General features: G+C 70.6%; 60 protein-coding genes (1 of these 60 running past the window's edge). 37 read left to right on the top strand and 23 right to left on the bottom strand.

The window, feature by feature from the left end:
• Positions 1–28: 28 nt before the first annotated feature.
• Both purU and AB7F93_RS04220 read left to right on the top strand, forming a co-directional pair.
• Positions 29–886: a formyltetrahydrofolate deformylase gene (gene purU, locus AB7F93_RS04225; RefSeq protein ID WP_428301638.1), complete on the top strand. Its 858-nt coding sequence runs from the start codon at positions 29–31 to the stop codon at positions 884–886.
• A 150-nt stretch (positions 887–1,036) separates the two neighbouring features.
• A complete protein-coding gene (locus tag AB7F93_RS04220) occupies positions 1,037–1,420 on the top strand; it encodes a PIN domain-containing protein (protein WP_428301637.1) in 384 nt (127 codons plus the stop codon).
• A 33-nt stretch (positions 1,421–1,453) separates the two neighbouring features.
• Here AB7F93_RS04220 and AB7F93_RS04215 read toward each other — a convergent pair whose 3' ends face one another.
• The 3 genes from AB7F93_RS04215 to AB7F93_RS04205 are packed head-to-tail and all read right to left on the bottom strand — an operon-like array spanning position 1,454 to position 3,722.
• Positions 1,454–1,678, bottom strand: coding sequence for a BrnA antitoxin family protein (locus tag AB7F93_RS04215; RefSeq protein WP_428301636.1), 225 nt, complete (start codon positions 1,676–1,678; stop codon positions 1,454–1,456).
• 51 nt (positions 1,679–1,729) lie between these two features.
• Positions 1,730–2,326 (bottom strand): FMN-dependent NADH-azoreductase, encoded by a 597-nt coding sequence (locus AB7F93_RS04210; RefSeq protein WP_428301635.1) that lies wholly within the window; start codon positions 2,324–2,326, stop codon positions 1,730–1,732.
• Positions 2,327–2,330: 4 nt separating this feature from the next.
• Positions 2,331–3,722, bottom strand: a complete 1,392-nt coding sequence (locus AB7F93_RS04205; RefSeq protein ID WP_428301634.1) for a DegQ family serine endoprotease — start codon at positions 3,720–3,722, stop codon at positions 2,331–2,333.
• A gap of 184 nt (positions 3,723–3,906) precedes the next feature.
• On the opposite strand from AB7F93_RS04205, the gene AB7F93_RS04200 reads away from it, so the two are divergent.
• The 12 genes from AB7F93_RS04200 (at position 3,907) to AB7F93_RS04145 (ending at position 14,021) form a co-directional block, all read left to right on the top strand.
• Entirely contained in the window at positions 3,907–5,613 is a 1,707-nt protein-coding gene (locus tag AB7F93_RS04200; RefSeq protein ID WP_428301633.1) for a GspE/PulE family protein, read from the top strand.
• Between the two features lie 2 nt (positions 5,614–5,615).
• Positions 5,616–6,845 (top strand): type II secretion system F family protein, encoded by a 1,230-nt coding sequence (locus tag AB7F93_RS04195; RefSeq protein WP_428301632.1) that lies wholly within the window; start codon positions 5,616–5,618, stop codon positions 6,843–6,845.
• 73 nt (positions 6,846–6,918) lie between these two features.
• Positions 6,919–7,566 (top strand): type II secretion system protein, encoded by a 648-nt coding sequence (locus tag AB7F93_RS04190; protein WP_428301631.1) that lies wholly within the window; start codon positions 6,919–6,921, stop codon positions 7,564–7,566.
• Positions 7,567–7,604: 38 nt separating this feature from the next.
• Complete coding sequence (locus AB7F93_RS04185) at positions 7,605–8,048, top strand: pilus assembly FimT family protein (protein WP_428301630.1); 444 nt, start codon at positions 7,605–7,607, stop codon at positions 8,046–8,048.
• On the top strand, positions 8,038–8,583 hold the full coding sequence (locus AB7F93_RS04180; protein WP_428301629.1) for a type IV pilus modification PilV family protein: 546 nt from the start codon (positions 8,038–8,040) through the stop codon (positions 8,581–8,583). Before AB7F93_RS04185 ends, AB7F93_RS04180 begins: the two co-directional genes overlap by 11 nt.
• A complete protein-coding gene (locus tag AB7F93_RS04175) occupies positions 8,580–9,377 on the top strand; it encodes a PulJ/GspJ family protein (RefSeq protein ID WP_428301628.1) in 798 nt (265 codons plus the stop codon). The genes AB7F93_RS04180 and AB7F93_RS04175 overlap by 4 nt, the downstream gene beginning before the upstream one ends.
• Positions 9,374–9,799 carry a hypothetical protein gene (locus AB7F93_RS04170; protein ID WP_428301627.1) on the top strand — a complete coding sequence of 142 codons (426 nt, stop codon included), beginning with the start codon at positions 9,374–9,376 and terminating at the stop codon, positions 9,797–9,799. The genes AB7F93_RS04175 and AB7F93_RS04170 overlap by 4 nt, the downstream gene beginning before the upstream one ends.
• Before the next feature lie 70 nt (positions 9,800–9,869).
• The gene (pilM, locus tag AB7F93_RS04165; protein ID WP_428301626.1) at positions 9,870–10,778 is read left to right on the top strand and encodes a type IV pilus biogenesis protein PilM; all 909 of its coding nucleotides are present in this window, start codon (positions 9,870–9,872) and stop codon (positions 10,776–10,778) included.
• 2 nt (positions 10,779–10,780) lie between these two features.
• Positions 10,781–11,392 (top strand): PilN domain-containing protein, encoded by a 612-nt coding sequence (locus tag AB7F93_RS04160; protein ID WP_428301625.1) that lies wholly within the window; start codon positions 10,781–10,783, stop codon positions 11,390–11,392.
• Positions 11,389–12,069 carry a type II secretion system protein GspM gene (gspM, locus tag AB7F93_RS04155; protein WP_428301624.1) on the top strand — a complete coding sequence of 227 codons (681 nt, stop codon included), beginning with the start codon at positions 11,389–11,391 and terminating at the stop codon, positions 12,067–12,069. The genes AB7F93_RS04160 and gspM overlap by 4 nt, the downstream gene beginning before the upstream one ends.
• The gene (locus tag AB7F93_RS04150) at positions 12,054–12,389 is read left to right on the top strand and encodes a hypothetical protein (RefSeq protein ID WP_428301623.1); all 336 of its coding nucleotides are present in this window, start codon (positions 12,054–12,056) and stop codon (positions 12,387–12,389) included. Before gspM ends, AB7F93_RS04150 begins: the two co-directional genes overlap by 16 nt.
• 27 nt (positions 12,390–12,416) lie before the next feature.
• Positions 12,417–14,021: a secretin N-terminal domain-containing protein gene (locus AB7F93_RS04145; RefSeq protein ID WP_428301622.1), complete on the top strand. Its 1,605-nt coding sequence runs from the start codon at positions 12,417–12,419 to the stop codon at positions 14,019–14,021.
• A gap of 81 nt (positions 14,022–14,102) precedes the next feature.
• Here AB7F93_RS04145 and ligA read toward each other — a convergent pair whose 3' ends face one another.
• Both ligA and AB7F93_RS04135 read right to left on the bottom strand, forming a co-directional pair.
• On the bottom strand, positions 14,103–16,136 hold the full coding sequence (gene ligA, locus AB7F93_RS04140) for an NAD-dependent DNA ligase LigA (protein WP_428301621.1): 2,034 nt from the start codon (positions 16,134–16,136) through the stop codon (positions 14,103–14,105).
• A 15-nt stretch (positions 16,137–16,151) separates the two neighbouring features.
• Entirely contained in the window at positions 16,152–16,781 is a 630-nt protein-coding gene (locus AB7F93_RS04135; protein WP_428301620.1) for a sulfotransferase family protein, read from the bottom strand.
• Positions 16,782–16,935: 154 nt separating this feature from the next.
• On the opposite strand from AB7F93_RS04135, the gene AB7F93_RS04130 reads away from it, so the two are divergent.
• Entirely contained in the window at positions 16,936–17,577 is a 642-nt protein-coding gene (locus AB7F93_RS04130) for a DJ-1/PfpI family protein (RefSeq protein ID WP_428301619.1), read from the top strand.
• 18 nt (positions 17,578–17,595) lie between these two features.
• Here AB7F93_RS04130 and AB7F93_RS04125 read toward each other — a convergent pair whose 3' ends face one another.
• Positions 17,596–18,762 (bottom strand): pyridoxal phosphate-dependent aminotransferase, encoded by a 1,167-nt coding sequence (locus tag AB7F93_RS04125; protein WP_428301618.1) that lies wholly within the window; start codon positions 18,760–18,762, stop codon positions 17,596–17,598.
• 279 nt (positions 18,763–19,041) lie between these two features.
• On the opposite strand from AB7F93_RS04125, the gene AB7F93_RS04120 reads away from it, so the two are divergent.
• Genes AB7F93_RS04120 through AB7F93_RS04110 form a run of 3 tightly spaced genes read left to right on the top strand, consistent with a single transcriptional unit; the run spans position 19,042 to position 20,728 of the window.
• Positions 19,042–19,650 (top strand): RnfABCDGE type electron transport complex subunit B, encoded by a 609-nt coding sequence (locus AB7F93_RS04120; protein ID WP_428301617.1) that lies wholly within the window; start codon positions 19,042–19,044, stop codon positions 19,648–19,650.
• Positions 19,647–20,309, top strand: a complete 663-nt coding sequence (nth, locus tag AB7F93_RS04115) for an endonuclease III (protein WP_428301616.1) — start codon at positions 19,647–19,649, stop codon at positions 20,307–20,309. The genes AB7F93_RS04120 and nth overlap by 4 nt, the downstream gene beginning before the upstream one ends.
• Complete coding sequence (locus AB7F93_RS04110; RefSeq protein WP_428301615.1) at positions 20,309–20,728, top strand: DUF1841 family protein; 420 nt, start codon at positions 20,309–20,311, stop codon at positions 20,726–20,728. Before nth ends, AB7F93_RS04110 begins: the two co-directional genes overlap by 1 nt.
• A gap of 44 nt (positions 20,729–20,772) precedes the next feature.
• On the opposite strand, the gene AB7F93_RS04105 is transcribed toward AB7F93_RS04110, so the two are convergent.
• Together AB7F93_RS04105 and AB7F93_RS04100 are read right to left on the bottom strand one after the other, a co-directional pair.
• Positions 20,773–21,741 carry a quinone oxidoreductase family protein gene (locus AB7F93_RS04105; RefSeq protein ID WP_428301662.1) on the bottom strand — a complete coding sequence of 323 codons (969 nt, stop codon included), beginning with the start codon at positions 21,739–21,741 and terminating at the stop codon, positions 20,773–20,775.
• A gap of 5 nt (positions 21,742–21,746) precedes the next feature.
• The gene (locus AB7F93_RS04100) at positions 21,747–22,319 is read right to left on the bottom strand and encodes a peroxidase-related enzyme (protein WP_428301614.1); all 573 of its coding nucleotides are present in this window, start codon (positions 22,317–22,319) and stop codon (positions 21,747–21,749) included.
• Positions 22,320–22,408: 89 nt separating this feature from the next.
• On the opposite strand from AB7F93_RS04100, the gene AB7F93_RS04095 reads away from it, so the two are divergent.
• Complete coding sequence (locus AB7F93_RS04095; RefSeq protein WP_428301613.1) at positions 22,409–23,107, top strand: HAD family hydrolase; 699 nt, start codon at positions 22,409–22,411, stop codon at positions 23,105–23,107.
• 68 nt (positions 23,108–23,175) lie between these two features.
• Positions 23,176–23,520 (top strand): DUF1820 family protein, encoded by a 345-nt coding sequence (locus AB7F93_RS04090; RefSeq protein WP_428301612.1) that lies wholly within the window; start codon positions 23,176–23,178, stop codon positions 23,518–23,520.
• A 98-nt stretch (positions 23,521–23,618) separates the two neighbouring features.
• On the opposite strand, the gene AB7F93_RS04085 is transcribed toward AB7F93_RS04090, so the two are convergent.
• From AB7F93_RS04085 to mnmG, 6 genes are all read right to left on the bottom strand, one after another.
• Positions 23,619–24,026 (bottom strand): RNA-binding S4 domain-containing protein, encoded by a 408-nt coding sequence (locus AB7F93_RS04085; protein WP_428301611.1) that lies wholly within the window; start codon positions 24,024–24,026, stop codon positions 23,619–23,621.
• Between the two features lie 114 nt (positions 24,027–24,140).
• Positions 24,141–24,458 (bottom strand): H-NS family nucleoid-associated regulatory protein, encoded by a 318-nt coding sequence (locus AB7F93_RS04080; RefSeq protein WP_428301610.1) that lies wholly within the window; start codon positions 24,456–24,458, stop codon positions 24,141–24,143.
• A gap of 341 nt (positions 24,459–24,799) precedes the next feature.
• Positions 24,800–25,642, bottom strand: a complete 843-nt coding sequence (locus tag AB7F93_RS04075) for a ParB/RepB/Spo0J family partition protein (protein ID WP_428301609.1) — start codon at positions 25,640–25,642, stop codon at positions 24,800–24,802.
• Positions 25,642–26,415 carry a ParA family protein gene (locus AB7F93_RS04070; protein ID WP_428301608.1) on the bottom strand — a complete coding sequence of 258 codons (774 nt, stop codon included), beginning with the start codon at positions 26,413–26,415 and terminating at the stop codon, positions 25,642–25,644. Before AB7F93_RS04070 ends, AB7F93_RS04075 begins: the two co-directional genes overlap by 1 nt.
• A 34-nt stretch (positions 26,416–26,449) precedes the next feature.
• Positions 26,450–27,115, bottom strand: a complete 666-nt coding sequence (rsmG, locus tag AB7F93_RS04065; RefSeq protein ID WP_428301607.1) for a 16S rRNA (guanine(527)-N(7))-methyltransferase RsmG — start codon at positions 27,113–27,115, stop codon at positions 26,450–26,452.
• On the bottom strand, positions 27,105–28,991 hold the full coding sequence (gene mnmG / locus AB7F93_RS04060; RefSeq protein WP_428301606.1) for a tRNA uridine-5-carboxymethylaminomethyl(34) synthesis enzyme MnmG: 1,887 nt from the start codon (positions 28,989–28,991) through the stop codon (positions 27,105–27,107). The genes rsmG and mnmG overlap by 11 nt, the downstream gene beginning before the upstream one ends.
• An 84-nt stretch (positions 28,992–29,075) precedes the next feature.
• Here mnmG and miaB point away from each other — a divergent pair, with 84 nt between their 5' ends.
• From miaB to lnt, 5 genes are read left to right on the top strand one after another with little or no spacing between them, the layout of a single operon-like run.
• On the top strand, positions 29,076–30,422 hold the full coding sequence (gene miaB / locus AB7F93_RS04055) for a tRNA (N6-isopentenyl adenosine(37)-C2)-methylthiotransferase MiaB (RefSeq protein ID WP_428301605.1): 1,347 nt from the start codon (positions 29,076–29,078) through the stop codon (positions 30,420–30,422).
• Positions 30,419–31,396, top strand: coding sequence for a PhoH family protein (locus tag AB7F93_RS04050; RefSeq protein ID WP_428301604.1), 978 nt, complete (start codon positions 30,419–30,421; stop codon positions 31,394–31,396). Before miaB ends, AB7F93_RS04050 begins: the two co-directional genes overlap by 4 nt.
• Positions 31,362–31,841: an rRNA maturation RNase YbeY gene (gene ybeY, locus AB7F93_RS04045; RefSeq protein WP_428301603.1), complete on the top strand. Its 480-nt coding sequence runs from the start codon at positions 31,362–31,364 to the stop codon at positions 31,839–31,841. Before AB7F93_RS04050 ends, ybeY begins: the two co-directional genes overlap by 35 nt.
• Complete coding sequence (locus tag AB7F93_RS04040) at positions 31,834–32,685, top strand: HlyC/CorC family transporter (RefSeq protein ID WP_428301602.1); 852 nt, start codon at positions 31,834–31,836, stop codon at positions 32,683–32,685. The genes ybeY and AB7F93_RS04040 overlap by 8 nt, the downstream gene beginning before the upstream one ends.
• A gap of 4 nt (positions 32,686–32,689) precedes the next feature.
• Positions 32,690–34,168 (top strand): apolipoprotein N-acyltransferase, encoded by a 1,479-nt coding sequence (gene lnt / locus AB7F93_RS04035; RefSeq protein WP_428301601.1) that lies wholly within the window; start codon positions 32,690–32,692, stop codon positions 34,166–34,168.
• Positions 34,169–34,202: 34 nt separating this feature from the next.
• Here the strand turns inward: lnt and ispF are convergent, their stop codons facing one another.
• From ispF to AB7F93_RS03990, 9 genes are read right to left on the bottom strand one after another with little or no spacing between them, the layout of a single operon-like run.
• The gene (gene ispF, locus AB7F93_RS04030) at positions 34,203–34,676 is read right to left on the bottom strand and encodes a 2-C-methyl-D-erythritol 2,4-cyclodiphosphate synthase (RefSeq protein WP_428301600.1); all 474 of its coding nucleotides are present in this window, start codon (positions 34,674–34,676) and stop codon (positions 34,203–34,205) included.
• Positions 34,676–35,389 carry a 2-C-methyl-D-erythritol 4-phosphate cytidylyltransferase gene (ispD, locus tag AB7F93_RS04025; RefSeq protein WP_428301599.1) on the bottom strand — a complete coding sequence of 238 codons (714 nt, stop codon included), beginning with the start codon at positions 35,387–35,389 and terminating at the stop codon, positions 34,676–34,678. Before ispD ends, ispF begins: the two co-directional genes overlap by 1 nt.
• Before the next feature lies 1 nt (position 35,390).
• Complete coding sequence (locus tag AB7F93_RS04020; RefSeq protein ID WP_428301598.1) at positions 35,391–35,666, bottom strand: septum formation initiator family protein; 276 nt, start codon at positions 35,664–35,666, stop codon at positions 35,391–35,393.
• Entirely contained in the window at positions 35,666–36,961 is a 1,296-nt protein-coding gene (eno, locus tag AB7F93_RS04015; protein ID WP_428301597.1) for a phosphopyruvate hydratase, read from the bottom strand. The genes AB7F93_RS04020 and eno overlap by 1 nt, the downstream gene beginning before the upstream one ends.
• Positions 36,962–36,968: 7 nt before the next feature.
• Positions 36,969–37,823 carry a 3-deoxy-8-phosphooctulonate synthase gene (gene kdsA, locus AB7F93_RS04010; protein ID WP_428301596.1) on the bottom strand — a complete coding sequence of 285 codons (855 nt, stop codon included), beginning with the start codon at positions 37,821–37,823 and terminating at the stop codon, positions 36,969–36,971.
• Positions 37,820–39,469, bottom strand: coding sequence for a CTP synthase (locus AB7F93_RS04005; protein ID WP_428301595.1), 1,650 nt, complete (start codon positions 39,467–39,469; stop codon positions 37,820–37,822). Before AB7F93_RS04005 ends, kdsA begins: the two co-directional genes overlap by 4 nt.
• Positions 39,470–39,522: 53 nt before the next feature.
• Complete coding sequence (locus AB7F93_RS04000; protein WP_428301594.1) at positions 39,523–41,418, bottom strand: transglutaminase domain-containing protein; 1,896 nt, start codon at positions 41,416–41,418, stop codon at positions 39,523–39,525.
• Complete coding sequence (locus AB7F93_RS03995; RefSeq protein WP_428301593.1) at positions 41,418–42,701, bottom strand: DUF58 domain-containing protein; 1,284 nt, start codon at positions 42,699–42,701, stop codon at positions 41,418–41,420. The genes AB7F93_RS04000 and AB7F93_RS03995 overlap by 1 nt, the downstream gene beginning before the upstream one ends.
• Before the next feature lie 45 nt (positions 42,702–42,746).
• Entirely contained in the window at positions 42,747–43,691 is a 945-nt protein-coding gene (locus tag AB7F93_RS03990; RefSeq protein WP_428301592.1) for an AAA family ATPase, read from the bottom strand.
• 373 nt (positions 43,692–44,064) lie between these two features.
• Here AB7F93_RS03990 and AB7F93_RS03985 point away from each other — a divergent pair, with 373 nt between their 5' ends.
• From AB7F93_RS03985 to AB7F93_RS03930, 12 genes are all read left to right on the top strand, one after another.
• The gene (locus AB7F93_RS03985; protein WP_428301591.1) at positions 44,065–44,991 is read left to right on the top strand and encodes a VOC family protein; all 927 of its coding nucleotides are present in this window, start codon (positions 44,065–44,067) and stop codon (positions 44,989–44,991) included.
• Positions 44,992–45,000: 9 nt separating this feature from the next.
• Complete coding sequence (locus AB7F93_RS03980; protein ID WP_428301590.1) at positions 45,001–45,966, top strand: VOC family protein; 966 nt, start codon at positions 45,001–45,003, stop codon at positions 45,964–45,966.
• 127 nt (positions 45,967–46,093) lie between these two features.
• Positions 46,094–47,512, top strand: coding sequence for a cytochrome-c oxidase, cbb3-type subunit I (ccoN, locus tag AB7F93_RS03975; protein WP_428301589.1), 1,419 nt, complete (start codon positions 46,094–46,096; stop codon positions 47,510–47,512).
• A 10-nt stretch (positions 47,513–47,522) separates the two neighbouring features.
• Entirely contained in the window at positions 47,523–48,137 is a 615-nt protein-coding gene (gene ccoO, locus AB7F93_RS03970; RefSeq protein ID WP_428301588.1) for a cytochrome-c oxidase, cbb3-type subunit II, read from the top strand.
• Positions 48,134–48,298: a cbb3-type cytochrome oxidase subunit 3 gene (locus AB7F93_RS03965; protein ID WP_428301587.1), complete on the top strand. Its 165-nt coding sequence runs from the start codon at positions 48,134–48,136 to the stop codon at positions 48,296–48,298. The genes ccoO and AB7F93_RS03965 overlap by 4 nt, the downstream gene beginning before the upstream one ends.
• Positions 48,295–49,188, top strand: coding sequence for a cytochrome-c oxidase, cbb3-type subunit III (gene ccoP / locus AB7F93_RS03960; RefSeq protein WP_428301586.1), 894 nt, complete (start codon positions 48,295–48,297; stop codon positions 49,186–49,188). Before AB7F93_RS03965 ends, ccoP begins: the two co-directional genes overlap by 4 nt.
• Complete coding sequence (locus AB7F93_RS03955; RefSeq protein ID WP_428301585.1) at positions 49,175–49,480, top strand: hypothetical protein; 306 nt, start codon at positions 49,175–49,177, stop codon at positions 49,478–49,480. The genes ccoP and AB7F93_RS03955 overlap by 14 nt, the downstream gene beginning before the upstream one ends.
• Positions 49,473–50,852, top strand: coding sequence for a cytochrome c oxidase accessory protein CcoG (ccoG, locus tag AB7F93_RS03950; protein ID WP_428301584.1), 1,380 nt, complete (start codon positions 49,473–49,475; stop codon positions 50,850–50,852). Before AB7F93_RS03955 ends, ccoG begins: the two co-directional genes overlap by 8 nt.
• The gene (locus AB7F93_RS03945) at positions 50,845–51,333 is read left to right on the top strand and encodes a FixH family protein (RefSeq protein ID WP_428301583.1); all 489 of its coding nucleotides are present in this window, start codon (positions 50,845–50,847) and stop codon (positions 51,331–51,333) included. Before ccoG ends, AB7F93_RS03945 begins: the two co-directional genes overlap by 8 nt.
• A complete protein-coding gene (locus tag AB7F93_RS03940) occupies positions 51,330–53,750 on the top strand; it encodes a heavy metal translocating P-type ATPase (protein ID WP_428301582.1) in 2,421 nt (806 codons plus the stop codon). The genes AB7F93_RS03945 and AB7F93_RS03940 overlap by 4 nt, the downstream gene beginning before the upstream one ends.
• Before the next feature lie 6 nt (positions 53,751–53,756).
• On the top strand, positions 53,757–53,912 hold the full coding sequence (gene ccoS / locus AB7F93_RS03935; protein ID WP_428301581.1) for a cbb3-type cytochrome oxidase assembly protein CcoS: 156 nt from the start codon (positions 53,757–53,759) through the stop codon (positions 53,910–53,912).
• Positions 53,893–54,000, top strand: the beginning of a protein-coding gene (locus AB7F93_RS03930) for a sulfite exporter TauE/SafE family protein (RefSeq protein WP_428301580.1). It continues 627 nt past the right edge of the window; only the first 108 of its 735 coding nucleotides appear in the window; the start codon lies at positions 53,893–53,895; its stop codon lies off the right edge, out of view. Before ccoS ends, AB7F93_RS03930 begins: the two co-directional genes overlap by 20 nt.

Below are 54,000 nucleotides of genomic sequence, written 5' to 3'. Positions count from 1 at the left end.
GCCCGCGCAGCAGCCCGCCGACGCCACCATGTCCCGCAACACCGCCATCCTGCTCGTCACCTGCCCGGACCAGCGCGGCCTCGTCGCCGCCGTGGCCGAGTTCCTGTACCGCCACGGCGCCAACATCCTGCACGCCGACCAGCACGTCGACATCGCCGCCGGGCTGTTCTTCATGCGCGTGGAATGGGCGCTGGCCGGCTTCGACATGCCGCTCGCCGACTTCAAGACGGCGTTTACGCCGCTGGCCGAAAAGCACGCCCTGCAGTGGCGGCTGGAAGAATCCGACCGCCGCCAGCGCGTCGCCATCTTCGCCTCACGCTACGACCACTGCCTCGCCGACCTGCTGTACCGCCACCGCGCCGGCGAGCTGTACTGCGACATCCCGCTCGTGATCAGCAACCACGAGGACACGCGCGCGCTGGTCGAGTTCTACGACGTGCCGTTTCACCTGATCGAGGTGACGCCGGAGGGCAAGAGCACCGCCGAGGCGGCGCAGCTCGCGCTGCTGGAACAGCACGACGTGGACCTGCTGGTGCTGGCGCGCTACATGCAGATCCTGGGTCCGAAATTCGTGGCCCGCTACCCGGCGCGCATCATCAACATCCACCACTCCTTCCTGCCGGCTTTTCTGGGCGCCCGCCCCTACCACCGCGCGTTCGACCGCGGCGTGAAGATCATCGGCGCCACCAGCCACTACGTGACCGACACCCTGGACGAAGGCCCGATCATCGAGCAGGACGTGATCCGTGTGTCCCACCGCGACCAGGTCGAAAACCTGATCCAGAAAGGCCGCGACGTCGAAAAAATGGTGCTCTCGCGCGCCGTGCGCTGGCACCTCGAACACCGCATCCTCGCCTACGGCAACAAGACGGTGGTGTTTGACTGAGGCGGTGGGCGGGCTGTCCCGCCCCAGCTAGTTTTTTGGCTTCGGGAGTGCCCGCGCCGCATCCTCCAACGCGCGTACATTGGCCTGCGCCCCTTCGGCCTCCAGCAGCGCTCGCCGCCAGGCGGCGAACTGCTCGTATTGATCTTCCGCGTGGGCATCGGCCTGCGCTACATCGTGCGGGACGATGCGGCGCACAGCGCGCTGGCCGACGATTGCATCGAGCACCGGGGCAGCCGCGGGCAACCGGGGTACGTGTCGCACCTGGTCCTGGCGAAGCTGTTGTGGGTGCTGGAGCGCGGCTACGGCTACCCGCGGCAGATGCTGGGCGAGGTACTCCGCACGCCGCTCACGAGCGAGGAGATCAGGATTCAGGATGCGCCGCGGGTGCGGGCGGCGCTGAACGCCTTTTCGGCCGGCGCGGCCGACTTTGCCGATTGCCTGATCGGCATCCTGCACCAGCAGGCTGAGTGCGAAACGACGCTAACGTTCCACAAAAAGGCCGCCCGACTGACGACGCATCGCTTGCTGGAGTGAGCCATGGCCGACCAGGCGGGCCGCGTCGCCCGGTCAGCGCCTGGTCTGCCAGGAAATCTCGATCTTCCGGTGCTGCGCGATGCAGTCGCGCAGGTACAGGTTGATCAGGCTCTGGTACGGAACCCCGGCCTCTTCGGCCATCGCCTTGAAGTACTGGATCACGTCCTCGCCCAACCGCATCGTCACCGGCTTTTTCAGCTTGGCGGCGTAGGGATTCTTGCGGGACTTCATCTTTGCGAGGTCATATTCGGCTTTCATGGGCGGCTACCCTAATTTGACGGCGCCTCGCCGTACGGTTTCGCGGCGACGCTACAGGCGCGCGATCCGCTCCGCGAGCGCCTGCTCCCCGGCCTCCGGGCCGCGCACGTCGAGCCCCTCGGCCACCACTTCGGCGTAGCGGCAGTCGATGAACTCGCACAGCCAGCGCAGGTAGTTGGTCTGGAAGTTCACCTGCGGCAGGTCGGCATAGGCGTTGCCGCGGGTGGTGACGAGCGTCAGCGGCTTGCCGGCGCACAGGCCCTGCGGCCCCTGCGCGGTGTAGCGGAACAGCAGGCCCGGCTGCACGATGACGTCGAGGTAATGCTTGACGGGGTACGGCAGGCCGAAGTTCCACATCGGCGCGGCGATGGCCACCTCGTCCGCGGCCAGAAACTCGCGCGCCCACGGCGTGATGGCATCCCAGGCGCGCTGCTGCGTGGCGGCGAGTTGCGAGCCGGCGGCGACGCTGCCCTTGGCGAGCGCCACCGGCCCGTCGACCGGCGGCAGCTCGGTATTGACCAGGTCCACCTCGTTCACGTCCAGGGCGGGGTCGGTGGCACGCCGCCGGGCGAGCCAGGCGTCGAGCAGCCGCCGCGTGCGCGACAGCGGCCCCTTGGGCGTGAACGAGATCACCAGCAGCCGCGCCACGGGGTCAGTCCTTCGGCACGGTGAGCGCCAGGAACAGCGGGTTGCCGCGCCGCTGCACCAGCAGAGGCACCGCGCGCCCGGCCGGCAGCTTGTCCACCAGCGCCTTGAAGTCGGCAACGTCCTTCACGGCGCTGTCGCCAAGACGCAGGATCACGTCGCCGCGCGCGAGGCCCGCCCGTGCCGCCGGACCATCGCCCACGGCCATCACCAGCACGCCGCCCTTGGGTACGTCGAGCTGCTGGCGCTGCGCCGGGTCGAGATCCACTACCGCCAGCTTGAGCCGGCCGCCCTTGGCCTGCGCTGCCGGCTTGCCGGCCGGTGCGCTTGCGCCGTCGTCCGACAGGGCCGCGATCTTCACGTTGACGGTGCGCTCCTTGCCGTCGCGCAGCACGCGCAGCGCCGCCGAATCCCCGACGTTGGTGCTGCCGACCAGCGGCGGCAGGTCGCCGGCGTTGCCAAGTGTCTGGCCGTTGAAGCTCAGGATCACGTCACCGGCCTCGATGCCCGCCTTCGCCGCCGGGCTGTCCGCGGCCACGTTCGCCACCAGCGCGCCGCGCGCCTTGTCGAGCCCGAACGACTGGGCCAGCGCCGGTGTCACCGGCTGCACGGTGACGCCAAGGTAGCCGTGCGCGGCGTGGCCGGTGCTCTGAATCTGCTGCGCCACGCGCATGGCGACGTTGATCGGGATGGCGAACGACAGGCCCATGTAGCCGCCGGAGCGGCTGTAGATCTGCGAGTTGATGCCGATCACCTCGCCCTGGGTATTGAACAACGGCCCGCCAGAATTGCCCGGGTTGACCGCCGCGTCGGTCTGGATGAAGGGCACGTAGGCGTCGCTCGGCAGCGTGCGGCCGACGGCGCTCACGATGCCGGACGTGGCGGTGTGTTCGAGGCCGAACGGCGAGCCGATGGCGAGCACCCACTCGCCGACTTCCAGGCGATCCGAATTGCCGATCTTCACCGCCGGCAGGCCCTTGGCCTTGATGCGCAGCACCGCCACGTCGGTGCGCTCGTCTAGTCCCACCAGCTCCGCCGGCTCCTCGCGCTGGTCGGAGAGCTTGACCAGGATTTCGTCGGCGTCCTTCACCACGTGCGCGTTGGTCAGCACCGTGCCGTCAGACGAAATGATGAAGCCGGACCCGAGCGAGCGGGCCTGCGGCTGCTGACCGCCCGGCGGGGCGCCGAAAAAGCGCCGGAAGAATTCGCTGCGCGGGTCGTCCGGGTCCATCGGAAAGCCCGGGAACATCTCCTGCTGGCGTGCCTTCTGCGTGGTCGAGATGTTGACCACCGCCGGGCCCACGTCCTTGACCAGTTGCGTGAACTCCGGCAGCGCGGCGCGCACCGGGGCGACTACGGCCAGCAACAACACCGCACACAGGCAACGCGCAGCGAACATACAACCTCCATGACCAGGGCACGTGGCCCAAAAAACCGGAATCCGCCGTGGCACGGCGATCGGATTGTCGCGTGAGACCTGCCGCGAACGAAGTTAGTTCCGGCGCCGCCGGTCCGGGGGGACTGAACTTGCCGGCCGGCCGGCCGATATAGGGTCCATCTGTGGCTTTCGTGCGGGATCGACAATGGGTCGGCCGGAAAAAATTCGCCTGGGTGACTTGCTGGTCAAGGAAGGGCTGATCTCGGTCGGCGTGCTCGAATCGGCGCTCGCCGAGCAGAAGCGCACCGGCCGCCGGCTGGGTCATGTTCTGATCGATTCGCAGCTGGTCACCGAAGAGGCCATCGCGCGGGCGCTGTCGAATCAGCTCAGCCTGCCGTATGTCGACCTGAAGGTCGCGCCCATCGAGGCCAGCGCGCTGCGCCTGCTGGGGGAAAGTCAGGCGCGCCGCCTGCGGGTGATACCGCTCCGCCTCAGCGACGATCGCCTGACGGTCGGCATGACCGATCCGGGAGACCTGTTCGCCTACGACGAGCTCGTCCGCCTGACCGGCCGGCAGATCCAGATTGCCGTGGTGACCGAGGGCGACCTGCTCGGCGCTTACGACCGCCACTACCGCAACACGGAAGAAATCACCGGCTACACGCGCGAGCTGGAACAGTCACTCAAGGACGACGACGACGCGTTACTGGATGCGATAAGCGGCGAGGCCGGCGGCCTCGATGCGCCCGTGGCCCGTCTGGTGCAATCCGTGTTCGAGGACGCACTGCAGGTGAGGGCGTCCGACATTCATATCGAGCCGCATGAGCGCAAGCTGCGGATCCGGTTTCGTATCGATGGCGTGTTGCACAGCCAGACCGAGGCTGATCTGACCGTTGCCAGCGCGCTGGCGATGCGCCTGAAGATCATGTCCGGCCTCGACATCTCGGAAAAGCGTCTGCCGCAGGACGGCCGCTTTCAGATGACGGTAAAGGGCCGGGTACTGGACGTGCGCCTGTCGACGCTGCCGACGCAGTACGGCGAGTCGATGGCGATGCGCCTGCTCGCTGCCGACGGCGGCCTGGTCGATCTCGACAACATCGGTATGCCGCCGGCCATGCTGGCGCGCTACCGCGACATCATCGCCCGCCCCAATGGCCTGGTGCTGGTCACCGGCCCCACCGGCAGCGGCAAGACCACCACGCTGTACGCCTCCATGGCCGCGGTGAACAGCCCGGACCGCAAGCTGATCACGGTCGAGGATCCGGTCGAGTACCGCCTGCCGGGCCTGATGCAGGTGCAGGTCAACGACAAGATCGACATGAGCTTCGCCAGGGCGCTGCGCTCCATCCTGCGCCAGGATCCGGACGTCGTGCTGGTGGGCGAAATGCGCGATTCGGAAACAGCGCAGATCGGTCTTCGCGCCGCTGTGACGGGCCACCTTGTGTTCTCGAGCCTGCATACCAACGACGCCGTATCGACACCGGTGCGCCTGCTCGACATGGGCGCGCCGCGCTACATGGTGGCCACAGCGTTGCAGGCCGTCATTGCGCAGCGCCTGGTACGGCAGATCTGCTGGCACTGCCCGCAGCCGCATGCCGTCACCGCGACCGAGGCCGCGTGGCTTGGCCGGGTCGGCATTGAGGGCTCCGGGGCGCTGGCGTTTCACGCCGGCGCCGGCTGCCCGCAGTGCAATCACACCGGCTACCGCGGACGCCTTGGCGTGTACGAGATGCTGGAGATGACGCCCGCGCTCGCGGCCGCCGCCAACCAGGCCGATCCCGGCGAATTCCTGGCCGCGGCGCGCGCGGCCATGGCAGGGCAAACCCTCGCCCACAGCGCGCTCGCACTGGCGGCAGCCGGCAAGACGACGCTGGCCGAAGCCATCAGGATCAGCAACCAGACCGACGAGTGACGATGGCGCTGTTCATCTACCAGGCCCGCACCGCGCAAGGGGAGCTGCAGAAAGGCCGTTCCGAGGGTGCCACCTCGGCCGAGGTGGCCGACCACCTGCTCGCGGCCGGCCTGATTCCGCTCGACATTCGCGCCCTGCCGCAGCAGGCCGACCTCAGCCTCGGCGCCGTGCTCGGCGTGAACCGGGCGCGATCGGTCGGCCTCGTGGAACTGCAACTGTTCTCGCGCCAGTTGCACACGCTGCTGCGCGCGGGTGTGCCGGCGCTGCGCGCGCTGCGCAGCCTCGGCGAGTCGAGCGTCAACCCGACATTCGCGGACGTGCTGCGCGACGTCACGGACAGCCTCGGCCAGGGCCGCGAGCTGTCGGTCAGCCTGGCCCGACACCCGAAGATCTTCGACGGCTTTTACCTCGCGATGATCCGCGTCGGCGAGGCAACCGGCCGCCTCGATGAGGTGCTGGACCGCCTGGCCGTGCACCTGGAATTCGAACGGCGCTCGCGCGAGAAGGTCAAGGCAGCGGTGCGCTACCCGATCTTCGTCATCGTGGCGCTGCTGGTGGCGGTCGGCGTGATCAACCTGTTCGTGATTCCGGCCTTCGCCAAGGTCTACGCCGGCATGCAGGCCGACCTGCCGCTGATGACGCGCATCCTGATCGGCATGTCCGACTTCACGCGCAACAACTTCACTCTGCTGCTGGTCGGCGGCGCGGCGGCGGCGCTCGGCGTGCGGGCCTGGATGCGCAGTCCGTCCGGTAGCTACGCCTGGGACCGCCAGAAGCTGCGCCTGCCGATCGTCGGCAAGATTCTGCGCAAGGCTTCACTGGCGCGCTTTGCGCGCAGTTTCTCGCTCGCCATGCGTTCCGGGCTGCCCATCCTGCAGGTGCTGTCGGTGGTGTCGGCGGTGGCCGGCAACCGCTACTACGCCGACAAGATCGCCAGCATGCGAGACGGCACCGAGCGCGGCGAGCCACTGCTGCGCACGGCTACCCTGACCGGCATCTTCACGCCGGTGGTGCTGCAAATGCTTGCCGTCGGCGAGGAAACGGCGGAACTCGACGACCTGATGCAGGAAGTCGCCGTCATGTACGAACAGGAGGTCGAGTACGAGATCTCCACCCTGTCGCAGCAGATCGAGCCGATTCTGATCGTCGCCCTCGGCGCCATGGTGCTGGTGCTGGCGCTCGGCGTATTCCTGCCGATCTGGGATCTTGGCTCCAAGACTTTCGGCCACTGAGAAGCCCGGCCCCTCGCCACGCGGACCCCGGCGTGCAGCCCAGGTGGCAATCCTGACACACCCCCTCAAGGCCTTGCGCTACGCGCCGATACATTGCTTGCGCCAGCGCCTCCCCAAGCGCAGTGCGCAAGTAACGCCGTTGGAGTCACCGATGAACAAACGCCAAATTGCCGGCCTCTCGCACCAGAGCGGTTTCACGATGATCGAACTGATCGTGGTCATCGTCATCCTGGGCATTCTTTCCGCCGTGGCGCTGCCGCGCTTCACCAATCTTCAGCGCGACGCGCGGATTGCCAAATTGAACGCGGCGCGTGGCGCCGTGCAGGCGGCAGCCGCGATGATCCACGGCGCGGCCCTCACCCGAGGCGGCGTGGCGGATCCGGCCGCCTGCCCGGCGAATTTTGGCGTGGGCCCCGCCACCGCCAACAACACCACCAACGTGTGCACGGAATCCGGGCGCGTGCAGATCGTGAACGGCTACCCAACGGCCAACCTGAACGGCATCGCCAGCGCGGCGGGCTTGACGTCGGTCTTCCCGGCCACCGCTGCGGCACTCACGGCGGAGCAGATGTCCACCACCGGTGGTGGTGCGGCCGCCGGTTCGGTGCTGACCGTCCGCGTCAACGGCGGCACTGCACCCGCCACCTGCTCGTTCACGTACACCGCCCCGGCCGCCAACGCCGCCGCACTGGTCAGCGCCGTCACTACCACCGGTTGCTGACCCGGCAGGCTGCGGCGCGAGCCTGATTCGGCAACGCCATGGACCGCGGCTACACCCTGGCCGAACTGGTCGCGGTCCTCACGCTCGCCGGCATCCTCGCCGCCGTGGCCATGCCGCGCATGATCAATCGGGACGCGTTCAACACCCGGGGCGGCGCGGCAGAGGTCCGCGCGGCCCTGCGCTACGCACAGCGGGTGGCGATGGCGAAGAACCATGAGGTCTGCGTGGCTATCGCGCCGACGAGTGTGGCCTTGAACGTAAACCCAACCCCAACCCCGGGCGCCGCCTGCACAACGCCGGTCAGCCGCCCTGGGGCGGGCAACGCCTACGTCGTTACCCTGCCGGGCGGCGTGGGACTCGTGCCCGCGCTCGGCTTCCGGTTCGACGCCCTGGGCCGACCGGTACCCAACACGACCCTGAACCTCACCGTGGGCGGCACCGTGCCGATCGTCATCAGCCGCGAAACCGGCCGTGTGCAGTGAGCGTTCACAGCGCGGCGTGACGCTGATCGAACTGCTGGTGTTCATCGTGATCGTCGGCATCGCGGCCAGCACCATCGTGTCCGTGATGGGCAACCTCGGCCGCCAGTCGGCGGCCATCCTGCCCAACAAGCAGGCGCAGGCGATCGCGGCCGGCCTGATGGACGAGATCATGGCGCAGCCGTTCACCTTCTGCGATCCGAACGACCCCGCCGCCGCCACGGCGACCAGCGCCGCCGCCTGCGCGGCTCTGCCCGAAACCCTGGGCCCGGAGCCGGGCGAGACGCGCGGTGGCGCGTTGCCGTTCGACAACGTCAACGACTATGCCGGCTTTGGGCCGGCGCCCATCGCCTTTCCGGATGCCAGCGCGGTGGCCAACCTGCCAGGCTACGCCGCCCAGGTGACGGTGCAGGCAGCCGGTGCCATTGCCGGCGTGCCGGCCGCCGACACGCTGCTGGTGATGATCACCGTGACGCCCGCGAACACAGCGCCGGTGCGCCTGCGGGCGGTGCGGATCCGTCACGCGCCAACCACATGACTGCCGCCCGCCGCGCCACGCAGGGATTCACCCTGATCGAGCTGGTGGTCGTCATCACCGTGCTCGGCGTGCTCGCGGGCGCCTCGGCCGGCTTCCTGCGCGGCCCCATCACCAGCTACTTCGAGGCCGAGCGGCGCACCGACCTCGCCGCGGCGGGCGACCTGACCCTGGCCAAGCTGCGCCAGGACATCGCCCGCGCGGTGCCGAACAGCGCGCGCGTCATCAACGCCGGCGGGCGCTTCTGGCTGGAAGTCCTGCCCGTGCGCAGCCAGGGCCGGTACCGCGCCGCGGGCGCCGGTAACGTGCTGAGCTTCGGCGTGCCGGACACCGGCTTCGACGTGCTGGGCCCACCCGTACAGACGCAGGCCGGGGACTGGGTCGTCGTCAACAACCACCTGCCCGCGGCTGACGTCTGGGGCGGCACGAGCCGCGCCGCCTACACCGGCCCGCCGGGCCTCGCGGCCACCCTCCAGCACGCCGCCCACGTGTTTGCGGCGGATGCACCGGACCGGCACTTTCAGATCGCCACCAGCCCCGTCAGCTACGCCTGCGATCCGACCACCGGCACCCTGCGACGCTACAGCAACTACGGCAACCCGGGCGCGGCGCAGCCGACGGCGTTTGGCCCGGGCGCCCAGAACGACCTGGTGGCGACCGGCATCCAGCGCTGCCGGGCGGCCGAGTTCGTCGGTACACGGCGCCGGGCGCAGACAGTCGCCGTGGAGATCGGCTTTTTCGCCAACGGCGACCGGTTGACCCTCGCCGACACCATCCAGGTGGAAACCCCGCCATGAACCGGCCCCAAGCCCAGGGCGGCTTCGCGCTGATCGCCGCCATCGTCCTGATTACCGTGCTCGCGGCGCTGGCGGCGTGGGTGACATCGATGGTCAGCGCCCAGGCCGCGGGAGGCCTGCTGGAGCGCTCCGGCCGCGTGGTCGAGCTGGCGGCGCAGACCGGCCTCGAATGGGGCGCGCACCGTGTGCTGCGCAGTACACCCGCACCCGTATGCCCGGCGGCGACGGTGCTGCCCGCCCTGGCGGCCTACCCCGGCGTGCGCATCACCGTCACCTGCACGGCGTCGCCCACAACGGAGCCGTCCCTACCCGGACCGGGCACCATCACGGTGTACGCGATTACTGCCACCGCCACCGTGGGCGGTACTGCGGCCGGCCCTGATTACACGGAGCGAACACGCAGCGGCCTGTTCAGCCGCTGACCGCCGCGGTGCGCGGCTGCTGTATCGGTATACTCCGCGGCGTTTTTTTGGCAGGAGCTGCCGCACGCACGTGTTTTCCTGGCGCAGGACAAAACCAGTCGCCGGCCGCCTGGCCTTGCAAGTCGGCGGCTCACTGTCGCATGCCGAACTGACCTGGCATGACGGCCGGCCGTCCCTGAATGCGTGTGCCGACCACGTCGGCGAGGGCGGGTCAGTCAAGGCCTGGTCACGTTTCGCCCAGGCACCGGTACCCGTCAGCCTGGTGTTGGGGCCGGGCGAGTATCAGTTGCTGCCGATCGATGCGCCGCCGGTACCCCCGCAGGAGCTGACACTCGCCGTGCGGTGGCGAATCAAGGATCTCATCGAGGTGCCGCTTGACGACGTCACAGTCGATGTCATTCGGCTCGGCACCGGCAGCGCCGCCGTCGGCAACAAGCTCCTCGCCGTGGTGGCTCACAACGACGTGCTGCGGCGCTACCTGACGCTGGCCGAGCAGGCCGGCGTTGCGGTGGACGCGATCGACATCCCGGAGCTGGCCCAGCGCAACCTCGCGGCGCTGCTCGAAACGCCCGACCGGCCGCTGGCATTGCTGTCGCTGACCGCGCGCGGTGGATTGCTCACGGTGACGCGCAATGGCGAGCTGTGTTTTCACCGCCGCGTACAGTTCAATCAGGAAGGCCTGACCGGTCGGGACGGCGCCGACATCGAAGCGGCGCTTCAGGGGCTCGCGCTCGAACTGCAGCGCAGCCTCGATTACATCGACCGGCATCACAACGCCTGGCGGCTCGACCGCATCGTGCTTGCGCCGCCACCGGCCATGACCCACTTGCCCGACGCGTTGCGACAGCACCTCTATCTGCCGCTCGAAGTGGCCGATCTCGGCCCTGCGTTCGGCGGCGCGCTACCGGAACCGAACACGCTGTCCGCTTGCTGGTTTGCGCTCGGCGGGGCGCTGCGGCGCGAGTCGGTGGACCTGTGAGCATGCAGCAGATCAACCTGCTGAGCCCGCAGTTGCTGACGCCGCGGGTGCGCTTTTCGAGCCGCAATTTCATCCTTCTGCTGGGTGGCCTGCTGGCGCTCGGCCTGGTCGCCTACGCTTCGGTGGCGTGGCAGACCCACGCGCTGCGGGGTCAGATGCAAGCGGCGCAGACGGCGCGTGATGAAGTGCAAACGGCGCTCGACGCGCTCAACGAGCCCACCCCGGAGGGCCTGACGCCGGCTGATCAGCGCGCGCAGGCACTGGCCGCACTCAAGGCGCGGCTGGCCGACGTGCAGGCATTGCGCGACGCGCTCGGCGGCGGGCCGCAGGCGGTTGGGTTTTCCCCCCAGCTGCGGGCGCTCGCGGTGCAGGGACTGCCGGGCGTCTGGCTCACCGGCATCGAGTTCCGGCGCGATGGTTTCCGGCTCGACGGCCGCGCCCTTGAGGCGACAAGAATCCCCGACTACCTGGTCCTGCTGTCCAGCCGGCCAGCCTTGCATGGGCTCTCGATGACCGGCGTCAGCATCACCAAGTCGACCGACGAAGCCGAGGTCGACAAGCCGCTGCCGGGCGTTGCATTCACCATCAACCCAAGCGCGGGTCCGGCTCCGTGAGTCCGCTCCAGCAGCAATGGCAGGCGCTGTCGATGCGTATCGACAACCTGACGTTTCGTGAACGCCTGCTGGTATTCGGCGCCGTGGCGACCGTTCTGCTCGCCGTCCTGTACGTGGGCCTGATCGAGCCTTCGCTCAAGCAGCAGGAACTCATGCGCCAGACCGTCAGCGAGCTCAACGCCGAACTCGACCCGCTGCGCGAGCAGTTGGCGCAGGCCGAAAACGCCAACCAGGCCGGCCAGGACAGCGAGATGGCGCAAACCGCAGACGCCATCGCGGCGGTGGAGAAAGACATCGAAGCCCTGCAAAGGCGCATGCTCGGCCCCGGCGAGGCGACGGCCTTACTCAGGGCGCTCCTCGCCCAGCAGGCGCAACTGACCTTGCTGGAGCTGTTCACCGACGCCGCGAAACCCGCCGTGCCTGCCCCGCTGACCGATCCGGCCGGGCCGGCCGGGCCGACCGCGCCGCCGCACGCGGAGACATTCTTCAAACACGGCATCACGCTGCGCGTGGCGGGCAGCTATGCGGACCTCACGGCCTATCTTGGGCAGCTCGAACGAGTCGCCTGGACGGTGCGCTGGGAATCGGTGCGCCTCGATGCAACACACCACCCCCGCATCGAACTCACGCTGAAACTCGACAGCATCAGCCGGACGCCGGAATGGTCAGAGCTATAGCGCTCGGCGCCCTCATGGCCGGCGTGCTGCTGGGCGCACCCGCGGGGGCATTCGACCCGACCGCCCCGCCAGCACCGGCTGCCACCGCGCAGGCGGGTAGCGTTGGCGCGGCGGCGCAGCTCGCCTGGGTCCGCGTGGACGGCCTGCGATCGGTGGCGTGGTACGACGGCACCGTGGCGCGTCTTGGCGACACCGTCAGCGGCGGGCGTCTGGCGGCCATCCACGAGGACCACATTGTCCTTGTCGGCTCTTCGGGCACGCGCCGGGTTTATCTGCTCGACCCGCGCATGCGCGCACAACCATCGACAACCGCACGCTAGATGCGCCGGCAATCAGGGAGACCGTGGATGTACAAACGACTCGTCTTGGCGTCGGTGTTTCTGTCCGGGTGCGCCACGCCGTTCGGCGAGCGCGGCAAGCATGCCGTCAACGATGCGATGAAAGCGCCGCCCACGCCGCCCGCCGTCGCCGCGCCGGCGCCTGCGCCGACACCGACACCGGCCAGGCCCGCCATCCCGCAGCACCGCTTCAGCCTGACGGTCAACAACGCCCCGGCAGCCGAGGTGTTCATGGGCATCGTCACCGGCACGCCGTACAGCATGCTGGTGCACCCGGACGTTACCGGCACGCTGACGCTGAACCTCAAGAACGTCACCCTGCCGGAGGCGATGGAGGCGATCCGCGCGCTCTACGGATACGAGTACGAGGTGCACGGCACGCGCGTCATCGTGCCCTCGCCGGCCGAGCAGACGCGCATCTACCAGCTCAACTCGCTGGCCATGCAGCGCCTGGGCACGTCCGATATACGCGTGGTGTCCGGCTCGATCAGCATGACCGGCGGCGGCAGCCAGAACGACGACCCCGGCGCCTCGCGCTCGCTCGAAACCAGCAGCATCAAGACCTTGACCGACTCGCGCTACTGGAAGGAGATCAAGTCCGCGCTGACCGCCATCGTCGGCGAGCGCGGCACCGTGGTGGTGAGCCCGCAGTCGGGCACCGTGGTGGTCAAGGCGACTCCCGCCAACCTGCACACGGTCGAGAAGTTCCTGAGCCAGACCGAACTGATCGGCGCCCGTCAGGTGATGCTGGAAGCCAAGATTCTGGAAGTGAGCCTGAGCGACAGTTTCCAGTCCGGCATCAACTGGGCCACGCTGCAAAGCGACGGCAAGCTCGGCTTCGGCGTGAACGGCCTGAACCCGGACGGCAGCACGCTGGTGAACCCCCTCGGCAGCGTCGACCAGATGCTCACCGGCGCGGTGCCTGGGGCGGAGGGGGCCGTGTTCGGCCTGGCCTTCAACGACGGCAACTTCGGCGCCATCATCAACCTGATGAAAAGCCAGGGCACCGTGCACGTGCTGTCCAGCCCGCGCATCGCCGCCACCAACAACCAGAAAGCCGTGCTCAAGGTGGGCCGCGACGATTTCTTCGTGACCGAAGTCACCGGCGGCACCGTGGCCACGCTCGGCACGCCGGCCACGCCGCCCAACGTGGTGGTGCAGCCGTTCTTCTCCGGCATCGCGCTCGACGTGACGCCGCAGATCGACGACCACGACACCATCACCCTGCATGTACGCCCGTCGGTGAGCCTGGTGCGCGAGAACCGCAAGGAAATCGAGCTCGGCGACCTCGGCAGCTTCGTCCTGCCGCTGGCCTCCAGCAGCATCTCGGAAACCGACAGCGTGGTGCGCCTCAAGGACGGCCAGGTGGTCGCCATCGGCGGCCTGATGAGCCAGACCTACGACGACAGCAAGAACCGCCTGCCGCTGCTGGGCGACATCCCGGTGCTTGGGCAACTGTTCGGCAACACCAGCCAGGGCAGCGCCAAGCGCGAGCTGGTGGTGCTGATCAAGACCACGTTGATCCGCGACCCGCACGACTGGAACCCGGACCTCGAAGCCACCCAGCGACGGTTTCAGGACTACGACTTCCCGCCGCCGGGCCTGCATCCTTGACAGGCCGTTGAACAAGGGCTGGCCTGCCCTTGTTCAGATCGACTCGTCGCGGCACAGGGCCAATCGGCCCGGCATGCCGTCCTACTCGCCGCCCGCCTGCGCCAGCAGCGCCAGCAACGCCGCCTCGTCGAGCGTCGCGATGCCGAGCTCGGCCGCCTTGTCGGCCTTGCTGCCGGCGTTCTCGCCCACCGCCACGAAGTCGGTCTTCTTCGACACGCTGCCGGCCACCTTGGCGCCCAGATGTTGCAGGGCCTCGGTGAGCACATCGCGCGACTGCGAGAACGTGCCGGTGATGACGAAGGTCTTGCCGGCGAGCGGCTGCGCGCCCGGGCGCGCTTGGGCCGCCGGCCAGTGCACGCCGGCCGCGCGCAGGCGCTCGATCACCTCGCGGTTGTGCGCCTGCCCGAAGAAGCCGTGGATGCTCTGCGCCACCACCGGCCCCACGTCCGGCACCGCGGTGAGCGCCTCGACGTCGGCCGCGAGCAACGGGGCGAGATCGCCGTAGTGCGCCGCGAGCGCCGCCGCCGTGGCCTCGCCGACGTGGCGGATGCCGAGCGCGTAGATGAACCGCGCGAGCGTGGTCTGCTTGCTGGCCGCGATGGCGGCGGCGAGGTTGGAGGCCGATTTCTCGGCCATGCGTTCGAGGCTGGCCAGCGTCGCCGCGTCGAGGGCGTAAATATCGGCCACGCTGCGCACCAGGCAGCGGTCCACCAGTTGCTCGATCAGCCTGTCGCCGAGCCCGTCGATGTCCATCGCCCGGCGGCCGGCGAAGTGCGCGATGGCGCCCTTCACCTGCGCCGGGCAAAAAAGGCCGCCGGTGCAGCGCGACGCCGCCTCGCCCGCCAGGCGCACGATGTCCGACCCGCACACCGGGCACTGCGCCGGCATCTGGAACGGCCGCGCGTCGGCCGGGCGGCGCTCCGGCACCACGCCGACGATCTCCGGGATCACGTCGCCGGCGCGGCGCACGATCACGCTGTCGCCGATGCGCACGTCCTTGCGGCGCAGCTCGTCCTCGTTGTGCAGCGTGGCGTTGGTGACCGTGACGCCACCGACGAACACCGGCGCCAGGCGCGCCACTGGCGTCACCGCGCCGGTGCGGCCGATCTGCACCTCGATGTTGTCGAGCACGGTCACGGCCTCCTCGGCCGGGAACTTGTGCGCCAGCGCCCAGCGCGGCTCGCGCGACTTGAAGCCGAGCTGCTGCTGCAGCGCGCGCGCGTTGACCTTGTAGACCACCCCGTCGATGTCGAACGCCAGCGCCGCGCGCAGCGCCGCGATGCGCTGGTGGAACGCGATCAGCCCGTCCGCGCCGCGCACCACGCGCCGCTCGCCGTTCACCGGCACGCCGGCCGCGGCGAGCGCGTCCAGCAGCCCCGCATGCGTGTCCGGCAGCGGCCAGCCGCGCACCTCGCCCACGCCGTAGGCATAGAAGCTCAGCGGCCGCGCGGCGGCAATGCGCGCATCGAGCTGGCGCACGGCACCGGCGGCGGCGTTGCGCGGGTTCACGAAGGCTTTCTGCCCGGCGGCGAGCTGCTGTTGATTCAGCCGCTCGAAGGCGTCGCGCCGCATGTACACCTCGCCGCGCACGTCGACGAGTTCGGCGGCCACGCCGCGCAGGCGCAGCGGAACCTGGCCCACGGTGCGGATGGTGTGCGTCACGTCCTCGCCGGTTTCGCCATCGCCGCGCGTGGCCGCCTGCACCAGCAGGCCGCGCTCGTAGCGCAGGTTGATGGCGAGGCCGTCGAACTTCAGCTCGGCCGCGTACTCGACCGGCGGGTCGTCATCACTCAGTTCCAGCGCCCGGCGGACCCGCGCATCGAAGCGCTGCGCGGCGCCCTCGCCGGTGTCGCGCTCGGTCTCAATGGACAGCATCGGCACCGCGTGGCGGACCGGTTTCAACTGCGCAAGCGGCGCGCCCAGCACGCGCTGCGTGGGCGAATCCGCCCGCACCAGCGCGGGGAACGCCTCCTCCAGCGCCTGCAATTCCTGGAACAGCCGGTCGTACTCGGCGTCCGGGATGCTCGGCGCATCCAGCACGTAGTAGCGGTGGGCGTGCGCCTCGATGTCGCGCCGCAGCGCCTCGATGCGCGCGCTGGCCTTGGCCTGGTCCATGCCGTCGCCCGCCTGCTAGACGCCCGGCTTCTTCAGCCGGTCGATGAATTCCTGCTGCGTGTTGCTACGCGGGAAGGGCGCCTGCGGCACCGGCACGCCGAGAAACGCGCACAGCGGCGCCCAGCCGTCCTTCACGTCGTACTCCAGCAGGCGCGCGGGCTCGATCGCCGCCCGCACGGCGGCGTTGTGCGCGTCGTAGATCGACAGCACGTGCGCCTTGTCCTCGACCCGCCCGAACGTGCCGTGCAGGATCAGCTCGCGCGGCATCACCAGCTGCGCGTAGTGCGGGTCATCCGGCGGCGGCAACGGCCGGCGCTGCGCCGGGAAGATGGTGCTGCTGATGCTCTCGTACCACGCGTCGCGGTCGCGCACGGTGAGGATCACCCGCGCGGCCGGGTAATGCGCCGCAAGCTGGCGCCAGAAATGCGCGGGCGGCCAGTCCACGGCCGACGCGAAACCGCGCAGCAGGTCATCCCAGTCGGCGCCGCCGTCGCGAAACGCGTCCCGCCAGCGCTGCGCGTGGCCGGGGTGCGAGAACACATCGTTCATGTGGTAGCACGGGCCGAAGCCGAGCTGTTCCAGCGCGAGTTTCAGCGACAGTGTGCCGGTGCGGCCGAAGCCGGCACCGATGAGGGATAGCGTCATGGCGGGTGAGGGCGGTGGGGTTACTGGGCAGGGCGCGCATTGTGGCCCGGTTGGCGAGCCGTGGCTCCCGCGCGGCGCGCGGTCCGGATGACGATAACCGGGCTATGCTCGCCGGGCCCGCGTGTCACGGGCGCCCCCACACGGAGAATCCCCCATGAAGGTTGTGGCCCTCGTATACCCCGGCATGACGGCGCTGGATCTGGTCGGCCCGGTGCAGGCGTGGAGTTTTCTGCCCGGATTCGACATCCAGTACGTCTGGCGCACACCCGGCGCCGTTCGGTCCGACTGCGGCCTGAGTGTGGTCGCCACGCACGGCTTCGCCGACGCCTGGTCCGATCCCGACGTGCTGGTGACCGGCGGCGGCGGCAAGCCCACGCTGGACCTGCTGGGCGACGCCGAACTGGCGGCGTTTCTGGCCGACCGCGGCGCGCGCGCCCGGTGGGTGTGCAGCGTGTGCACCGGCGCGCTGTTGCTGGGCGCCGCCGGTCTGCTCAAGGGCTATCGGGCGGCGACGCACTGGAGCGCGCGCGATGCGCTGCCGGGCTTCGGCGCCGAAGCCAGTGACGATCGCATCTGCATCGACCGCAACCGCCTGACCGGCGGCGGCATTACCGCCGGCGTGGACTTCGGCATCGCCGTGGCCGGCCACTGGATGGGCGCCGAGACCGGCAAGGTGCTGGAGCTGGTCATGGAATACGCGCCGCAACCGCCCTACGGCACCGGCCGGCCGGATCTGGCCGACCCGCAGACCCTGGAGCGCGCGCAGGCCGCGCTCGCCGCCATGATGGCCGCCTGATCGCCCCGGCGCCGCCGCTCACGCGAGCAGCCGTTGCAGCCGTGCGATGGCGTCCGCGATGCGCTCGGCCGAGGTGGTGTAGGCAAAGCGCAGGTGGCTGCGCGCCGTGTGGCGGCCAAAGTCGAGGCCGGGCGTGGCGGCAATGCCGGCCTCGTCCAGCAGGCGCAGCGAGAAATCGAAGCTGTCCGCCGCGAAGCGCTCGCAGCCGGCGTAGATGTAGAACGCGCCCTGCGGCGTGACCGGGATGTCGAAACCCAGCTCGCGCAGCGCCGGCAGCAGCAGATCGCGCCGGGCGCGGAATTCGTCCCGCCGCGCGTCGAGCAGCGCGAGCGTGCCGGGCTCGAACGCCGCCAGCGCCGCGTACTGGGCCGGCGTCGGCGGCGAGATGAACAGGTTCTGCGCCAGCTTTTCCACGCTGCGCAGCAGCGCGTCCGGCACCACCAGCCAGCCCAGACGCCAGCCGGTCATGCCGAAGTACTTGGAAAAGCTGTTCACCACCACGGCGTCGGCATCACACGCCAGCGCCGTGCAGGTGTCCGCGCCGTAGATGAGGCCGTGGTAGATCTCGTCGGCGATCAGCGCCACGCCGCGCGCGCGCAGCAGCGCGGCGATCCGGGCGAGTTCCGCGCGGTCGATGACGGCGCCGGTCGGGTTGGCCGGCGAGGCCAGCAGCACGGCCCGCGTGCGGGGTGTGAGCGCCGCCTCGATCTGCACGGCGGTCGGCTGCCAGTTGCTGTCCGGGCCGACCGGCAAGTCCACCGGCACGGCGCCCGCAAGTTGCACGAAATGCCGGTTGCACGGGTAGCCGGGATCGGTGAGCAGTACCTCGTCGCCCGGCCCGACCAGCGCCCAAAGCGCCATTTGCAGCGCGCCCGAGGCGCCGACCGTGACGACGACCCGCCGCGGGTCCACCGCCACGCCGTGGCGCGTGCGGTAGAAGTCCGCGATCGCCTCGCGCAGCGCCGGCAGGCCGAGCGCCAGCGTGTAGTGCGTGTGGCCGTCGCGCAGCGCGCGGATGCCGGCCTCGACGATGGGTTCGGCGGTCGAGAAATCCGGCTCGCCGACTTCCATGTGCACGATGTCGCGCCCGGCGGCCGCGGCGGCCTGGGCGCGGCCCATGACTTCCATGACGTGAAATGGGGCGATGTCCGCCATGCGGTCGGCGGGTCGGAAGCGGTCAGTCATGCGGTGGCGGGGTTGGCGGCGGGGACCGCCGCAGTCTAGTCGAAGCGCTGCCGAGCGCCGCTGGCGCGCGGCGTGACGCCCTCTCCCCCGCCCCTCTCCCGCTTGCGGGAGAGGGGAGAAAACACGGCTGCCGCAAGCGATACCCCTCTCGCACGTGTGGCAGGGCGCAATACGCGCGATCGGGCCGGACTCTTCCCCTCTCCCACGCGTGGGAGAGGGTGGCCGAAGGCCGGGAGAGGGCGCGGACACCAAACCGGCCGGATCACTAAAATGCGCGTCATGCCCGCCGCCACCGCATCCCTCGCCGACACCCTCGACGCGCTCCTGCCGCAGACGCAGTGCGCACGCTGCGGCTACGCCGCCTGCCAGCCGTACGCGCAGGCGCTGGCCGCCGGCGAGTGCGACATCAACCGCTGCCCGCCGGGCGGGGACGCGGTCATCGCCGCGCTGGCGGCGGTGCTCGGCCGGCCGATGCGGGCGCTCGATCCGGCCTGCGGCGCCCCGCCGCCGTCGCAGCGGGCGTGGATCGATCCGGACGTCTGCATCGGCTGCACCAAGTGCATCCAGGCCTGCCCGGTGGACGCCATCGTCGGCGCCGCCAAGCGCCTGCACGGCGTGATCGCGGCCGAGTGCAACGGTTGCGGCCTGTGCGTGGCGCCGTGTCCGGTGGACTGCATCCACCTGCTGGCACAGCCGGAGCCGACCGGCGCCGAGCGCACCACCCGCGCGGCCGTGAACCGCCGCCGCTACGAGGCGCGCCAGCGGCGCCTCGCGGCGGAGCACGAGGCGCCGCCGCGCGCGCCTGCGACCGTGTCGCCCGGCCAGTCGCCCGACGTGCAGACCGCGCTCGCCCGGGCGCGCGCACTGCTGGCGGCGCGCGGCGCATGAACGCGACAAAGCGCCGGCAGATTTACGAGCGCCTGCGCGCGGCGATGCCGGCGCCGACCACCGAACTGCACTACAGCTCGCCGTTCGAGCTGCTGGTGGCGGTGATCCTGTCCGCGCAGGCCACCGACAAGAGCGTGAACCTCGCCACCGCCACGTTATTTCCGGTCGCGAACACGCCCGCCGCCGTGCTGGCGCTGGGCGTGGACGGCCTCAAGCGGCACATCCGCCACATCGGCCTGTTCAACAGCAAGGCCGAGAACGTGATCAAGGCCTGCCGGATTCTGGTCGACCAGTACGGCGGCGAGGTCCCGCGCGAGCGCAAGGCGCTGGAGGCACTGCCCGGCGTCGGGCGCAAGACCGCCAACGTGGTGCTGAACACGGCCTTCGGCGAGCCGACCATCGCCGTCGACACGCACATCTTTCGCGTCGCCAACCGCACCGGGCTCGCGCCGGGCAAGACGGTGCGGCAGGTGGAGGATCGTCTGCTGAAGGTCACCGAGCCCGAATTCCGCCACGACGCGCACCACTGGCTGATCCTGCACGGCCGCTACACGTGCACCGCACGCAAGCCGCGCTGCGGGCAGTGCCCGATCGCGGACCTGTGCGAGTGGCCGGACAAGGCCGCCGCCATCGCCGCGGCCAACACGAAGGCCGCCTGATGTTCGGGCAGGATCGCGACAGCCTGCGCCGCGCCTACGCCGAAGCCTGGCAGCGGCACCAGGACGGCCTGCCGCTGGACATGCAGCAGCAGCGCATCGCGAACGTGCTCACGCTGCACCCGGAGTACCAGGACTTCGTGCTGGCGCCGGACGCGGCGGCGCAGGAATTCGATGGTAGCGACGGGCGCACCAATCCGTACCTGCACATGGGCCTGCATCTGGCAGTGCGCGAACAGCTCGCGACGCGCCTGCCGCCGGAGGCCGTGCAGGCGCACGCGCGTCTTGCCAAACGTCTGGGGGACGCGCACGCCGCCGAGCACCGGCTGATCGACTGCCTGGCGCTCGAACTGTGGCAGGCGCAGCGCGCCGGCCGCGCGCCGGACATGGACGCTTACCGCGAGGCGCTGCGCGGGCTGTAGCGGTGCGTGTCAGGCCCGGCCTGGAGAACAGCCCGGGCGCCGAGTCACGGCATCAGCAGCAGCTTGCCCGTGGTGGCGCGGCTCGCGAGCAGTGTGTGCGCCAGCCCGGCCTCGGCCAGCGGCAGGCGGCGGTCGATGTGCAGACTGATGCGTCCGGCCGCCAGCCAGCCGAGCAGGTCGTGTGCCCGCGCGGCCAGTTCGTCGGCTTCGGCGATGTAGTCGAACAGGGTCGGCCGGGTCAGGAACAGCGAGCCCTTTTGCAGCAACAGCAGCGGGCTGATCGGCTCAACGGGGCCGCTCGACTGGCCGAACAACACCATGGTGCCGCGCCGGCGCAGCACGTCGAAGCCCTTCAGGAACGTGCTGGCGCCGACCGAGTCGTACACCGCGTGCACGCCCGCGCCGTCCGTCAGGCGCCGCGTCTCGGCCACGAAATCGTCAGTCGAGTACAGGATCACCTCGTCGGCGCCGCGCTCGCGCGCGATCTGCGCCTTGGCCTCGGTGGACACGGTGGCGATCACGCGCGCGCCACGCAGCTTCGCCATCTGCACCAGCATCTGCCCGGCGCCGCCGGCGGCGGCGTGGATGAGTACCGTGTCACCGGGCTGGATGGCATACACGCTGTGCGTGAGGCTGTGGGCGGTAAGCCCTTGCAACATGGCGGCGGCGGCGATGTCCAGCTCCAGCCCGTCCGGCACCGGCACCAGGCGGTCCTGCGGGATGCAGACCTGCTGCGCGTACGCGCCGCTGGCGTTCGGATACGCCACCCGATCGCCCGGCTTGAAGCGCGCAGCGCCAGGCCCGACGGCGTCCACCACGCCCGCGCCTTCGAGCCCCGGCACGAACGGCAGCGGCTGCGGATAGAAGCCGGTGCGGTGGTAGATGTCGATGAAGTTGACGCCGCAGGCGGCGTTGCGCACGCGCACCTCGCCGGCAGCCGGTTCGGGCAGCGGTCGCTCCACCAGGCGCAGGACTTCCGGCCCGCCCGGCGTGGCGACTTCGATGGCCTGCAGGGTGCTCATCGGCGGTTCAGGTCGTAGTACTCGCGGTTCGGTTCCATGCCGGTGGCGGCCGCCAGTCGATTGGTCATGTTGAAGAAGCCGGTGATCTCGGCCATGTCCCAGATGTCGCGCTCGCTGAAGCCCTGCTCGCGCAGCAGCTCGCGGTCGGTGTCGTCGATGGTCTCGGGCGCCTGCGTGAGGCGCTCGGCGAAGTCCAGCATGGCGCGCTGGCGGTCGGTGATTTTCGCGGCGCGGTAGTTCATGGCCAGCGTGTCGGCGAGCGGCGGGTCGCCGGTCAGCTTGCGCAGCGTGGCGCTGTGGCTCGCCAGGCAGTAGTGGCAACGGTTAAGCGACGACACCACCACGGCGATCATCTCGCGCTCGGCCTTGGTGAGACCGGACTCGCTCGCCATCAGGCCGTCGCGCATGGCGGTGAAGTTGGCGAGCCGGTCCGGCGCGTGCGCGTAGCCGCGCAGCACGTTCGGGACAAAGCCGAGCCGCTCCTTCGCCGTCTCGAACTGGGCCTTGAGTTCCGCCGGCGCGGGTTTCGGCTCCGGCAGATCGAGCGCCATGATCGTGTCCTTGGCCATCACTCCTCCGATTGCGCCCGCAGGGCGCGCTTGAAAACACGGGATTCCGGCGCCATCTTGTCGGCTGCTGCCCCACCCGATCAAGTGCCATGCGCCCGGCGCCGATTCTCGCCATCACGTTTGATCTCGACGATACGCTGTGGGCCATCGACCCCGTCATCGCGCGCGCCGAGCAATTGATGCACGCCTGGCTGGCCGAACACTACCCACGCCTGCCCGAGCGCTACTCGCCGGCCGACCTGCGCGCGCTGCGCGACGGCATCGTCCACGCGCGCCCGGAGCTTGCGCACGATCTCAGCGCCCTGCGCCGCGAATCGCTGGCGCAGGCGGCCGAGCACTGCGGCTATGGGCGGGACGCGGCCGACGGCGCCTTCGCCGTGATGTGGCAGGCGCGCAACGAGGTCGAGCTGTTCGCCGACGTGCTGCCGGTGCTGCACGCGCTCGCGCCGCGCTTCACGCTGGGCGCGCTCACCAACGGCAACGCCGACATCGCGCGCATTGGCCTCGACGGCCTGCTGCGGTTTTGCGTCACCGCGCGCGACACGGGCGTGGCCAAGCCGCACCCGGCGATCTTCGATGCCGCGAGCGCCGCTGCGGGCGTGCCGGCCGGGCAGGTGCTGCACGTGGGCGACGATCCCGCGCGCGACGTGCACGGCGCACGCGCGGCCGGCATGCGCACGGTGTGGGTCAACCGCGACGGCAAGGCATGGCCGGGCGGCGCCGCCGCGGACGCCGAGGTCAGCGACCTGCACGGCCTGTTCGCGCTGCTGGAACAGGGCGCGCTGTGAGCGCCCTGCGCGCCGGCCGCCGGTCCCTATAATCCGAGCCTCATCCTAAATTCCCAGCGAGTAAGCGCATGGCAGTCCGCAAGAAACGCATCTACAAGGTCATGTTCCACAGCCAGGGCAAGCTGTACGAATTGCACGCGACGGAAGTCAGTCAGGGCGGCATGTTCGGCTTTATCGAAGTCGGCGGTTTCGTGTTCGGCGAGAAAGGCGGACTGCTGATCGATCCGTCCGAGGAGCGCCTCAAGAGCGAGTTCGAGCACGTGAAGACGACGTTCATTCCGATGCACGCCGTGGTGCGCATCGACGAAGTGGACAAGGAAGGCGCAAACAAGATCAGCACACTGTCGGACGACGCCAAGGTGGCGTATCTGCCGTCGCCGATCTACACGCCCGGCGGGCGCGGCAAGGACTGATCCGCGCCTGCATGATCCACCCCGCCGGCGCGCTGACTGATCCGCGCCGCGGCACGCACAACATCCCGCGCACGCAAGATTCGACCACCGCGCGCGGCTTAATCGTCCTCGGTCTCCTTAAGCCGTTGCAGGGCGCGGCGCTCCCGCTTATCGGGCCGCCCCTTGCCGAGGTAGCCGCTGTGGCCGCTCAGGGCCCGCTCGGCCCGCAACGTCTCGCGCGCCGCCAGACTCGCCGCCCTTTCCTCGTACAGTGCCGGCACGTCTTGCGCCGACACGCGCTGCGCTGCATAGCCCCTGACAACCACCGTCATCGCCTCGCCGCCACGCAGCAGGCTGACCTCATCGCCCACCCGCAGCAGACGGGCGGGCTTCGCCGGCAAGCCGTTGACGCGCACCTTGCCACCAGTGACCGATTCGGTCGCCAGCGTGCGGGTGCGGCACAGCCGGCTCACCCACAGCCACTTGTCGACGCGCTGCGCCGCATCGGCGCCGGCCCGCTCGCTCACCGGCCAGCACCGTTCACGCGCGCCCGCCGACTGACACAAAAAAACGCCGCCGGGGCACTAAGCCGCAGCGGCGTCTTGATCAACACAGAGGCCGCCGGCAGCGGCTGCCTGGCCTCAGATGGCAAGCTGCTCGGCGGTCTTGCCCGACGCAATTGCGGCCTTGAACCACTTCGGCTTCGGGCCGCGGCCATTCCAGGTCTGGCTGGCGTTAGCCGGGTTGCGGTACTTGGCCGCAGCCGCGCTGCGCGAGCTGCGCTTCTTGGGCTCAGCGGCGACGATCTCGAAATCGATGCCGACCGACGCGGCCAGCTTGCGCATCTGCGCCACCACCTCGGCGCGCTTCTCGCGCTGACGCTTTTCGAGCGCGCTTTCCGCATCGACAATCAGCTGTTGCAGATCGTTAAGAGAGTAATTAGCAAGATTGACGGCCATAGCAAATGATCTCCGGGTACAAGAAACGAGCGCCGGGAACTATATCCAACAAAGACGCCTGTCACAATAGATCAACCGCGTGCCTGATTCCGGGACTGGCTTACTGCATTCAATGACAAGAACATCGCCACGTGAGATCCCGATCTTGCATCCGCGCGGGCAGCCTTTGAATCGGGAATTGCTTCCCGACACGAACCGTATTTCGCGTCGCCAGTGAATCACCGAACGCACCCGGTCTCATGGCCAATCACGCGTCACGGCGTCAGGTGTTTTGCCTCGCAGGTCGCCGGCCGGCCGCGGGCTCGATGCAACGCGCGTTGATCCCGCTGGCGGGATCGCAATTAGCGGATATGCCCGAGGATGCCGTCGAGTTCGTCGAGGCTGTTGTAGCGAATGACGAGCTTTCCGCCGCGGCGGCCGTGCTCGATGCTGACGGCAGCGCCGAGGCGCTCGGCGAGGTCTTTTTCGAGATGCCGCACGTCGGCGCTCGGCGCGCGTGCCGCAGGCGGCGCTTTCTCGCCGCGCAGGTGGCGGGCAACGATCTGCTCGGTCTGGCGCACGGACAGCGCCTGCGCCACCACGCGCTCGGCAAATGCGAGCTGGTCGGCAGCTTCGAGCGCGAGCAGCGCCCGCGCGTGGCCCATTTCGAGCCGGCGCTGTTCCACGAGTTCGCGCACCTTGGGCACGAGCTGGCGCAGGCGCAGCAGGTTGCTCACCGCCACGCGCGAGCGGCCGACGGCGCGTGCCACCTGCTCGTGGGTGAGGCCGAACTCGCGCGTCAGGCGCTCCAGCGCATCCGCCTCTTCCATGGCGTTCAGGTCCTGGCGCTGGATGTTCTCGATCAGTGCCACGGCGGCCGCCGCGTCGTCCGCGATGTCGCGCACGATGGCTGGGATTTCGTGCAGGCCGGCGAGCTGTGAGGCGCGCCAGCGCCGCTCGCCGGCGATGAGCTCGTAGCGCGACTCGCCGACGCTGCGCACCACCACCGGCTGCACCACGCCTTGGGCGCGGATGGAGTCGGCGAGCGCGGAGAGTTCTTCTTCGCCGATGTGGCGGCGCGGCTGGTAGCGGCCGCGTTCGATGTGCTCGACCGGCAGGCGCACCAGCCGCTCGCCGGCGGCGGCCGGCGCGGTGCTGCTCAGCAGCGCTTCGAGGCCGCGGCCGAGTCCGCGTTTCTGGCTCATCAGGTGGCCTTCAGGTGATGCCGGCGCAGCATCTCGCCGGCGAGCGTGAGAAAGGCCGTGGTGCCGACGCAGCCACGGTCGTAATCGAGCACCGGCTGGCCGTGCGACGGCGCCTCCGCCACGCGCACGTTGCGCGGAATGACGGTGCGGTACACGCGCTCGCCGAAATGGCTCTGGAGTTGTTCCGACACGTCGCGCGCGAGACGGCTGCGCGGGTCGAACATGCTGCGCAGCACGCCCTCCACGTGCAGGCCGGGGTTGGCGCTGGCGGCGATGTCGGCGATGGTGTCGAGCAGGTCCGACAAACCCTCCAGCGCGTAGTACTCGCACTGCATGGGGATCAGCACCGAGCCCGCGGCGGTGAGCGCGTTCACGGTCAGCATGTCGAGCGCGGGCGGGCAGTCGATCAGCACGTAGTGGTAGTCGTCAGCCACGGTGGCGAGCGCGTCCCGCAGGCGGAATTCGCGCCGGTCCACCTGCAGCAGCAGCACCTTGGCGGCGGTGAGATCCGCATTGGCCGGCAGCACGTCGTAGCCGGCCGGCACCGTGCGGCGAGCTTCCCCGAGCGATGCCTCGCCGGTCAGCACCTCCAGCGTGGACGGGCTCGCGGCCCGCTTGTCGATGCCGCTGCCGGTGGTGGCGTTGCCCTGCGGGTCGAGATCGATCAGCAGCACGCGCTGGCGCGCACGGGCGAGGCCGGCGGCCAGATTGACGGTGGTGGTGGTCTTGCCGACCCCGCCTTTCTGGTTGGCGATGGCAATGATGCGTGGCATGGAGGTCTTGATCGGCGGCGCGGGCGGCGACACTTTACCCGACCGCCCGCCGCGCCAGCAGGACCAGCGCGCGGTGGCCGCGGCCGGGCTGGGCGGCGAGTGGAATCGTTTCGACGTGCTCGAAATCGGCGGGTAGATCGGTGAGCTCCGCCGCCGCCGCCGGTCCTTTCAGCGCCAGTACGCGACCGCCGGGCGCGCATAAATGGCCCAGCAGCCGCAGCAGGCGCGGCAGCGGCGCAAACGCGCGGGCGATGACGACAGGGAAGGGCGCGGGTGGCCGAAAATCCTCCGCCCGCGCGCGGACGACCTCGACGTTGGCGGGACCCAGCTCCAGCGCCGCGTGCTGCACGAAGCGCGTCTTCTTGAGGTTGCTGTCGAGCAGCACGTGGCGCACGTCCGGCCGGGCGATGGCGAGCGGCAGGCCCGGAAAGCCGGCGCCGGTGCCGACGTCGAGCAGCGCGCCCGGCGGCAGGTGCGGCAGCACGGCGAGGCTGTCGATGAGATGCCCTGTCACCATCTCGGCCGGCGTGCGCAGGGCCGTCAGGTTGAAGTGGCGGTTCCAGGTTTCGAGCAGGCGCAGCAGCGCGAGGCACTGCTCGCGTGCGGTGGCCGGCAGGTCGATGCCGAGCGCGGCGAGGCCCTCGTCGAACAAGCCGCGCGCCGTTTGCCAGTCGGCCGACTCGGGCGAATCAGGCGGCATCGACGGCGCCGCGGCGGCGCTTCAGGTGCACCAGCAGCAGCGAGATGGCAGCGGGTGTGACGCCCGGCACGCGGCTCGCCTGGCCGACCGTGGCCGGCCTGGCGGCCGTGAGCTTCTGGCGCACCTCGTGCGACAGGCCGCGGATGGCGGCGTAGTCGAGATCGGCGGCCAGCGGCGTCGTCTCGTGGTGGCGCTGGCGTTCGATCTCGGCGCGCTGGCGCTCCAGATACCCGTCGTACTTGATGTCGATTTCGAGCTGCGCGGTGGCGTTGCCGTCGGCGTGCGGCTCGCCCACGCCCGGCAGGCGGTGCAGCGCGGCGTAATCGACGCCCGGCCGGCGCAGCAGGTCGAGCGCCGTCGCCTCGCGCGCCAGCGGCGCGCCGAGCAGGGCGTGTTCGGCCTCGCCCAGGTGCTGGGGGCGCAGCAGGATGGCGGCCAGCCGCGCCTTCTCGGCGGCGATGGCGTCCTGCTTGCGGCAGAACTGCGCCCAGCGGGCGTCATCGACGAGGCCGAGTTCGCGGCCGGTGGCGGTCAGGCGCTGGTCGGCGTTGTCCTCGCGCAGCCACAGGCGGTACTCGGCGCGGGACGTGAACATGCGGTACGGCTCGCGCGTGCCGCGGGTGGTCAGATCGTCGATCAGCACGCCCATATACGCCTCGTCGCGGCGCGGCCACCACGGTTCCTGCTCGCGGGCGCGGCGCGCGGCGTTGATGCCGGCGACCAGACCCTGCGCGGCGGCCTCCTCGTAGCCGGTGGTGCCGTTGATCTGCCCGGCGAAGAAAAGGTCACCGAGCGCCTGCGTCTCCAGCCACGGGTGCAGCGCGCGCGGGTCGCAAAAGTCGTACTCGATGGCGTAGCCGGGGCGCAGGATGTGCACGTGCTCGAAGCCGGCGATGGAGCGCACCAGGTCCACCTGCACGTCGAACGGCAGGCTGGTCGAGATGCCGTTCGGGTACACCTCGTGCGTGGCGAGGCCCTCGGGCTCGACAAAAATCTGGTGCGCCGCCTTGTCCGCAAAGCGCACCACCTTGTCCTCGATGGACGGGCAGTAGCGCGGCCCCACGCCCTCGATGGCGCCCGCGTACATGGGCGAGCGGTGCAGGTTGGCGCGGATGATGTCGTGCGTGCGCTCGCTGGTGTAGGTGAGGTGGCAGCTCACCTGCCGCGGGTGCAGGTCGGCGTGCCCCAGGTACGAGAACACCGGCGTTGGCGTGTCGCCGGGCTGCTCGGCAAGGCGTGCATAGTCGATGCTGCGGCCGTCGAGCCGCGGCGGCGTGCCGGTCTTGAGGCGGCCGACCGGCAGGTCGAGCTCACGCAGGCGGCGCGCCAGCGCCACGGCCGGCGCGTCACCGGCCCGCCCGCCGCCGTAGTGCTGCTCGCCGATGTGGATGACGCCACCCAGAAACGTGCCCGTGGTCAGCACCACCGCGCGGGCGGCGAACGTCAGCCCCATCTGCGTGGTGACGCCGCGCACCCGGCCGTGCTCGACCACCAGGTCTTCCACGTTCTGCTGGAACAGATACAGGTTCTGCTGCGCCTCCACCATGCCGCGCACGACCTGCCGATACAGCGTCCGGTCGGCCTGCGCGCGGGTGGCGCGCACCGCCGGTCCCTTGCTGCGGTTCAGCACGCGGAACTGGATGCCGGCGCGGTCCGCCGCCAGCGCCATGGCGCCGCCGAGCGCGTCGATCTCGCGCACCAGATGGCTCTTGCCGATGCCACCGATGGCCGGGTTGCAGGACATCTGGCCGATGGTTTCGAGGTTCTGCGTCAGCAGCAGCGTGGCGGCGCCGCTGCGCGCGGCGGCCAGCGCGGCCTCGACACCGGCGTGGCCGGCGCCGACCACGATCACGTCGAAGGGGCGGTCGAACTGCATGGGAATAACGGGAGGACAAGGCGAACTCGTTATGATAGGCGGCCCCCGCACCCGCTGTCAGGCCGACCCAGGCCGCCTTCCCGCATGACCACGCCCCGCAAACTGCACGTCAAGACCCTCGGCTGCCAGATGAACGTGTACGACTCGCAGCGCATCGCCGATGTGCTGGCGCAGTCGCACGGCCTTGCCGCCACCGACGATCCGGCCGAGGCCGACGTGCTGCTGCTGAACACCTGCTCCATCCGCGAGAAGGCGCAGGAGAAGGTGTTCTCGGAACTCGGCGCGTGGTGGCACGCCTACAAGCAGGCGCGGCCGGAGGTGATCATCGGCGTCGGCGGCTGCGTGGCGAGCCAGGAAGGCGAGCGGCTGCGCGCGCGGGCGCCGTACGTGGACCTGGTGTTCGGCCCGCAGACCATCCATCGCCTGCCGCTGCTGCTCAATCAGGCGCAGGGCCGGCGCGCGGCCGTGGACGTGAGCTTTCCGGAAATCGAGAAGTTTGATCACCTGCCGCTGCCGCGCGCCACCGGACCCACGGCCTTCGTGTCGATCATGGAAGGCTGCTCGAAGTACTGCAGCTTCTGCGTGGTGCCGTACACGCGCGGCGAGGAGTTCAGCCGCCCGCTGCTCGACGTGCTGACCGAGATCGCCGTCTATACGGAGCAGGGCGTGCGCGAGGTGACGCTGCTCGGGCAGAACGTGAACGCCTACCGCGGCGCGACGCCGCGCGGCGGGGTGGCGGATCTGGCCGAGCTGATCGGTCAGGCGGCGCAGATCGACGCGCTGGCGCGCATCCGCTTCACCACCTCGCACCCGGTCGAGTTCACCGACAGCCTGATCGTCGCCTACGCCGATCAACCCAAGCTCGCGCCGCACCTGCACCTGCCGGTGCAGAGCGGCTCGGACCGCATCCTGCGCGCCATGAAGCGCGGTCACACCGCGGCCGAGTACCTCGCCAAGATCGAGCGCGTGCGCGCCGCGCGGCCGGACCTGAGCCTCACCACGGACATCATCGTCGGCTTTCCGGGCGAGACCGAGGACGACTTTGCCGCCACGCTGGCGCTGGTGGAGGCGGCCGGCTTCGACGAGGCGTTCAGCTTCATCTACAGCGCCCGGCCCGGCACGCCGGCCGCGGCGCTGGCCGACGACACGCCGGCCGAGGTCAAGAAGGCGCGCCTGGCGCGTTTGCAGGCGCTGATTGAGCGCCAGTCCAAGGCCTACGCAGCGGCCCTCGTGGGCAGCGTGCAGACGGTGCTGGTGGAGGGTCCGGCCAAGCGTGGCGAGGGCCAGTTGCACGGCCGGCTCGGTAATAATCGGGTGGTAAACTTCGCTGGCCCGGAGCCACTCACAGGCCACTTGGTGGACATTCAGATCACCGCCGCTTCCGCTCATACCCTTCGCGGCGAGCCCGTCGGCTCGCGCCACGCCGCGTGACCCAGCCGGCCACCGCAGCCGCCGATTCGGCGGCTATCGAAGTCACCCTCCAGCCCGACGACAACGCCCGCCTCGCCAGCCTGTGCGGTCCGCTCGACGCGCACATCGGCCAGGTGGAACGCCACTTCGGCGTCGTCATCCGCCGCCACGGTCAGTCGTTTGCCATCAGCGGCGCGCCGGAGCCGGTCGCCGGTGCCGGCGCCGCGCTGCACAGCCTGTACGCCGAAACCGCGAGCGGCGAGGAACTGTCCGCCGCCAAGGTGCATTTGCTGGTGCGCGGCACGCACGCCGGCGACGCCGAGCCCACCGTTGCGGTCGGCCGGCGTTTGCAGGTGCGCGCGCGCGGCGGGCGGCAGGCGGACTACCTGCGCGCCATCCAGAACCACGACATCAACTTCGCGGTCGGCCCGGCCGGCACCGGCAAGACGTATCTGGCCGTCGCCTGCGCCGTGCAGGCGCTGCTGGAAGAACAGGTGCAGCGCCTGGTGCTGGTGCGCCCGGCGGTCGAGGCCGGCGAGAAGCTCGGTTTCCTGCCCGGTGATCTGGCGCAGAAGGTGGACCCGTATCTGCGGCCGATCTACGACGCGCTCTACGAGATGCTTAGCTTCGAGAAGGTGGGCAAGCTCATCGAGCGGCACGTGATCGAAATCGCCCCGCTCGCCTACATGCGCGGGCGCACGCTGAACGAGGCGTTCATCATTCTCGACGAGGCGCAGAACACCACGCCCGAGCAGATGAAGATGTTCCTGACGCGCATCGGCTTCGGCTCGACGGCGGTCATCACCGGCGACGTGACGCAGGTGGACCTGCCGGCCGGCAAGCCGTCGGGCTTGAAGCACGTGCTCGGCGTGCTGCAAGGCGTCGAGGGCATCTCGTTCAGTTTCTTCAGCTCCCGCGACGTGGTGCGCCACCCGCTGGTCGAGCGCATCGTCAATGCCTATGAGCGCGACGCTGAATCCACCGACCGAAGTTGACATCGACCGCGCCAGCGCCCTGCCGGCGCCGGACGATGACACGCTCATCGCCTGGGCCGCGGCGGCGCTGGATGCGCTCGGCCTGCACGGCGTGAGCGTCGCCGTGCGCCTGGTGGACGCGGACGAAGCCCAGGCGCTGAACCGCGACTACCGCGGCAAGGACTACGTGCCGAACGTGCTGTCGTTTCCGCTGGACGATGACTTCCCGCTGCCGCCCGGCGAGGCGCGCCCGCTCGGCGACATCGTGCTGTGCCTGCCGGTGATCGCCGCCGAGGCCGCCGAGTACGGCAAGACCTTCGCCCAGCGGCTCGCACACCTGCTGATCCACGGCGTGCTGCATCTGGCCGGCCACACGCACGACGACGAGCCCGAGCGCCTGGCGATGGAAGCGTGTGAGACCGCCATCATGGCCGGGCTCGGTTTTCCGGCGCCCTACGATGGCTAACGACGCGCATTTCGGACTCCTGCAGCGCATCGGTCACGCCCTGTTCGGCGAGCCGATCGACCGCGACTGGCTGATGCGGCACCTGAAGGACGCCGAGGCCGCCGCGGTGCTCGACGCCGGCACGCTCGCCATGATCGAGGGCGTGCTCACCATGGGCGAGCGCCAGGTGCGCGACATCATGGTGCCGCGCTCGCAGCTCATCACCATGCACCGCGACGACGACCTCGCCGCGCTGGTGCGGGTGGTGGTCGACAGCGGCCACTCGCGCTACCCGGTGATCGGCGACGACCGCGACGAGGTGGTCGGCATCCTGCTCGCCAAGGACTTGCTGGCCTACCTCGAACCCGGCCGGGAGTCAGCCTTTACGCTGCGCGACGTGCTGCGCCGGGCGGTTTTCGTGCCGGAGAGCAAGCGACTGAACGTGCTGCTGCGCGAGTTCCGGCAGACGCGCAACCACATGGCGATCGTGGTGGACGAGTACGGCGGCGTGGCGGGCCTGGTCACCATCGAGGACGTGCTGGAGCAGATCGTCGGCGAGATCGAGGACGAGTACGACTTCGACGAGGACGAGGCCGACATCCAGCCGGCCGAGGATGGCAGCGCGCTGGTGAGCGGGCTCGCCGCCATCGAGGACTTCAACGCGCACTTCGGGGCCGCGTTCAGCGACGAGGAATTCGACACCGTCGGCGGGCTGCTGGTGCAGCAGCTCGGCCACCTGCCGGAGGTCGGCGAGCGGGTCGCGTATGACGGGTTCGAGTTCGAGGTCACGGCCGCGGACGCGCGGCGCATCGCGCAGGTGCGCGTGCGCCGCAGCGTGATCGAGCCCGAGCCGGACGACGGCTGAGCCCATGCCGCCATCGAGCCGCCGCGCTGGCCCGCTGCTGGCGGCGCTGGCCGGCGGCGCCATGCCGCTGGCCTACGCGCCGTTCGGCTGGTGGCCGGTTGCCTGGCTCGCGCTGGCGGCGCTGTTCGCGCTCGGTCGTTTCGTTTCAACCCGTGAGGCGGCCGGTCGCGGCTTTGCGTTCGGGCTCGGCTGGTTCGGCGGCGGCGTGCACTGGATCTTCATCAGCTGCCACCGCTACGGGAACATGGACGTGGCGAGCGCCACCGCCTGCACGGCGCTGCTGGTGGCGTATCTGGCGCTGTTCCCGGCGCTCGCCCTGTACGCGGCACGGCGGCTCGGTGGCGCGTTTCTGCTGGCCGCGCCGGGTGCCTTCGGGCTCGCCGAATGGCTGCGTTCCTGGCTGCTGACGGGCTTTCCCTGGCTCGCGCCGGGCTACAGCCAGATCGACGGTCCGCTGGGCGCTTACGCGCCACTGGCCGGCGTGGCGGGCGTTGGGCTGGCGCTCACCGCCGCCGCGGCGGCACTCGTGGCGCTGGTCCAGTCGCCCCGCAAACCGGGGCCGGCGCTGCTCACGCTCGCCCTGATCGGCGGCGGCGCACTGTCGTTGCAAGGCCGCGACTGGAGCGAGCCCGCCGGCCCGGCGCTCGACGTCGCGCTGCTGCAGGGCAACGTCGAGCAGCAGATGAAGTGGGACCCCGCCCACTTCGAGGCGACGCTGGCGCAGTATCTCGAGCTCACCGCCGCGCAGCGCGATGCGGATGTCGTCATCTGGCCGGAGAACGCCATCCCGGCGCTGCCGAGCGAGGTGCCGGACGGCTATTTCGACGCCGTGCGCGCGGCGGCCGGCAGGTCTGCGGTGCTGATCGGCATGCCGACCGGCGCGCGCGACGGCCCCTACTACAACGCCATCGCGCAGATCACCGCGCCGGGCGGCGAGTACCGCAAGCGGCATCTGGTGCCGTTTGGGGAGTACGTGCCGCTGAAGCGCCAGATCGGCCCGCTGCTCGACGTGCTCGCGGTGCCGATGTCGGATTTTGCGAGCGGCGGGGCAGGGCAGGCGCTGCTCAAGGTCGCCGGCAACCCGGTCGCGGCGTCGGTCTGCTACGAGATTCTGTTCCCGCAGGAAGTACGCGCCGGCGCGGCCGCCGGCTGGCTGGTCAACGTCAGCAACGACGCCTGGTTCGGCGACTCCATCGCCCCACCGCAGCACCTCGACATCGCACGCATGCGCGCCCGCGAACTCGCCCGGCCGATCGCACGCGCCACCAACACCGGCATCACCGCGGTCATTGATGCACGTGGCCGCGTCACCGCCCGCGCCGCGCCGTTCACCGTCACCGCGCTGCGCGGGCAAATCGTGCCGCAGCGCGGATTGACGCCATTCGCGCGCTACGGCGAGGCGCCGGTCATCGTGCTGTGCGTGGCCCTGTGCGCGCTCGCCTGGCGGCGCACCCGGCAGAAAACAACACCCATCGCCGGGTGACCCGACGTCGCCGGGCCTCGATGCAGGTGAGCGCTCAGGCGCGCAGCAGCAGACACACGGCGTGGGCGGCAATCGCCTCCTCGCGCCCGACCGGCCCGAGGCCCTCGGTGGTGGTGGCTTTCACGCTCACGGCGCCGATGTCGAGCCCGAGATCGGCCGCGATGTTGGCGCGCATGGCGTCGCGGTGCGGGGCGAGTTTCGGCCGTTGCGCGAGCACCGTGACATCGACATTGGCCACGGCGTAACCGGCGGCCCGCACCAGCGCCACCACGCGGCGCAGCAGCACGCGGCTGTCGGCGCCGGCGTAGGCGGGATCGTTGTCCGGAAAATGCTGGCCGATGTCGCCGAGCGCCGCGGCACCGAGCAGGGCATCGGCCAGCGCGTGCAGCAGCACGTCGCCGTCGGAGTGAGCGATCGGCCCGCGGTCGTGGGTAATCTCGACACCGCCCAGCACCAGCCGGCGGCCGGTGGCGAGCGCGTGCAGGTCGTAGCCGTGACCGATGCGCATCAGACGCCCTCCCCTGCCTGCGCCGCCAGCAGGCACTCCCCGAGCGGCAGGTCCTGGGGCACGGTGATCTTGACGTTGTCTCGCCGGCCTGCGACGAGTCGCGGCCGATAACCGGCGTGTTCCATGGCCTGCGCCTCGTCGGTGGGTTCGCGGCCCGCCGCCAGCGCGTCGCTCAGTGCGGCGCGCAGGACATCCAGCCGGAACCGCTGGGGCGTCTGCACCGTCCACAGGCCATCACGCGGCACCGTTTGCGTGATTCGCCCCGCCGCATCGGCGCGCTTGACGGTGTCGGTGAGCGGCGTCGCCAGCAGGCAGCCGTCCGCATCGAGCGGTTCGTCGCACAGGCGCTCGATGTCGGCCGGGTGCAGCAGCGGGCGCACGGCGTCGTGCACCAGCACCGGCGTGTACGGCGCCGTGTGCCCGGCAAGATGCTCAAGCCCCGCCAGCACCGAGGCGGCGCGGCTGTCGCCGCCGGTGACGATGAGCAGCGGCTTGTCGGGCGCGTAGCCGAGCGTCGGCCAATACGGATCGTCCTCCCGCAGCGCCAGCACCAGGCCTGCCACGCGCGGCGATATCAACAGGCGATCGAGGGTGTGCAGCAGCACAGGCCGGCCGGCGAGCGGCAGGTATTGCTTGGGATATGCGGCGCCCATGCGGGCGCCGATGCCGGCAGCGGGCACGATGGCCCAGTGGTCGGCGACTGGCGTCGGCACCCTATTCGATGACGCGGATGAAGGTCTCGCCGGGCTTGATCATGCCAAGCTCGGTGCGCGCGCGGTCCTCGACGGCGGCCAGGCCGGTGCGCAGGTCGTCCACCTCGGCCTGCAACTGCGCGTTGCGCTCCGTGAGCTGGTCCACCTCGTCGCGCTCGCGCTCCACGCGCGTCTGCAAGTCGCCGAGGTCAAACAGGTTGCCCTGCGCCACCAGCAGGCGCTGCTGCAGGCCGAGCATGACCAGCAGCAGCGCGACCAGGCCGGCGCGGATGGCCATCAGCGGGCGAGCGATCCGAACACGCCAAGGCCCGGATAGCGCGCGGCGGCGCCGAGCTCCTGCTCGATGCGCAGCAGGCGGTTGTACTTGGCGACGCGGTCCGAGCGCGACAGCGAGCCGGTCTTGATCTGCCCGGCGCCGCTGCCGACGGCGATGTCGGCAATCGTCGTGTCCTCGGTCTCGCCGGAGCGGTGCGAGATGACCGCCGTGTAGCCCGCCGCGCGCGCCAGGCGCACGGCCTCCAGCGTCTCGGTGAGCGTGCCGATCTGGTTCACCTTGATGAGGATGGAGTTCGCGACGCCCGCGTCGATGCCCTTTTTCAGCGTGGCCGGGTTGGTCACGAACAGATCATCGCCCACCAGCTGCACGGACTTGCCGAGGCGCTCGGTGAGGCGCTTCCAGCCGTCCCAGTCGTCCTCGGCCTGGCCGTCCTCGATGGAGATCACCGGATAACGGCCGGCGAGGTCGGCCAGATACGCCACGAAATCGGCCGAGGTCAGGCTGCGCTTCTCGGATTCGAGCGCGTAGCGGCCGGCCTTGTAGAACTCCGTGCTCGCCACGTCGAGCGCCAGCAGCACTTCATCACCCGCCGCGTAGCCGGCGGCGCCGATGCTGTCGAGCACTATCTTCAGCGCGTCCTCGTTGGAAGCGAGATCCGGCGCGAAGCCGCCTTCGTCGCCGACGGCGGTGTTCAGACCGCGCTGGCGCAGCAGTTTTTTCAGCGCCTGAAAAATCTCGGCGCCGCAGCGCAGCGCCTCCGAGAAGCTCGGCCGGCCGGCCGGGATGACCATGAATTCCTGCAGGTCCACGCTGTTGTCGGCGTGGGCGCCGCCGTTCAGGATGTTCATCATCGGCACCGGCAGGCACATGTCGACGCCGCCGCACAGGGCATTCACGTGCCGGTACAGCGGCAGGCCGCGACTGGCCGCCGCGGCGTGCGCGGTGGCGAGCGACACCGCCAGGATGGCGTTGGCGCCGAGCGCGCTCTTGTTGTCGGTGCCGTCGAGATCCAGCATCACCGCATCCACGCGGTGCTGGTCCACGGCGTCCACGCCACGCACGGCCGGCAGGATGCGGTTTCGCACGTTGTCGACGGCCTTCAGCACGCCCTTGCCGCCGTAGCGACCCGCCTCGCCATCGCGCAGCTCCAGCGCCTCGCGCGAGCCGGTGGAGGCGCCCGACGGCACGGCCGCGCGGCCGAGCTGGCCGCCGTCGGTCAGCACGTCCACTTCCACCGTGGGGAAGCCGCGCGAGTCCAGAATCTCGCGGGCCTTGATGTCGACGATCTTGCTCATCGGGGTCTCAGTTGCCGGGGGCTTGCATGAGTGATTGCTCGGCGAAGCCGGCGGCCTTCACCGCGCGATCCAGCGTCACCAGCGTGTGCAGCAGGTTTTCCATGCGGTCGAGCGGCCAGGCGTTCGGCCCGTCCGACAGCGCGCGCGCGGGATCGGGGTGGGTTTCCATGAAAAGCCCCGCCACGCCGGCCGCGACTGCCGCCCGCGCCAGCACCGGCACGAACTCGCGCTGCCCGCCGGAGCGGTCGCCCTGCCCGCCCGGCAGTTGCACCGAGTGCGTGGCGTCGAACACCACCGGGCACCCAGTCTGCCGCATCACGGCGAGGCCCCGCATGTCGACCACCAGATTGTTGTAGCCGAAGCTCACGCCGCGCTCGCACACCAGCGTGCGCCCCGCGCCGCCGGCCGCATGGGCCTTGGCCACCACCTGCGCCATGTCACCGGGCGCGAGGAACTGGCCCTTCTTGATGTTGACGGGCTTGCCGCTGCCGGCGGCCGCTTCGATGAGATCGGTCTGCCGGCACAGGAACGCCGGCGTCTGCAGCACGTCCACCACCTCGGCGGCGGCCGCCACGTCGTCCGGCGTGTGCACGTCGGTCAGCACCGGCACGCCGACGGTCTCGCGGACCTCGGCCAGCAGCGCGAGCCCCGCCTCGCGGCCGGGGCCGCGAAAGGACTTGCCGGAGCTGCGGTTCGCCTTGTCAAACGAGGCCTTGAAGATGAACGGCACGCCCAGGCGCGCGCAGATGGCCTTCAGCGTGCTCGCCGTGTGCAGCACCAGATCGCGGCTTTCCGCCACGCAGGGACCGGCGATCAGGAACAGCGGTCGGTCGAGCCCGACTTCGAAACCGCACAGCTTCATGCGGACGCCGGCTGCGGCGCGCGCGCCGCGCGGTGGATGCGTGCCGCCTCGACGAAGCTGCCGAACAGCGGATGGCCGTCGCGCGGGTTCGACGTGAATTCCGGGTGGAACTGGCAGCCAATGAACCAGGGGTGCTCGGGGAGCTCGATCATCTCGACCAGGCCGTCCTGCTCGGAGCGGCCGGATACCGCCAGCCCCGCGCCTTGCAGCGCCGCCAGGAAATTCGGGTTCACCTCGTAGCGGTGGCGGTGGCGCTCGACCACACGCTCGGCGCCGTAGATGCGCCGCGCCAGCGTGTCCTCGCCGAGCACGCACGTTTGCCCGCCAAGACGCATGGTGCCGCCCATGTCGGCGCCCTGTGCGCGCTGCTCGCGCCGGCCGCTGGCGTCGGTCCATTCGGTGATCAACGCCACCACCGGCGCCGGGCTGTCCGGATTGAACTCGGTGCTGTGCGCGTCGGCGAGGCCCGCCGCGTCGCGGGCAAATTCGATTACCGCCACCTGCAGCCCAAGACAGATGCCCAGATACGGCAAGCCGCGCTCGCGGGCAAAGCGCACGGCGGCGATCTTGCCTTCGATGCCGCGCTCGCCGAAGCCGCCCGGCACCAGGATGGCGTCCATGCCGGCCAGCGCGCCGGCGCCGTCGTTCTGCAGCGCCTCGGCGTCCACGTAGTGCACGTTCACGCGCGTGCGGGTGTGCGCCGCGGCGTGGTCGAGCGCCTCGTTCAGCGACTTGTAGGAGTCCGCCAGATCGATGTACTTGCCGACCAGTGCGATGTCCACGGTCGCCGTCGGGTGCTCGAAGTCGTGGATGTAGCGGTCCCAGGCGTCCAGGCGCGAGGTGCCGACCGGCAGGTCGAGGCGCCGCACCACAAAATCGTCCAGGCCCTGGTCGTGGTAGTGGCGCGGGATCTTGTAGATGTTGTCGAGATCCTCGGCCGAGATCACCGCCTCGCGCGGCACGTTGGTGAACAGCGCGATCTTGCGCCGCTCCTCCTCCGGCAGCGGCTGCTCGGTGCGGCACAGCAGCACATCCGGCCGGATGCCGATGGCCTGCAACTCCTTCACGGAATGCTGCGTGGGTTTGGTCTTGATCTCGCCGCTCGCGCGCAAATACGGCACCAGCGTCAGGTGCATGTACAGCACGTCCTGATGCGGGCGCTCCAGCCCCATCTGGCGGATGGCCTCCAGGAACGGCAGCGATTCGATGTCGCCGACCGTGCCGCCGACCTCCACCATCGCCACGTCGGCATCGCCGGCGCCCTCGATGATGCAGCGCTTGATCTCGTCCGTGACGTGCGGGATCACCTGCACCGTGCGGCCGAGGTACTCGCCGCGGCGCTCCTTGCGCAGCACCTGCTCGTACACCTGACCGGCCGTGAAGTTGTTGGCGCGGCGCATCGGCATGCGCCCGAAGCGCTCGTAGTGGCCCAGATCAAGGTCGGTCTCGGCACCGTCGGCGGTGACGTACACCTCGCCGTGCTGGAACGGGCTCATCGTGCCCGGGTCGACGTTGAGGTAGGGATCGAGCTTCAGGAACGTGACGCGCAGGCCGCGCGACTCCAGCAACGCGCCGATGGACGCGGCGGCGATCCCCTTGCCGAGCGAGGAGACCACGCCACCGGTTACGAAAATGAATTTCGGCATGCGCGTGCGAGAAAAAAAGCGTGAAAAACAGCGCAAAAAGTACCAGAAGCGCCCTAGCCGGACAATCCGCGCCGCCGGCACGCGCGCAGCGCCGCGGCCGCTTCGGCCGGCGTGCCGCGGGGCGAGAAGCGGGCCGCGGCGTAGAGTTCGAGAAACCGCCGCGCCGCCGCCCGGCGCTGTGGCGGCCAGCTCTGCGGCAGGTGGTCAACGTAGTCGGTCGCCGTCCACTGCGCCCGCTCGGGCAGGCCGCTCACGCGCAGAAAACGCCGCCACAGGCGCTGCCATTCGCGGCTGTGGCCGATGCGCGGCGCCACCCGCCGCAGGCGCCGGTACTCGCGCACGAACAGGCCCACCAGCACGGCGAGCCCGGCCAGCAGCACCGCCTGCACCTGCGCGTCGGTGAGTGCGACGGTGTGCCACCAGGTGTCCAGGCGCGCCGCGAGGCGCTGCCAGGCGCGCTCGAACGCGCCGCCGCCGTAGTCCGCCAGAACGGCGTCGTAGTTGGCCGGCGTCGCGTCCAGCGTGTGCCAGCGACCGGCGGCGTCCTGCCATTCGGCCCAGGCGTGGGCGTCGCGCTCGCGCACCAGAAAGGCGCCGCCGCCGAGCGGTTCGGACACGAGATACCCGGTCACCAGCCGGCTTGGCACGCCGTTGGCGCGCAGTGCCAGCGCGGCCGCGGTGGCGTACCAGAAGCAGTGCGCCGGCCGGCGGTTGAGGAAGAAATCCCGAAACGGCGCCTGCCGGTCGAGCCGGTAATTGAGGCTGTAGCGGCGCCCGCGCAGTTCCGCGCCGATGCGGGCGGCCGTCTGCGCGGCATCCGGCCCGGCCAGTGCGGCGGCGGCGGCCTGCAGGTCGGCATCCCAGAACGCCGGCAGCGCGAGCGCCTGCGCCGGCGCCCGGGCCTGTGCGCCAGGCGGCGCGCCGGCGGCCTGCCAGCGCCGGTCGGCCCGGCCGGCGAACTGCGCGCGCAGCACGCCGGCGCCGTCGACGCCGAGACTCGCATCGGTGACGTCGAGGGTCTGCGTGCCGGCCGGCACGAACAGCAGGTCGTCGCGGCGCAGGCTGTGCGCGGCGAGCGACCAGGTCGGTTTGCCCGGCGCGAGGCGATAACGCTGCCCGGCCGGGGCCGACTCGCGCTCGATGCCCGGCCCGGCCGGGTCGACGCCCGTCCACTGGTAGCGGGCGTCGAGCGTCAGCAGGCGGTTGCCGATCAGGTACGGCGGCGGCGTGCCGCCGGCCACCCACAGCCGCAGCACCGGCCGGCGGTTCGGTTGCAGCAGGCCGCTGGCGTGCAACTGCGCGAGCGGCGAGAAGCCGGTGTCGCCGCGCGGCGCCGGCATCGCGCTGAACAGCGCGCCGAGCAGCGGCCGCTGCGCCGCGCGCAAGGCCGGCTCCACCACCGGCAGCACGAGCACCACCGGCAGCAGCCACGCCGCCCGGCGCAGCGCCTTCGCACCGAGGCGCGACACCAGCGGCGCCAGCACCGCGGCCAGCGCGGCTGCCCACGGCAGCGCCTGCGTGAGGATGTCCAGCGGCAGGCGGCGCGGAATCAGCACCGCGAGCGCCAGCGCCGTGGCGGCCAGCGTGTCGCCGGACGGATCGCCGGCGCGGCCGGGAGGCGCCGCCGCGCGCGTGCCGAGCAGCCACCACAGCAGCACCAGCATGGCCAGACACAGCCCGCCGAACACGGCGAAGTCCGCCGCCCAGGAGTCGGCCGGCACCCAGTCCGCCAGCGCCATGTAGCCGAGCAGACCGCCGCTCACGAAGGTGATGAACGCGAGGCCGGGCGTCGGCGCCAGCGGCCGGCGCCAGCCTAGCCAGGCCGGCAGCGGCGCCAGCACGGTCGCCACCGCAAACAGCGCCGCCAGCGCCGGCAGCTGCATCGACAGCAGCAGGTGCGCGCCGGCGGCGGCCACGGCGACGGCGAGCAGGCCATCGGCCGCGCGCATCAGGCGGCGATCTCGTGGTTGCCGGGGCCGGGCGGCAATGCATGCCCACCGCGGCCACCGAGGCGAAATGCCAGCACCAGCGCGCCCGCCGCCCGCCAGGCGGCGAGTGGCGTGGTGATCGCATCGCCCGCGTCCTCGGTCACCAGCACGTACAGCAGGCCGGGTTCGGGCAGGCCGGCAGGCAGGCGCGTTTCGTGCGCCGGCGGGCAGATGGCGACGGCGCGGTGCAGCGCCGCCTCGTCGGCCATGGGCTGCCAGTCGGCGCCGAGCGCCAGCAGCTTCAGGGGCAGCGCCTCGGCGCGGGCGTGGGCGGCGAGTTCCAGCACCAGTGCCAGGCGCCGGTCGAGCGCGGCGGGGTCGCGCGGGCGGCGCTGCCAGGGCGCGAAGCCCGCCACCGCGGTGTCGCAGACGATGGCGATGCCGTCCGCGCGCAGCTCGCTGCCGCCGCGGAACACGCGCGACATCAGCTCGCCGCGGCGGGCGCTGGCGCGGTGGTCAAGCCGCGTGGCGGGATCGCCCATCTGGTAGGCGCGGGTGTGCGTGTACTCGATGGCGCCGCTGGCACGCGCCGCGTGCACGCCGGTCTTGAGGCACCGCGCGGCGAGCTCGCGCAGCGGCGGCAGGCTCACCGCCAGCGGCGGCGGCAGCACCGGCAGCTCCAGCGGCAGCGCACCGCCGGCGGTCAGGCGGGTCAGGAACAGCGGCCAGGCGCTGTGCAGCGCCGCGCCCGGCAGCACCAGCAGGCTGCGGGCGCGCGGCGTGATGACGGTCTCGCACAGCCGGCTTTCGCCCACTGCCAGGCGCTCGACCAGCATGCTCGCGGCGGGTGCAGCGAGCCGCCAGCCGGGGCCGCGCCACTCGCGCAGCGACAGATCGTGCGCCGTGCGCCGGCCGACGTTGGTCAGTCGCAGTTGATTGCGGCACGGCTGGCCGGCGATCGCCACCGCGTGACCGGCCCGCTCGATCTGCACCCGAAAACTGCGCAGCCGCCCGGCGATGCCGGCGAGCGCAATCAGCACCAGCCCGGCCGCGGCGAACCCCAGCTCGAAGCCCGGGTTGCTGCGCCGGGCGAGCAGCAGCAACAGCACGCAGGTCAGCAGCACGGCGAGCCCCACCGGCGTCAGCCCGTCGCGCAGCGACCGCAGCGGTGCCCACCAGCCGCCGCGCCGCTCCGTGAAGCGCGGCACCAGACGCAGGTTCAGCACCCACACTGCAAGGCGCCACCAGTGCCGGGCGAGCGGCTCCTCGGGCACGCGCAGCGGGCGATCGGCGAATTCCTTCATGTCGGTTCGGCGGACATCACCGGCGCCGGGCGGCCCGCGCGAGCGTCAGCGCGGCAGCGGCACGGCGGCCGTGAGTTCGTCCAGCAGCGCGGCGGTGATGCGCCGGTCGTGCTCTCGGCCCTGGCGCGGCAGCAGGCGGTGATCCCACACCGCGTGCAGCAGCGCGCGCACGTCCTCCGCCTGCACCGCGCCGCGCCCGTGCAGCAGCGCCCGCGCGCGCGCGGCGTCGGCAAGGTGAATCGCCCCGCGCGGTGAGATGCCCAGGCGCACGCGCGGATCCTCACGTGTGGCCCGCGCCAGCGCCACGATGTACTCGGCAAGATCGGCGTGCAGAAACACCGCCCGCGCCTGTGCGCGCAGATGCAGCAGACCCGAGCGGTCCAGCACCGCCACCGGCGGCGGCGCGGCGCGGTAGTCGCCGAGCAGCGAGCTTTCCGCCGCGGCGTCCGGGTAGCCGAGCCGCGTCGCGATCAGGAAACGGTCGAGCTGCGCCTCCGGCAGCGGGTTGGTGCTGTCGAAATCGATCGGGTTCTGCGTGGCGATGACCGTGAACAGGGGCGACAGCGGGTGGCTCACGCCGTCGGCCGTGACCTGGCCTTCCTCCATGGCCTGCAGGAAGGCCGACTGGCTGCGCGTCGGCGCGCGGTTGATCTCGTCGGCCAGCAGCAGGTCGGTGAAGATCGGCCCCGGCACGAACTCGAAACGGCCGTCGCCCGGGTGGTACACGCTGCCGCCCAGCACGTCCGCCGGCAGCAGGTCGGACGTGAACTGCACGCGGTTGAATTCGACCCCGAGCGCCCGGGCGAGGCCCTTGGCGAGCGTGGTCTTGCCGACGCCCGGCACGTCCTCCAGCAACACGTGCCCGCCGGCCAGCATCGTCACCAGCAGCAGCTCCAGCACCACGCCGTCACCCAGCCACACTGCGGCCAGCTGCCCGCGCGCGGCGGCCAGCGTTGCGGCGGCGGCAGGCGCTTCGGTGTCGATTGCCACGGGTCGGACAAAGGCCATGGTCGTCAACTCTTGGTCATCACAGGGCTGCCCGGATTATCGGCCGCCCGGGCGGCTTATTGACCGGGCGCGGGCGGCGCTTCGGTTAGGGAAGCGCTGATTTATTCAGCGGTTCCTTTCGGGGCAGGATGCCCCGGCCTGAATCGAGGGCGTAAGCCCTTGATTCAGGGAGCGCCGTGCGGGCGTGTACCGCGCGGCAGCGAGCTGAAAAAGTCCAGGGACGGAATTTTTCAGCGCTTCCTTAGCAGCCGCACGGACCGATCTTGACGCCGCGCAAGCCTCGCCACGTGTGCCGCCCGCACCATGCCGCGCACGCCCGGACACCACAGTACAAAACTCACCGGAGGAGCCCGCGATGGCCGTCAGCCGCATCGGCTACATCAGCCTGTACGTCACGGACCTCGAAGCCGCCCGCCGCCACTATGTGGAGGTGGTCGGCCTGCGAGAAACCGACCGCGACCGCGCCGGGCGCCTTTATCTGCAGGCCGCCGACAATCAGGATCACCACTGCCTGGTCCTGACACAGGCGCCGAAAGCAGGCCTCGACCACGTCGCCTTCAAGGTGGGGGAGGTCGAGGATCTCGCCGAGGCCAAGGCGGCTATCACCGCCCGCGGCATCGCGGTACGGGGCGTGCCGGCCGGTGACGTGCTGGGCGCCGGTGCCGCCATCGCCTTCACGCTGCCGTCGGGGCAGGACATGCGCCTTGTGCATCACCTCGACAAGATCGGCTACGCGAGCGGCATGCGCAACCCGAATCCCGTGCCGCCGCACGGCAAGCCCGGCGCGCGGGTGACGCACCTCGACCACCTGCTGCTGGCCGGCGAGCGCCCGGCCGACACGGCGCAGTTCCTGATCGACGTGCTGGATTTCAATCTTTCCGAGCAGGTGGTGGCGCCGGACGGCAGCGTGATCGCCGCGTTCACCACCTGCGGGCACACCATGCACGATCTGGCCATCGCGCCTGGCCCGAACGGCCATTTGCACCACATCGCGTTCGGTCTCGAAAGCAGGAGCGACGTGATCGGCGCCGTCGACATCATGAAAGAGGCCGGCACCACGCTGATGGAATATGGCCCGAGCCGCCACGGCGTGTCGGGCGTCACGACCATCTATTTCTTCGACCCGGCCGGCAACCGCAACGAGGTCTACAACGGCGCCTACCAGGCCGGCGGCGTGCCGGGTCTGATTGCGCCCATCGTGTGGCAGGCGGCCGAGTTCCCGCGCGGCGCGTTCTATTACGAAAGCGTCGTGCCGGAGTCGTTCTTCGCAGAAACCACCTGAGGCACGGCCATGGCTCTCAAACACCGCGGCATCCACCGACTCGGCTACGTGCGACTAGCGCTCGCCGACGAGCGCCTGAAGCGCGCCGAGGCGTTCTACTGCGGGCAGTTCGGCCTGCTCGAATCGCGCCGCGGGCCGCGACGGCTGTACCTGCGTTGCTGGCACGAGCCGTTCGCCTGTTCGCTGGTGCTGGAGGAGGCGGCCGACAACCGCCTGGTCGAGATCGGCTTTCAGGTGCGCGATGAGGCCGATGTCGCCCGCATGGCCGACAAGGTCGCGGCGGCCGGCATTCCCGTGACGCACCACGCCGCCGGCGAGGAACTCGAAGGCCTCGGCGCCAGCATCGCGTTTGCGGTGCCCGGCGGCCCGCGCCTTCGCCTGTACGCCGACATGGCGCAGCCCGGTTACGTGACCGGCTACGACTCGCCGGACTGGGTCACGCCGCGGGCGCTGCGCGGCACTGCCGCGCCGTTTTTCCTGAACCACGCCGGCGTCTGCGTGAGCGACCCGCAGGCGGCGGTGGCGTTCCTGACCGGCGTGCTCGGTTTCGTGGTCTCGGAGCGCATCGAAGCCGCCGACGGGCGGCTGCTGTCGGCGCTGCTGTTTCGCATGTCGAAGGAAGTCGGCGGCCAGGAACTGGCGCTGTTTCCTGGGCCGGCCGGCGCGCTGCACCACATCGCGTTCACGCGCGAAGACCCGAACGACATCCTGGTGGCCGGCATGTACCTGCGCGAGGCCGGGGTGGACATCGACCGCTACGGCCCGACCCGCCAGTCCTACGGCAAGACCTTCTCGCTGCACTGCCGCGACCCGTTCGGGGTGCGCCTGGAGCTGTGCGCCGGGGGTCGCGTCACCGAAGTGCACAGCGAGTTCGAGCCGGTGGTCTGGGACGAGGCCGAACTCGGCAAGGCCCTGTCCTGGTACGACCGCGACCTGCAAGGCGCGTTCCTGGAGCCGTCACTCGCCGCGGATTGACCCGCCGTTGCCCGTCCACACAAGGCTACCGAACGGCCAGCCGGGCGCGGCCTGACTCCGATCAACACGCCCTGGCGTGATCGTTGCGACGATGCCACCTGTCGATCCAGCAACACAGGTGGACCCCATGCAGGCAGGTGCAGCCGAGTACAACGACACCGTCGTGCGGCAGTTCGCCGTGATGACGCTGGTGTGGGGCATCGTCGGCATGCTGGTGGGCGTCATCATCGCCGCGGAGCTGATCTGGCCCGATCTCAACATGGGCCTGCCGTACCTGAGCTACGGCCGCCTGCGCCCGCTGCACACCAACGCGGTGATCTTCGCCTTCGGCGGCTGCGCGCTGTTCGCCACCAGCTACTACGTGGTGCAGCGCACCTGCGGCGTGCGTCTGGCGTTCGACCGGCTGGCCGCCTTCACCTTCTGGGGCTGGCAGGCGGTAATCGTGGCCGCCGCCGTCACGCTGCCGCTGGGCCTGACCACCAGCAAGGAATACGCGGAGCTGGAGTGGCCCATCGACATCCTGATCGCGCTCGTCTGGCTCAGCTACGCGGCGGTGTTCTTCGGCACCATCGCCCGCCGCCGCATCCGCCACATCTACGTGGCGAACTGGTTCTACGGCGCCTTCATCCTGACCGTGACCGTGCTGCACGTGGTCAACAGCGCGGAAATCCCGGCCGGCTGGTTCAAGTCGTATCCCGTGTACAGCGGCGCCGTGGACGCCATGGTGCAGTGGTGGTACGGGCACAACGCGGTCGGCTTTTTCCTGACCGCCGGCTTCCTCGGCATGATGTATTACTTCGTGCCCAAGCAGGCGCAGCGGCCGGTGTACTCGTACCGCCTGTCGGTGGTGCACTTCTGGGCGCTGATCTCCACCTACATGTGGGCCGGCCCGCACCACCTGCACTACTCGGCGCTGCCGGAGTGGGCGCAGTCGCTCGGCATGGCGTTCTCGCTGATCCTGCTGGCGCCGTCCTGGGGCGGCATGATCAACGGCGTGATGACGCTGTCCGGCGCCTGGGACAAGCTGCGCACCGACCCCATCCTGCGCTTCATGATCGTGGCCATCTCGTTCTACGGCATGTCCACGTTCGAGGGGCCGATGATGTCGATCAAGACCGTCAACGCCCTCTCGCACAACACCGACTGGACCATCGGCCACGTGCACTCGGGCGGGCTCGGCTGGGTGGCGTTCATCTCGCTCGGCGCCATGTACGCGCTGATCCCCAAGCTGTTCGGCAAGGAGCGCGTGTACAGCACGCGCCTCGTCGAATGGCACTTCTGGGTGGCCACCATCGGCGTGGTGCTGTACGTGGCGTCCATGTGGATCGCCGGCGTGATGCAGGGCCTGATGTGGCGCGCCGTGAACCCGGACGGCACGCTCACCTACAGCTTCGTCGAGGCGCTGGCCGCCACCAAGCCGTACTACCTGGTGCGCTTCCTGGGCGGCGCGATGGTGCTGTCCGGCATGTTCATCATGGCCTACAACCTGTGGCGCACGGTGCGGCCACCGGCGGTTGTCGCAAAGCCCGCCGCCGCTGCCGCCTGAGGTCGTCGCCATGAACCATGAAGTCGTCGAAAAGAACCTCGGCCTGCTGGCGGTGCTGGTGGCCATCGTCATCAGCATCGGCGGGCTGGTGCAGATCGTGCCGCTGATGTTCTCGGCCAAGGTCACGCAGCCGGTGGACGGCGTGAAGCCCTACCCGGCGCTGGCGCTTGCCGGGCGCGACGTGTACGTGCGCGAGGGCTGCTACACCTGTCACACGCAGATGATCCGGCCGTTTCGCGCCGAAACCGAGCGCTATGGCCACTACTCGGTGGCCGGTGAATCGGTCTACGACCGGCCGTTCCAGTGGGGCAGCAAGCGCACCGGGCCGGATCTGGCGCGCGTCGGCGGTCGTTACAGCGACGACTGGCACCGCGTGCACCTGCTGAACCCGCGCGACGTGGTGCCCGAGTCGAACATGCCTGCCTTTGCCTGGCTGGAAAAGAACGCCGTGGACGGCAAGGCCGTGCAGCGGCACATGCGGGCGCTCCAGCGCATCGGCGATCCGTACACCGACGCGGACATCGAGGGCGCGCCGGCCGCCGTGGTCGGCAAGACCGAGCTCGACGCGCTGGTGTTCTACCTGCAGGGGCTCGGCAAGGCATTGCCGGCGGGAGGTGCGCGATGAGCATTGGTGTGTTCTGGGGATTGTTCACCGCGCTGGTCCTGGTGCTGTTTGTGGGCGGCGCGGTGTGGCTCTACACCCGCCCGCGCGACGCCTTCGACGCCGCCGCGCGGCTGCCGCTGCGCGATGACGATTCGCCCATTGGCAAGGAGGCTCGCCCGTGAGCACCGCCTGGAGCTGGTACGTCACCATCCTGTCGCTGGCCAACATCCTTGCCTGCGTGTGGCTGATCCGCTGGACCGCCAAGAAGCGCCCCGGCGAGGGCGCCGCATCCGACACCACCGGCCACGAGTGGGACGGGCTTCGGGAATACAACAACCCGATGCCTCGCTGGTGGCTTGGGCTGTTCTATCTCACCATCGTGTTCGCGCTGGTGTACCTGCTGCTGTACCCGGGGCTGGGCAACTTCAAGGGCCTGCTCGGCTGGACGCAGACCGGCGCCTACGAGGCGGAGGTGAAGCAGGTCGAGGAGGACGTGGCGCCGCTGTTCGCCAAATACGCCGCAACGCCGATTCCGGACCTCGCCGGCGATCCGGCCGCCATGGCGACCGGCCGGCGCCTGTTTGTGACCAATTGCGCCGTCTGCCACGGTGCCGACGGTCACGGCAGCCGTGGCTTCCCGAACCTCGCCGACAGCAGCTGGCAATGGGGCGGCAGCCCGGAGCAGATCGAGCAGACCATTACCAACGGTCGCCAGGCGGCGATGATTCCGTGGGGCGCGGCGCTCGGCGACGATGGCGTCACGGCCGTCGCGACCTACGTGCGCAGCCTGCGCGGGCACAGCGGCGATGCGGCCCGCGTGGCCGCCGGGCAGGAGAAGTTCCAGGCCCTGTGCGTGGCCTGCCACGGCCCGGACGCCAAGGGCAACCCCATGCTGGGCGCGCCGGATCTGACCGACGACTACTGGCTCTACGGCGGCAGCCAGGAGGCCGTCGAGACCAGCATCCGCAGCGGGCGCATGGGCATGATGCCGGCGCACAAGGACCTGCTGAGTGCCGAGCGCATCCACATGCTCGCCGCCTACGTATTTAGCCTGTCCCATGAACAGCCCTGACGACGGCTTCGTCATCGACGCCGGGCACGCCCGCCCGCACGGCTGGCTGCATCGACTCGGCGCCGTGTTGTGGCCGTCGTTCCTGATGGCCGGCGTGGCAACCGCGGCCTTCTTTGCCAACGTCGACCCGGAGGGCCTGCGCCTGGCGAGCTTCCCGCAGTGGGAAATCAGCCGCGAGGCGGGCTACACGGTCGGTTTTTTCATGTTCTGGGCCGTGACGGCCGCGTCGAGTTTCATCACCCTGATACTGACCGAGCCCGTGCGCCAGCGGGTCCGTTCGCCCCATGCCTGAGCCCGCCGCCGCCGAACCCGCCCTCTACGCGTCGCGCCCCAAGGCCTACCCGCGCGAAATCGCCGGCCGCTTCCAGCGCCTGCGTAAGCTCGCCGTGCTGGCGCTGCTGGGACTTTTCTACGGCATCCCGTGGCTGAACTGGGACGGTCGTCAGGCGGTGCTGTTCGACCTGCCGGCGCGCCAGTTCCACGTGTTCGGCCTGCTGTTCCTGCCGCAGGACTTCTTCTTTCTCGCGCTGCTGCTGATCTGCGCGGCGCTGGCCTTGTTCTTCTTCACCGCCGTGGCCGGGCGCCTGTGGTGCGGCTACGCCTGCCCGCAGACCGTGTGGACCGAGGTGTTCCTGTGGATGGAACGCTGGGTGGAGGGCGACCGCGCCCGGCGCATGCGCCTCGACAAGGCGCCGTGGACGACCGAAAAAGTCCTGCGCAAGACGGCCAAGCAGGCGCTGTGGATCGCCTTTTCCCTGTTCACCGGCTTCACCTTCGTCAGCTACTTCACGCCGCGCATCGAGCTGTGGCAGGAGCTGATCCGCTTCGATCTTGGCGGCTGGGAGCTGTTCTGGGGCCTGTTCTACGGCTTTGCGACTTACGGCAACGCCGGCTTCATGCGCGAGAACGTGTGCATCTACATGTGCCCCTACGCGCGCTTCCAAAGCGCCATGTTCGACCGCGACACGCTGATCATCACCTACGACCAGGCGCGCGGTGAGCCGCGCGGCGGACGTGCCCGCGGCGTCGACCCGCGCAGCCGGGGCCTCGGCGACTGCGTCGACTGCACGCTGTGCGTGCAGGTGTGCCCGACCGGCATCGACATCCGTGATGGCCTGCAGTACGAGTGCATCGGCTGCGCCGCCTGCATCGACGCCTGCGATTCGGTCATGGACCGCGTCGGCTACCCGCCGGGCCTCATCCGCTACACCACCGAAGCCGCCGTGCAGGGCGGCAAGACGCACGTGCTGCGCCCGCGCATAGTCATCTACGGCCTGCTGCTGCTGTCGCTGCTGGCGGCGCTCGGCACGGCGGTTGCGCTGCGCACGCCGCTGACGGCCGAGCTGATCGCCGACCGCGGCCGTCTGTACCGCGAGGTGGGCGACGATGAGATCGAGAACGTCTACACGCTGAAAGTGGTCAACAAATCGACCGCGCCGGAACGCTACCGCGCCGCCATCAGCGGCCTGCCGGGCGCGGTGCTGGAGACCGACCCCGCCGAATTCACCCTGCCGCCGGGCGGCGTGGCGGTGGTGCCGACGCGCATCCGCGTGCCGGAAGACGCGCTCGAACACCGCGTGAGCCGCCTCACGCTCACCGTCACCGCCGCCAGCGGCGCCGCCATTGCGCAGGACGTGCGCTTCCTCGGGCCGTCGCATGACTGAGCCGGCCAGCCTGCCGTGGTACCGCAACCGCTGGTTCTGGTTGGTGGCGGCGCCGCCTGTCGCGGCCGTGGTGGGCGGCCTGCTCACGGTGTGGATCGCCGTGCGCCATGCGGACTCGCTGGTGGTGGACGACTACGCGCGCATCGGCCGGGCTTTCGAGATGGACCAGTCGCGCGACCGGCGGGCGCGTGTACTCGGCGTCACCGCCACGCTGCGCCTCGACCGCGCCACCGGCGCCTTTGAGATCGCCGTGCGCGGCGTGCCGGCGGGGCCGCTCGACCTCACGCTGCTGCACCCGACTGACGCGAACGCCGATCGGAGGACCAGCGTCACGGCCGATGCCGATGATCGCTACGCCGGCCACGTCGGGCCGCTGGACGCGGCGCGGCGCGAGGTCGAAATCGCTTCGCCGCAGCAAGGCTGGCGCCTGCGCGGCGTGCTGCAGCCCGGCACCGATGGATTACGCCTGAGCCCGCCGTGACCGGCCAGTGCTTTCACTGCCACGAGCCGCTGCCGCCGGGCATTGATCTTCGCGTCCTGGTCGCGGGCGAGCCGCAGCCGGTGTGCTGCCGCGGCTGTCAGGCGGTGGCGGAACTCATCCTTGCCGGCCACGGCGACTATTACCGTTTTCGCACCGCCCCGGCGACGCGTCCCGCGGCGCCTCCCGACGGCACCGACGCCTGGGCCGCCTTCGACCGCCGAGAGGCGCAGGCCGCCTTCGTGCAGACGCTGCCGGACGGTCGCGCGCGCGCCGGCTTCGTGGTCGAGGGCCTGCGCTGCGCCGCCTGCGCCTGGCTGATCGAGCATCACCTGGCGCCGCTGGCCGGCGTGGACGAGGTGCGCGTGAGCCCGGCCACCGGCCGCGTGCAGCTCACCTGGCGGCCGGACCGGGTGCCGCTGTCGGCGCTGCTGGCGGCGCTGGCCGCGCTCGGCTACCGGCCGCATCCGCTGCCCGCCGCCGCCCGCGACGCGGCGGCCCGAGAGCGCCAGCGTGCGCTCAAGCAGTTACTCGTCGCCGGGCTCGGCATGATGCAGGTGTCGAGCTTCGCGTTCGCGTTTTACGTGGCCGGCGACAGTCTGGAGCCCGCCATGCGGGACTTCCTGCGCCTCATCAGCATGCTGGTGGCGCTGCCGGTGCTGCTGTACGCGGGCGCACCGTTCATTGCCGGCGCCGTGCGGGGCCTCAGGCACGGCCGGCCCGGCATGGACCTGCCGGTGGCGCTGGCGCTGGCGCTGGCCGGCGGGGCGAGTGTGTGGATCAGCTTCTTCGGCGGGCGCGAGGTCTATTTCGATTCGGTGGTGATGTTCGTGTTTTTTCTCAGCGTCAGCCGCTGGTTCGAGGCCGACGCGCGTGCCCGCGTGCGCAGCGTGGGCGAGGCACTGGCCGCCGCGCTGCCGGCGAGCGTGCTGCGTCTGACCGATGCAGGTCCGCAGCCGGTAGCGGTGAGCGAACTCGCCCCCGGCGACCGCGTGCTGGTCGGCAGCGGCGACGTCATCCCCGCCGACGGCGTGCTGGTGGAAGGCCGCAGCGAAGTCGACGAGGCGCTCCTCACCGGCGAGGCCGAGCCCCGCCCGCGCGCGGTGGGCGATGCGCTGATCGCCGGCGCCGTCAACCTCGGCGCGCCGGTCACGCTGGAGGTGCAGCACACCGGCGCCGCCACGCAGTTGTCGCAGATCGCGCACCTGCTGGAACGCGCGCAGGCCGAGCGCCCGCCGCTGGCGCTCGCTGCGGACCGCCTGGCGCAGGGCTTCATCACGCTAGTGCTGCTGGCGGCGGCGGCCACCGGCGCGTATTGGTGGCACGCCGCGCCCGCGCACTGGTTGCCGAACACGCTCGCCGTGCTGGTGGTGTCCTGCCCGTGCGCGCTGGCGCTTGCGACGCCCACAGCGTTTGCCGCCGCGGCGGCCGGGCTCGCCCGGCGTGGACTGCTGGTCACGCGCGGCGCGGCGCTGCAGAACCTGGCGCGCGCCGGCACGGCGTTGTTCGACAAGACCGGCACGCTCACCCAGGCGCGGGCGCAGATCGCCACCGCGCGCAGCCTGGACGGCCAGCCCATCGAGCAGCACCTCGCCACCGCCGCCGCGCTGGAACTGGGCGTGAGCCACCCGTATGCGCAAGCATTTACGCCGCACGCGGCGGGCCGCGTGGCGCAGCAGCGCGACACGGTGCCGGGCGCCGGCGTGCGCGGCGTGGTGGATGGCCAGCCGTGGCGGCTCGGCAGGCCGGATTTCGCCGGTGCGGACAACGCGCTGCCCGCTGATCTCGAACCCGGTAGCTGGATTGGTTTAGGTGACGGCCAGCGCCTCGTCGCGCTGTTTCGTCTGCACGACCCGCTGCGCGCCGATGCCGCCGACACACTGGCCGGCCTCGACCGGCGCGGCCTCCATACGGCCGTTCTCAGCGGCGATGCGGCGCCCGCGGTGGCCGAAGTCGCGGCGCGACTTGGCGTGACCGACTGGCAGGCCGGCCAGACGCCGCAGCACAAGCTCGCTGCCATCCGCGCGCGTCAGCAGCGCGGCGAGCGTGTACTGATGGTGGGCGACGGCATCAACGACGCGCCGGTGCTGGCCGGCGCCGACGTGTCGGTGGCCATGGGTGGGGGCGCCGCGCTGGCGCAGACGCAGGCCGACTGCCTGCTGCTCGGCGGGCATCTCGCGCCGCTGCTGGACGGCATCGACACCGCCCGGCGCACGCTCGCCGTGGTGCGGCAAAACCTCGCCTGGGCGGCGCTCTATAACCTGCTCGCCATGCCGGCCGCGGCGGCGGGCCTGGTCGCGCCGTGGCAGGCGGCGCTCGGCATGTCCCTGAGTTCGGCACTCGTGGTCGGCAACAGCCTTCGTCTGCTGCGCGCGCCGCGTGCTGCCGCCGCCCGATTGGCCGCTCCACAACTCGCCTGAGCCGCCATGGAGAGCCTGTTCATCCTCATCCCGATCACGCTGCTGCTGGTGGGCGTGGCGGTGGCGGTGTTCTTCTGGGCCATGCGCAGCGGCCAGTTCGACGACCTCGACAGCCCGGCCTGGCGCATCCTGGGTGACGACGATGACCAGCCCCGGCGCTGAACTCGGCTTTGCCGCCGCGCTGCTGGCGGGTCTCGCCAGCAGCGGGCACTGCCTTGGCATGTGCGGTGGCATCAGTGCGGCGCTCGCC

This window comes from Immundisolibacter sp., from assembly GCF_050250495.1.
Lineage (GTDB): Bacteria > Pseudomonadota > Gammaproteobacteria > Immundisolibacterales > Immundisolibacteraceae > Immundisolibacter.
The sequence above is the reverse complement of the archived record's forward strand: the minus strand, read 5'-3'. Positions and strand labels throughout refer to the sequence as shown.

Bases quoted from the DNA above. Each gene is read 5' to 3' on its own strand.
- purU (WP_428301638.1), top strand. From the start codon at position 29: ATGTCCCGCAACACCGCCATCCTGCTCGTCACCTGCCCGGACCAGCGC.
- AB7F93_RS04215 (WP_428301636.1), bottom strand. From the start codon at position 1,678: ATGAAAGCCGAATATGACCTCGCAAAGATGAAGTCCCGCAAGAATCCC.
- AB7F93_RS04205 (WP_428301634.1), bottom strand. From the start codon at position 3,722: ATGTTCGCTGCGCGTTGCCTGTGTGCGGTGTTGTTGCTGGCCGTAGTC.
- AB7F93_RS04200 (WP_428301633.1), top strand. From the start codon at position 3,907: ATGGGTCGGCCGGAAAAAATTCGCCTGGGTGACTTGCTGGTCAAGGAA.
- AB7F93_RS04195 (WP_428301632.1), top strand. From the start codon at position 5,616: ATGGCGCTGTTCATCTACCAGGCCCGCACCGCGCAAGGGGAGCTGCAG.
- AB7F93_RS04185 (WP_428301630.1), top strand. From the start codon at position 7,605: ATGGACCGCGGCTACACCCTGGCCGAACTGGTCGCGGTCCTCACGCTC.
- AB7F93_RS04175 (WP_428301628.1), top strand. From the start codon at position 8,580: ATGACTGCCGCCCGCCGCGCCACGCAGGGATTCACCCTGATCGAGCTG.
- AB7F93_RS04170 (WP_428301627.1), top strand. From the start codon at position 9,374: ATGAACCGGCCCCAAGCCCAGGGCGGCTTCGCGCTGATCGCCGCCATC.
- AB7F93_RS04160 (WP_428301625.1), top strand. From the start codon at position 10,781: ATGCAGCAGATCAACCTGCTGAGCCCGCAGTTGCTGACGCCGCGGGTG.
- AB7F93_RS04150 (WP_428301623.1), top strand. From the start codon at position 12,054: ATGGTCAGAGCTATAGCGCTCGGCGCCCTCATGGCCGGCGTGCTGCTG.
- AB7F93_RS04145 (WP_428301622.1), top strand. From the start codon at position 12,417: ATGTACAAACGACTCGTCTTGGCGTCGGTGTTTCTGTCCGGGTGCGCC.
- ligA (WP_428301621.1), bottom strand. From the start codon at position 16,136: ATGGACCAGGCCAAGGCCAGCGCGCGCATCGAGGCGCTGCGGCGCGAC.
- AB7F93_RS04135 (WP_428301620.1), bottom strand. From the start codon at position 16,781: ATGACGCTATCCCTCATCGGTGCCGGCTTCGGCCGCACCGGCACACTG.
- AB7F93_RS04130 (WP_428301619.1), top strand. From the start codon at position 16,936: ATGAAGGTTGTGGCCCTCGTATACCCCGGCATGACGGCGCTGGATCTG.
- AB7F93_RS04125 (WP_428301618.1), bottom strand. From the start codon at position 18,762: ATGACTGACCGCTTCCGACCCGCCGACCGCATGGCGGACATCGCCCCA.
- AB7F93_RS04120 (WP_428301617.1), top strand. From the start codon at position 19,042: ATGCCCGCCGCCACCGCATCCCTCGCCGACACCCTCGACGCGCTCCTG.
- nth (WP_428301616.1), top strand. From the start codon at position 19,647: ATGAACGCGACAAAGCGCCGGCAGATTTACGAGCGCCTGCGCGCGGCG.
- AB7F93_RS04110 (WP_428301615.1), top strand. From the start codon at position 20,309: ATGTTCGGGCAGGATCGCGACAGCCTGCGCCGCGCCTACGCCGAAGCC.
- AB7F93_RS04100 (WP_428301614.1), bottom strand. From the start codon at position 22,319: ATGGCCAAGGACACGATCATGGCGCTCGATCTGCCGGAGCCGAAACCC.
- AB7F93_RS04095 (WP_428301613.1), top strand. From the start codon at position 22,409: ATGCGCCCGGCGCCGATTCTCGCCATCACGTTTGATCTCGACGATACG.
- AB7F93_RS04090 (WP_428301612.1), top strand. From the start codon at position 23,176: ATGGCAGTCCGCAAGAAACGCATCTACAAGGTCATGTTCCACAGCCAG.
- AB7F93_RS04080 (WP_428301610.1), bottom strand. From the start codon at position 24,458: ATGGCCGTCAATCTTGCTAATTACTCTCTTAACGATCTGCAACAGCTG.
- AB7F93_RS04075 (WP_428301609.1), bottom strand. From the start codon at position 25,642: ATGAGCCAGAAACGCGGACTCGGCCGCGGCCTCGAAGCGCTGCTGAGC.
- AB7F93_RS04070 (WP_428301608.1), bottom strand. From the start codon at position 26,415: ATGCCACGCATCATTGCCATCGCCAACCAGAAAGGCGGGGTCGGCAAG.
- rsmG (WP_428301607.1), bottom strand. From the start codon at position 27,115: ATGCCGCCTGATTCGCCCGAGTCGGCCGACTGGCAAACGGCGCGCGGC.
- mnmG (WP_428301606.1), bottom strand. From the start codon at position 28,991: ATGCAGTTCGACCGCCCCTTCGACGTGATCGTGGTCGGCGCCGGCCAC.
- miaB (WP_428301605.1), top strand. From the start codon at position 29,076: ATGACCACGCCCCGCAAACTGCACGTCAAGACCCTCGGCTGCCAGATG.
- ybeY (WP_428301603.1), top strand. From the start codon at position 31,362: ATGAGCGCGACGCTGAATCCACCGACCGAAGTTGACATCGACCGCGCC.
- AB7F93_RS04040 (WP_428301602.1), top strand. From the start codon at position 31,834: ATGGCTAACGACGCGCATTTCGGACTCCTGCAGCGCATCGGTCACGCC.
- lnt (WP_428301601.1), top strand. From the start codon at position 32,690: ATGCCGCCATCGAGCCGCCGCGCTGGCCCGCTGCTGGCGGCGCTGGCC.
- ispF (WP_428301600.1), bottom strand. From the start codon at position 34,676: ATGCGCATCGGTCACGGCTACGACCTGCACGCGCTCGCCACCGGCCGC.
- AB7F93_RS04020 (WP_428301598.1), bottom strand. From the start codon at position 35,666: ATGGCCATCCGCGCCGGCCTGGTCGCGCTGCTGCTGGTCATGCTCGGC.
- eno (WP_428301597.1), bottom strand. From the start codon at position 36,961: ATGAGCAAGATCGTCGACATCAAGGCCCGCGAGATTCTGGACTCGCGC.
- kdsA (WP_428301596.1), bottom strand. From the start codon at position 37,823: ATGAAGCTGTGCGGTTTCGAAGTCGGGCTCGACCGACCGCTGTTCCTG.
- AB7F93_RS04005 (WP_428301595.1), bottom strand. From the start codon at position 39,469: ATGCCGAAATTCATTTTCGTAACCGGTGGCGTGGTCTCCTCGCTCGGC.
- AB7F93_RS04000 (WP_428301594.1), bottom strand. From the start codon at position 41,418: ATGCGCGCGGCCGATGGCCTGCTCGCCGTCGCCGTGGCCGCCGCCGGC.
- AB7F93_RS03995 (WP_428301593.1), bottom strand. From the start codon at position 42,701: ATGAAGGAATTCGCCGATCGCCCGCTGCGCGTGCCCGAGGAGCCGCTC.
- AB7F93_RS03985 (WP_428301591.1), top strand. From the start codon at position 44,065: ATGGCCGTCAGCCGCATCGGCTACATCAGCCTGTACGTCACGGACCTC.
- AB7F93_RS03980 (WP_428301590.1), top strand. From the start codon at position 45,001: ATGGCTCTCAAACACCGCGGCATCCACCGACTCGGCTACGTGCGACTA.
- ccoN (WP_428301589.1), top strand. From the start codon at position 46,094: ATGCAGGCAGGTGCAGCCGAGTACAACGACACCGTCGTGCGGCAGTTC.
- ccoO (WP_428301588.1), top strand. From the start codon at position 47,523: ATGAACCATGAAGTCGTCGAAAAGAACCTCGGCCTGCTGGCGGTGCTG.
- AB7F93_RS03965 (WP_428301587.1), top strand. From the start codon at position 48,134: ATGAGCATTGGTGTGTTCTGGGGATTGTTCACCGCGCTGGTCCTGGTG.
- AB7F93_RS03955 (WP_428301585.1), top strand. From the start codon at position 49,175: ATGAACAGCCCTGACGACGGCTTCGTCATCGACGCCGGGCACGCCCGC.
- ccoG (WP_428301584.1), top strand. From the start codon at position 49,473: ATGCCTGAGCCCGCCGCCGCCGAACCCGCCCTCTACGCGTCGCGCCCC.
- AB7F93_RS03945 (WP_428301583.1), top strand. From the start codon at position 50,845: ATGACTGAGCCGGCCAGCCTGCCGTGGTACCGCAACCGCTGGTTCTGG.
- ccoS (WP_428301581.1), top strand. From the start codon at position 53,757: ATGGAGAGCCTGTTCATCCTCATCCCGATCACGCTGCTGCTGGTGGGC.